This is a genomic window from Croceicoccus sediminis, from assembly GCF_007570835.1.
In the GTDB taxonomy this organism is placed as follows: domain Bacteria; phylum Pseudomonadota; class Alphaproteobacteria; order Sphingomonadales; family Sphingomonadaceae; genus Croceicoccus; species Croceicoccus sediminis.
The window spans coordinates 1-57671 of record NZ_SUNC01000003.1 but is presented as its reverse complement, the minus strand read 5'-3'; the positions used below and the strand labels follow the sequence as shown (position 1 = coordinate 57671).

At 62.4% G+C, this 57671-nt stretch carries 49 protein-coding genes (1 of these 49 running past the window's edge); 27 read left to right on the top strand and 22 right to left on the bottom strand.

Annotation, left to right across the window (positions count from 1 at the left end; translation table 11 throughout):
• The 5 genes in view from FAX90_RS11030 to FAX90_RS11010 are tightly spaced (at most 48 nt apart) and all read right to left on the bottom strand, a layout consistent with a single transcriptional unit that may run on beyond the window.
• Positions 1-975, bottom strand: the 5' portion of a protein-coding gene (locus tag FAX90_RS11030; protein WP_144097475.1) for a phosphotransferase enzyme family protein. Its footprint begins 30 nt before the window's first position; the window shows 975 of its 1005 coding nt (coding positions 1-975); the start codon lies at positions 973-975; the stop codon falls past the left edge of the window.
• Positions 972-2216, bottom strand: a complete 1245-nt coding sequence (locus FAX90_RS11025) for an aspartate aminotransferase family protein (protein ID WP_144097474.1) — start codon at positions 2214-2216, stop codon at positions 972-974. Before FAX90_RS11025 ends, FAX90_RS11030 begins: the two co-directional genes overlap by 4 nt.
• Positions 2217-2260: 44 nt before the next feature.
• Positions 2261-3610: an APC family permease gene (locus FAX90_RS11020; protein ID WP_170234953.1), complete on the bottom strand. Its 1350-nt coding sequence runs from the start codon at positions 3608-3610 to the stop codon at positions 2261-2263.
• Positions 3607-4173: a nuclear transport factor 2 family protein gene (locus tag FAX90_RS11015; RefSeq protein ID WP_144097472.1), complete on the bottom strand. Its 567-nt coding sequence runs from the start codon at positions 4171-4173 to the stop codon at positions 3607-3609. Before FAX90_RS11015 ends, FAX90_RS11020 begins: the two co-directional genes overlap by 4 nt.
• A 48-nt stretch (positions 4174-4221) precedes the next feature.
• Complete coding sequence (locus FAX90_RS11010; protein ID WP_170234952.1) at positions 4222-4419, bottom strand: hypothetical protein; 198 nt, start codon at positions 4417-4419, stop codon at positions 4222-4224.
• A 116-nt stretch (positions 4420-4535) separates the two neighbouring features.
• Between FAX90_RS11010 and FAX90_RS11005 the strand changes: the two genes are divergently transcribed.
• On the top strand, positions 4536-5306 hold the full coding sequence (locus FAX90_RS11005; protein ID WP_240704868.1) for an SDR family NAD(P)-dependent oxidoreductase: 771 nt from the start codon (positions 4536-4538) through the stop codon (positions 5304-5306).
• A gap of 9 nt (positions 5307-5315) precedes the next feature.
• Here the strand turns inward: FAX90_RS11005 and FAX90_RS11000 are convergent, their stop codons facing one another.
• From FAX90_RS11000 to FAX90_RS10960, 9 genes are all read right to left on the bottom strand, one after another.
• Entirely contained in the window at positions 5316-5780 is a 465-nt protein-coding gene (locus tag FAX90_RS11000; protein ID WP_144097470.1) for a c-type cytochrome, read from the bottom strand.
• A 4-nt stretch (positions 5781-5784) separates the two neighbouring features.
• On the bottom strand, positions 5785-6300 hold the full coding sequence (locus FAX90_RS10995; RefSeq protein WP_144097469.1) for a methylamine dehydrogenase light chain: 516 nt from the start codon (positions 6298-6300) through the stop codon (positions 5785-5787).
• Positions 6297-6908 carry a redoxin family protein gene (locus tag FAX90_RS10990; RefSeq protein WP_240704867.1) on the bottom strand — a complete coding sequence of 204 codons (612 nt, stop codon included), beginning with the start codon at positions 6906-6908 and terminating at the stop codon, positions 6297-6299. The genes FAX90_RS10995 and FAX90_RS10990 overlap by 4 nt, the downstream gene beginning before the upstream one ends.
• Positions 6905-7450: a MauE/DoxX family redox-associated membrane protein gene (locus FAX90_RS10985; RefSeq protein WP_144097468.1), complete on the bottom strand. Its 546-nt coding sequence runs from the start codon at positions 7448-7450 to the stop codon at positions 6905-6907. The genes FAX90_RS10990 and FAX90_RS10985 overlap by 4 nt, the downstream gene beginning before the upstream one ends.
• Positions 7444-8673, bottom strand: a complete 1230-nt coding sequence (locus tag FAX90_RS10980) for an amine dehydrogenase large subunit (protein WP_144097467.1) — start codon at positions 8671-8673, stop codon at positions 7444-7446. The genes FAX90_RS10985 and FAX90_RS10980 overlap by 7 nt, the downstream gene beginning before the upstream one ends.
• A gap of 11 nt (positions 8674-8684) precedes the next feature.
• Positions 8685-9194, bottom strand: a complete 510-nt coding sequence (locus FAX90_RS10975) for a c-type cytochrome (protein ID WP_144097466.1) — start codon at positions 9192-9194, stop codon at positions 8685-8687.
• 70 nt (positions 9195-9264) lie between these two features.
• Positions 9265-9768 carry a flavin reductase gene (locus FAX90_RS10970; RefSeq protein WP_144097465.1) on the bottom strand — a complete coding sequence of 168 codons (504 nt, stop codon included), beginning with the start codon at positions 9766-9768 and terminating at the stop codon, positions 9265-9267.
• 55 nt (positions 9769-9823) lie between these two features.
• Positions 9824-10183 (bottom strand): hypothetical protein, encoded by a 360-nt coding sequence (locus FAX90_RS10965; protein ID WP_144097464.1) that lies wholly within the window; start codon positions 10181-10183, stop codon positions 9824-9826.
• 87 nt (positions 10184-10270) lie between these two features.
• A complete protein-coding gene (locus FAX90_RS10960; RefSeq protein WP_144097463.1) occupies positions 10271-11434 on the bottom strand; it encodes an acyl-CoA dehydrogenase family protein in 1164 nt (387 codons plus the stop codon).
• 213 nt (positions 11435-11647) lie between these two features.
• Between FAX90_RS10960 and FAX90_RS10955 the strand changes: the two genes are divergently transcribed.
• A complete protein-coding gene (locus FAX90_RS10955) occupies positions 11648-12130 on the top strand; it encodes a MarR family winged helix-turn-helix transcriptional regulator (RefSeq protein WP_144097462.1) in 483 nt (160 codons plus the stop codon).
• 98 nt (positions 12131-12228) lie between these two features.
• On the opposite strand, the gene FAX90_RS10950 is transcribed toward FAX90_RS10955, so the two are convergent.
• The 3 genes from FAX90_RS10950 to FAX90_RS10940 all read right to left on the bottom strand — a co-directional run bounded on the left by FAX90_RS10950 (position 12229) and on the right by FAX90_RS10940 (position 15153).
• The gene (locus FAX90_RS10950) at positions 12229-13659 is read right to left on the bottom strand and encodes an aldehyde dehydrogenase family protein (protein ID WP_205700675.1); all 1431 of its coding nucleotides are present in this window, start codon (positions 13657-13659) and stop codon (positions 12229-12231) included.
• Between the two features lie 251 nt (positions 13660-13910).
• Positions 13911-14690 (bottom strand): 2-keto-4-pentenoate hydratase, encoded by a 780-nt coding sequence (locus tag FAX90_RS10945; RefSeq protein ID WP_144097460.1) that lies wholly within the window; start codon positions 14688-14690, stop codon positions 13911-13913.
• 25 nt (positions 14691-14715) lie between these two features.
• A complete protein-coding gene (locus FAX90_RS10940; RefSeq protein ID WP_144097459.1) occupies positions 14716-15153 on the bottom strand; it encodes a MarR family winged helix-turn-helix transcriptional regulator in 438 nt (145 codons plus the stop codon).
• A 98-nt stretch (positions 15154-15251) separates the two neighbouring features.
• On the opposite strand from FAX90_RS10940, the gene FAX90_RS10935 reads away from it, so the two are divergent.
• From FAX90_RS10935 to FAX90_RS10925, 3 genes are read left to right on the top strand one after another with little or no spacing between them, the layout of a single operon-like run.
• Complete coding sequence (locus FAX90_RS10935) at positions 15252-16406, top strand: amidase (protein ID WP_144097458.1); 1155 nt, start codon at positions 15252-15254, stop codon at positions 16404-16406.
• Positions 16407-16437: 31 nt separating this feature from the next.
• On the top strand, positions 16438-17715 hold the full coding sequence (locus tag FAX90_RS10930; protein ID WP_144097457.1) for an aromatic ring-hydroxylating oxygenase subunit alpha: 1278 nt from the start codon (positions 16438-16440) through the stop codon (positions 17713-17715).
• Complete coding sequence (locus tag FAX90_RS10925) at positions 17712-18224, top strand: aromatic-ring-hydroxylating dioxygenase subunit beta (protein WP_144097456.1); 513 nt, start codon at positions 17712-17714, stop codon at positions 18222-18224. Before FAX90_RS10930 ends, FAX90_RS10925 begins: the two co-directional genes overlap by 4 nt.
• Before the next feature lie 165 nt (positions 18225-18389).
• Here FAX90_RS10925 and FAX90_RS10920 read toward each other — a convergent pair whose 3' ends face one another.
• Both FAX90_RS10920 and FAX90_RS10915 read right to left on the bottom strand, forming a co-directional pair.
• Positions 18390-23057 (bottom strand): autotransporter-associated beta strand repeat-containing protein, encoded by a 4668-nt coding sequence (locus FAX90_RS10920; protein ID WP_170234951.1) that lies wholly within the window; start codon positions 23055-23057, stop codon positions 18390-18392.
• Positions 23058-23433: 376 nt separating this feature from the next.
• Entirely contained in the window at positions 23434-24672 is a 1239-nt protein-coding gene (locus FAX90_RS10915; RefSeq protein ID WP_144097454.1) for an FAD-dependent monooxygenase, read from the bottom strand.
• Between the two features lie 214 nt (positions 24673-24886).
• Here FAX90_RS10915 and FAX90_RS10910 point away from each other — a divergent pair, with 214 nt between their 5' ends.
• The 20 genes from FAX90_RS10910 (at position 24887) to FAX90_RS10815 (ending at position 52509) form a co-directional block, all read left to right on the top strand.
• Positions 24887-25549: a FadR/GntR family transcriptional regulator gene (locus tag FAX90_RS10910; protein WP_144097453.1), complete on the top strand. Its 663-nt coding sequence runs from the start codon at positions 24887-24889 to the stop codon at positions 25547-25549.
• A gap of 207 nt (positions 25550-25756) precedes the next feature.
• Positions 25757-26533 carry a FadR/GntR family transcriptional regulator gene (locus FAX90_RS10905; RefSeq protein ID WP_170234950.1) on the top strand — a complete coding sequence of 259 codons (777 nt, stop codon included), beginning with the start codon at positions 25757-25759 and terminating at the stop codon, positions 26531-26533.
• A 337-nt stretch (positions 26534-26870) separates the two neighbouring features.
• Positions 26871-27227 carry an EthD domain-containing protein gene (locus FAX90_RS10900; protein ID WP_144097451.1) on the top strand — a complete coding sequence of 119 codons (357 nt, stop codon included), beginning with the start codon at positions 26871-26873 and terminating at the stop codon, positions 27225-27227.
• Between the two features lie 168 nt (positions 27228-27395).
• Positions 27396-29768 (top strand): TonB-dependent receptor, encoded by a 2373-nt coding sequence (locus FAX90_RS10895; protein ID WP_144097450.1) that lies wholly within the window; start codon positions 27396-27398, stop codon positions 29766-29768.
• Positions 29769-29968: 200 nt separating this feature from the next.
• On the top strand, positions 29969-30817 hold the full coding sequence (locus tag FAX90_RS10890) for an SMP-30/gluconolactonase/LRE family protein (protein WP_144097449.1): 849 nt from the start codon (positions 29969-29971) through the stop codon (positions 30815-30817).
• A gap of 110 nt (positions 30818-30927) precedes the next feature.
• Positions 30928-31998, top strand: a complete 1071-nt coding sequence (leuB, locus tag FAX90_RS10885) for a 3-isopropylmalate dehydrogenase (RefSeq protein ID WP_144097448.1) — start codon at positions 30928-30930, stop codon at positions 31996-31998.
• Between the two features lie 468 nt (positions 31999-32466).
• The gene (locus tag FAX90_RS10880; protein ID WP_144097447.1) at positions 32467-34860 is read left to right on the top strand and encodes a TonB-dependent receptor; all 2394 of its coding nucleotides are present in this window, start codon (positions 32467-32469) and stop codon (positions 34858-34860) included.
• 154 nt (positions 34861-35014) lie between these two features.
• Complete coding sequence (locus FAX90_RS10875) at positions 35015-36007, top strand: zinc-dependent alcohol dehydrogenase family protein (RefSeq protein ID WP_144097446.1); 993 nt, start codon at positions 35015-35017, stop codon at positions 36005-36007.
• Between the two features lie 240 nt (positions 36008-36247).
• Entirely contained in the window at positions 36248-37405 is a 1158-nt protein-coding gene (locus FAX90_RS10870; RefSeq protein WP_240704902.1) for an acyl-CoA dehydrogenase family protein, read from the top strand.
• 55 nt (positions 37406-37460) lie between these two features.
• Entirely contained in the window at positions 37461-38894 is a 1434-nt protein-coding gene (gene leuC / locus FAX90_RS10865; RefSeq protein ID WP_144097444.1) for a 3-isopropylmalate dehydratase large subunit, read from the top strand.
• Complete coding sequence (gene leuD / locus FAX90_RS10860; protein ID WP_144097443.1) at positions 38891-39490, top strand: 3-isopropylmalate dehydratase small subunit; 600 nt, start codon at positions 38891-38893, stop codon at positions 39488-39490. Before leuC ends, leuD begins: the two co-directional genes overlap by 4 nt.
• 206 nt (positions 39491-39696) lie before the next feature.
• Positions 39697-41022 carry a homogentisate 1,2-dioxygenase gene (locus FAX90_RS10855; protein ID WP_144097442.1) on the top strand — a complete coding sequence of 442 codons (1326 nt, stop codon included), beginning with the start codon at positions 39697-39699 and terminating at the stop codon, positions 41020-41022.
• Positions 41023-41043: 21 nt separating this feature from the next.
• Positions 41044-42216 (top strand): alpha/beta hydrolase family protein, encoded by a 1173-nt coding sequence (locus FAX90_RS10850; RefSeq protein WP_144097441.1) that lies wholly within the window; start codon positions 41044-41046, stop codon positions 42214-42216.
• Between the two features lie 85 nt (positions 42217-42301).
• A complete protein-coding gene (locus FAX90_RS10845; RefSeq protein ID WP_170234947.1) occupies positions 42302-43987 on the top strand; it encodes a flavin-containing monooxygenase in 1686 nt (561 codons plus the stop codon).
• Between the two features lie 48 nt (positions 43988-44035).
• Positions 44036-44416: a limonene-1,2-epoxide hydrolase family protein gene (locus tag FAX90_RS10840; RefSeq protein ID WP_170234946.1), complete on the top strand. Its 381-nt coding sequence runs from the start codon at positions 44036-44038 to the stop codon at positions 44414-44416.
• 185 nt (positions 44417-44601) lie between these two features.
• Positions 44602-45876 (top strand): TetR/AcrR family transcriptional regulator, encoded by a 1275-nt coding sequence (locus FAX90_RS10835; protein ID WP_144097438.1) that lies wholly within the window; start codon positions 44602-44604, stop codon positions 45874-45876.
• Positions 45877-46070: 194 nt separating this feature from the next.
• Positions 46071-48140, top strand: a complete 2070-nt coding sequence (locus tag FAX90_RS10830; protein ID WP_144097437.1) for a 3-hydroxyacyl-CoA dehydrogenase NAD-binding domain-containing protein — start codon at positions 46071-46073, stop codon at positions 48138-48140.
• A gap of 26 nt (positions 48141-48166) precedes the next feature.
• Positions 48167-49909: an acyl-CoA dehydrogenase family protein gene (locus tag FAX90_RS10825; protein ID WP_144097436.1), complete on the top strand. Its 1743-nt coding sequence runs from the start codon at positions 48167-48169 to the stop codon at positions 49907-49909.
• A 37-nt stretch (positions 49910-49946) separates the two neighbouring features.
• Positions 49947-50846, top strand: coding sequence for an SDR family NAD(P)-dependent oxidoreductase (locus FAX90_RS10820; RefSeq protein WP_144097435.1), 900 nt, complete (start codon positions 49947-49949; stop codon positions 50844-50846).
• Positions 50847-50919: 73 nt separating this feature from the next.
• Complete coding sequence (locus FAX90_RS10815; RefSeq protein WP_240704866.1) at positions 50920-52509, top strand: long-chain fatty acid--CoA ligase; 1590 nt, start codon at positions 50920-50922, stop codon at positions 52507-52509.
• A gap of 26 nt (positions 52510-52535) precedes the next feature.
• Here FAX90_RS10815 and FAX90_RS10810 read toward each other — a convergent pair whose 3' ends face one another.
• A complete protein-coding gene (locus tag FAX90_RS10810; RefSeq protein WP_170234945.1) occupies positions 52536-53342 on the bottom strand; it encodes a 2-keto-4-pentenoate hydratase in 807 nt (268 codons plus the stop codon).
• A 10-nt stretch (positions 53343-53352) separates the two neighbouring features.
• Positions 53353-54189 (bottom strand): SDR family oxidoreductase, encoded by an 837-nt coding sequence (locus FAX90_RS10805; RefSeq protein ID WP_240704865.1) that lies wholly within the window; start codon positions 54187-54189, stop codon positions 53353-53355.
• A gap of 415 nt (positions 54190-54604) precedes the next feature.
• On the opposite strand from FAX90_RS10805, the gene FAX90_RS10800 reads away from it, so the two are divergent.
• The gene (locus tag FAX90_RS10800) at positions 54605-55354 is read left to right on the top strand and encodes an AraC family transcriptional regulator (protein ID WP_240704864.1); all 750 of its coding nucleotides are present in this window, start codon (positions 54605-54607) and stop codon (positions 55352-55354) included.
• Positions 55355-55433: 79 nt separating this feature from the next.
• Here the strand turns inward: FAX90_RS10800 and pobA are convergent, their stop codons facing one another.
• Entirely contained in the window at positions 55434-56603 is a 1170-nt protein-coding gene (pobA, locus tag FAX90_RS10795) for a 4-hydroxybenzoate 3-monooxygenase (RefSeq protein WP_144097432.1), read from the bottom strand.
• Positions 56604-56701: 98 nt separating this feature from the next.
• Between pobA and FAX90_RS10790 the strand changes: the two genes are divergently transcribed.
• Positions 56702-57559 carry a helix-turn-helix domain-containing protein gene (locus FAX90_RS10790; RefSeq protein ID WP_144097431.1) on the top strand — a complete coding sequence of 286 codons (858 nt, stop codon included), beginning with the start codon at positions 56702-56704 and terminating at the stop codon, positions 57557-57559.
• The last annotated feature ends 112 nt before the right edge of the window (positions 57560-57671 follow it).

Sequence of the window (57671 nt, the reverse complement as noted above, 5' to 3'; positions counted from 1 at the left end):
GCGCGTGGCGCGCGACACGAGTTGCCGGACCATCTCGCCTGGCAGCTCCATTTCCGGCCTTGTCTGCATCCAGCCGAGATAGGTCGTCGCGCGCAGGAACAGGAACAGCGGCAACATCGCTTCATGCGCGGCGGGGAGGGTGCGGACCGTGCGATACCCGGTCAGCAGCGATTGCCGTATCGTGTCATGGCGCGGCTGCTCGACCGTGAAGACCAGCGCGGTCGCCATATCGAACATGTGCCAGCCAAAGCCTGCATCGTCGAAATCGATGATGGATAGCGCATCGCCGTCCGCCAGCACGTTTTCCGGCACGAGATCGGCATGGATCAGGCCGAAGCGATCCTCCGCCATTCCAAAGGCATCGAGCTGTGCCCGCGCACGGTCGCGCCCGGCAATGAGCACGTCGCGCTCGTCAGTCGACAGGTGCGAAAGATCCCAGAACCTGCCCCACAGGGGATCGGTTCCGGCAAGTCCCTCGGCATCCCAGGAGTGGCGACGCGCGCCCGACAATCCCGGCCAGCTTTGCGCATGATCGTGCATACGGGCCATAATCGCGCCAAGCGCGTGCATCTGCCGCGCCGCCACCTCGCCAGTCGCGGCAAGGCCCCGCTCGGAACAGCCGATCGGTTGGCCGGGCAGCCATTCGATTAGGTCGATCTGCCGTTCTTCCCCGTCCGGGCCAGCGGGACGGCAGAAATTCCCGCCTGCGCCCGTCACCACCACATCGGGCACCGGCAGCCCGCTACGCCGCAAATCGGCCATCCAGGCCAATTCGGTTTCGAGCGCCTCGTCAGAGTGATAACCGCGGCGATGCAGGCGCACCGCATAGCGGCGACCGCGATCGCAATGGACCGAATAGACCGCGTTCTCGCGGTGTTTGACCAGCTTTACCCGTGACAGCGCCAGTGGCCACTGATCGAGCGCGGCGTGTGCCTCTTGGTCGAGAAGCGCGAGCGTCGATGCGTCCGCGCTCATGACAATGCCCCCAGAACCCGGTCCAGCCGGCCCAGCAGGATATCCGCGTGCTCGGTCTCGAAAATCATGGCGGGGCGCAGTTTGAGCACGTTGTCGTGCCGTCCGATGCGGCCCATCAGGACGCCTTCGGCCTTCATCCCTTCGACGATGCGTTTGGCCATGGCTGGATCGGGGGTGCGGTCCGCGTCGGGTTTCGTCAGTTCGAGGCCGAAGAACATCCCGCGGCTGCGCACGTTGGCAACGGCGGGATATTTCTCGCACAAGGCATCGAGCCCGGCGACGACGTGGGCCGAAACGGTCCCGGCCTGTTCCAGCAGCGATTCTTCGCGCAGGACATCCAGCACGGCCTGCGCCGCGGCGGCGGCGACCGGGTTGCCGCCGAACGTGTTGAAGTAGTTCGCCTTGGCCCCGAACCGGTCGATCATGTCGCGCGGTGCGATCATCCCGGCGACGGGAAAGCCGTTGCCCATCGGCTTGCCCATGGTGACGATATCGGGCGCGATATCGTGCAACTGGTGGCTCCACATCGCGCGGCCGGTTCGGCCGAAACCTGCCTGTACCTCGTCGAAAATGACCAATCCGCCCGCCTTGCGCACGATTTCCACCGCCTTCGCCAGGAATCCGGGGACGATATCGGGCAGGCCTTCATTGGCAAAGGATGCATCGACCAGCATGGCCGAAACGCCGTGTCCTGCCGCCTGCAGCGATGCGACAGCCGCTTCGACATGGGCGGCATAGGCATTGGCCAGCGTTTCGTCATCGCGGCCCTGCCGATCGCGGAACGGGTCGGGCACCGGGATCGCGCGCGCGCGATCCGGAAACGGTTCGGGCGTTTCGAAACAGCTGGTGAGGGCGGCAAGCTGGCGCGAATTGCCGTGGTAGGAAAAGTCGCTGACGATCACGCCGCGTGCGCCGGTATGATGTTCGGCAAGGCGCAGGGCCAACTCGTTCGCCTCGGTCCCGGTGCAGGTCAGCATCACGGCGGCGTCATCGATCGCGACGGTGGCGGCCAGTTCTTCGGAATAGCGGACGACGCCGGGGTGGAGATAACGGGTGTTGAGGTTGAGCGTCGCGACCTGTTTCTGGATCGCCTCTACCACGCGCGGGTGGCAATGACCGACGTGCGGCACGTTGTTGTAGCAGTCGAGATAGGCGCGCCCTTGCGCGTCGTAGGCCCAGACGCCTTCGCCGCGAACAAGCTCCAGCGGCTCGTCATAGAACAGCGGCGCGTTCTGACCCATGGCAAGCTGCCTGCGCCGAAGGAGTGGGGAGGGTTCGTGCAAGATCAAGGCTCCTTGGCCGAAAGCGAGTGTGGGGCCGTGCGGCCGCCGCGCCGGACCACGGTGATGTCGAGAGCCACGGCGAGGACGATCGCGGTGATCAGCGCAAGGCCCAGTTGCCACCCGGCCAGAAGCGCCGAGGCGAAAACGACCATGGCAAGCACGAGCGCGATACCCGCGGTGAGCGAACCGCCCGGAGCATGGAAGGCACGGTACGCATCGGGGCGCGTGCGGCGCAGCCGGATATAGGCCGACAGCGTCACGACGTACGACCCGCTCAACAACAGGACCATCGCCAGGACCACGATATCGGGCGAAAGCACCGTTGAGGGAAAGCCGAGCACGACCACCAGCACGAGTGCGATCCACGGCGCTCCGCGCCCGTTCGTGGAGCCGAGTACGCGGGGCAGATAGCCTTCTTCGGCCATCGCCCAGATCATGCGCGATGCGCCATAGACGAGCGAGAAGAACGTGGCGACGAGGCCCATCACTGCGCCTGCCTGCACCACCGGGTGCAGCCATGATGGCGGCGCCGGATCGACCGCGGCCAGTGCCGCCGCCAGCGGATCGACCGCCCCGGCAAGCGCATCGGGACCGACCGCGCCCGTTCCGGCAACGACCACGCAGGTCGCCGTGGTGAGTAGGATGACGATCGCCGCCAGCATGCCCCGCGATACATCGCGAGCGGGATCGCGTGCCTCTTGCGCGGCAGTCGCGGTCTGCTCGACCGAGATGAACAGGAACAGGGCAAACGGGATCGCGCCGAACACACCTGCCAGGCCAAGCGGTGCGGCACCCGCCCCGATCAGGTTGGCAAGCGAGAACGAGGGGAGCACTCCGACAGCGAAGGCCAGTAGCGCCGCTACCGCGACCGCGCCGGAAAACAGCAGGACGCCAAGCGCTTCTCCGACCCCGCGCAAGTGAACGGCGAGGATGAAGGCGAACAGCGCGACTTTCAGCGGAAGCCCGTCGATGCCCAGAACGCCTGCTGCGTAGGAGTTGATGAACTCGGCCGCCATCCCGGTGCTGGCCGTTAGCGCACCCGCGATCGCAAGGCCTACGCCCAGCCCGACCGAGGGGCCGAAAGCTTCTTCGCAATAGGCGTGAAGGCCCCCTGCGCTGGGCAGCATGGTCGCCAGTTCGGCCACGCATAGCGCAAGGCCAAAGCACATCACCGCCATCAGGATCGCCGCGACGGCGAAACTGGCAAAGCCCGAGGCGAGCCCGTAGTTCCAGCCGGCGAACTGCCCGGCAACGACCAGTCCGACACCCAGACTGGCGATGCGGACAGCGCCGATCCTGCCTTCGCCCACGGCAAGCGCGTGGCTGTCGTCGGGAGAGGGCGTGGCCGTCACGGCTTCATGAGAACCGACTTGGATGGATAATCAGAGGCAAACCGATCGGGCAGCGGCGCGACGAAGACGTTCTCGGTCCGGGTGCGGGTGATCTTCCACTGGCCGTCGCTTTCTTTGCGGAAGGCGTTGTTGAGGCGCGAGGAACGCAGCAGGCCCGACCCGTCGTCGAACAGCCAGGGCTGCATGTGGACCCACTGCCCGTCGGCGGTGTCGCCGCTGACGTGGATCTGCTCCGACGTCAGATAGTGACAGTTGAGGACGAGCCCCGGTTCACGGTCGGGCGACCAGAACCGTTCGAAATGGGCGCGGATGGCGGCCTTGCCCTCGGCCTTCCCGAACTGGCCGTCGTAATATTCGCCGACCCCTTCCCACACGGCGTCCTCGGTATAGAGATCCATGATCGCATCGATCCTTTCCGCGTCCCCCGAAAGGCCGAATTCCGGCAGAGGAGTATCGCACAGGAACATGTAGCGCGCCTGGATGCGGCGGATGTCGGCCTCCGCTTCGAGCACGGCGATACGGCGTGAAAGCTGTTCGATGCGCTGGTCTGTAGTGTCGGTCATGAAAGGGCCCTTGATCGGCGGAAACGGGGAAGGATGGATGGCACGGGGTCAGATGCTGTCAGCGTGCGCCCGAAGGTTCGGGAAAACCGCCGTGCCATGCCGCATGAAGCATCGCGTTTGCGGCGTAACGTTCATGCGGACGCGTGAGGGTTGGAGCAGTTCATCGACCATGATCGCAAGGTCTTTTTCGGCCAGCCTGATCGCGGAGCCACCGCCCGGCGCGATCGTACCCGGCGCGGGGTTCACGCGGATTGGCAAACCGGTAAAGACAAAGCGCGTGGCGCGCACATGACCCCCTCAAGTTAGTTGCATTTTCACGCATTATTATGGCAAAAGACGGTCTTTGCAAGAGGAGATGCCCGATGAGTTCCGATCAAATGCCCATGACTGCCGGCCCCGATACCGCGGTGGTGACCGGCGCTGCCGGAGGTCTGGGATATCGTATCGGGCTTTCGCTGATGCGCGCAGGGCATCGCGTTGTGTTTACCGACATATCGGCCGATGCGCTGGATGCCCTGACGTGGCCGGACGACGTCGACAGTGACATGGCCCTGACGATGACGCTGGACGTCACCAAGAAGGGTGATTTCGAACGAGTTCTGACAGATGTTCTGGCGCAGGCAGGAAGCGTCGAAATTCTCGTGAATTGTGCAGCACTTACCAGGACCACTCCGGTCTTCGACATTTCGCCGGAAGAGTTTTCGCAGGTCATGGACATCAACTTGCGTTCGGTTTTCGTCGGCTGCCAGGTCTTTGGCGCGCATTTCAGGAGCGCGGGCTATGGACGCATCGTCAACATGGCCTCGCTGGCTGCGCAGAACGGCGGGACCGCGACGGGCGCACACTATGCCGCGTCGAAGGGCGGTATCATCACACTGACCAAAGTGTTCGCGCGCGAACTGGCGGGTGACGGGGTGACCTGCAACGCGATCGCGCCCGGCCCGCTCGACGTGCCGCTGCTGCGTGATATTCTCCCCGGCGACAAGCTGGCGGCCATGCCGGGCATGATCCCGACGGGTTCGCTGGGCAGCCCCGATTTCATCGGGCAGATCGTCAGCCTGATGGCGTCCCGCGAGGCGGGGGCGATGACCGGCGCGACGGTCGATGCCAATGGCGGGCTCTACGTCCGCTGAGGCGCGGCGTTACGGGAGCTGGGCGAGAACCCGCTCCCGCATCGCGGCGGGGTCTTCGATCTTTTCTGCGCGCAGGGCGGCGACTTCGCTCTCGGTATAGGGCTTGAACGGGGCGACAGGCGCCGGACCCATTTCCACGATAAGCCAGTTGATGAGGTCCGCCGTCTCTGCGTCGGTCAGGGTCGAGTTGGCCGTGCCGGGCACTTGTATCAGGTAGCGGCGCCCCTCGGCCACGCGAACCATGGCGGACAGTTCGCCGCGCATGTCCGGCACCCTTCCGGCAAAGCCGCTGCCGTTGGGCAGATGACAGCCCGAGCAGTGCAAAGCGAAATTGGTGCGCGGCGTCAGGTGGTTGGCTGGCGCGGCTTTCGCCTCCGCCGCGATGGAGGGCAGGGGGCTGGATGCGGCATCGTCCTGCGACCCGCATCCGGCAAGGGCCGAAAACGAAAGCGCAAGGACGACGACGCGCCGCATGGTCTTATTCCGCTGCGCCGAGGACGACGGCGAGCGAGCAGTTGTAGACCGCGCCGACTTGCGTGCCCAGGCACCAGTCCAGATCGTTCGAGGTCGACGGCGCATAGATCGGCGTATCACGCTCGTTCCGGGTACAGACACAGCGCCCGCACGAGCTTTTGCCGCAGCAGTCGTTGTACGAAATCACGTATTCGCGCCCGTCCGCCGGATTGCGACAAGTGCCGACCCAGGTGATCGGCGAAGGCTCGGTGCCCGGCGGGCAGCTCGACGTCGAGCCGCCGCAGCAGGAACACAGGTATCCGTCGATCGCGCAATAGCGCCAGTAATCGCAGGATTCGGGGTTGCCCTTTTCCTGCGGCTGCGGGCCCTGAATGGTTTCGGCGCGGCCCCGGCGGACCGGCAGGAGCGGCAGGCTGGCCGCCGCAGCGCCAAATCCGAGCTTGGCAAGGAAACTGCGGCGCGAGGTGCTTTTCGCGGCCTTGCGCGCCATGTGTTCGGCAATACGGTCCAGTCGGGTCATGTCGTGCTCGCCTTCTTCTGCGAGAGGTAGTCCTGGATCGAGGCGACGCCGTGGCGCTGCGCTTCGAACAGGCTTTCAAGATGTTCGCGGTTGTTCACCAGGCCCTTGGCCCGCACGATTCCGGCCGGGTCGACCAAAACGGCGTAAGGCAGCTTGCCCACGCCGAAGGCCATGCCAAGATCGGCCGAAAGGACAAAGGGAAACGCTTCCAGCCCCTCACGCTCACGCAGGGCATGCTGCTGTGCCTCGTCCCCGTCGCTGGCCAGCACGAACTGGACCTGCCCGGCATATTGGCGGGCGAGCGAGCGGATCACGGGCAGCAGCGACTTGCAGATCGGGCACGTGGGCGAAAGGAAGAAGAAGAACAGTCCCTGGCCGTTGTAAGACCCGTGGCCAAGCTCGATCGTCTCTCCGCCCAGCGCCTTCAGCGTCATCGGCGGCGACGGTTCGCCCACGTCGACACCGCCGGGAAGTTTCAACGCGCCCACCGGACCCATCCGTTCATGCAGCAAGCCGACCTGGCGCAGCAGCACGAGTACGACGAGGGCAAGACCCGCGATGACGACCCATTGCAAGGTCACTGCTATAATCAGACCTGTCATGTTCATGCTCCACGATGCGCGGTTTGCAATGCGCGTGAATGGTTGATGCGCGCCTGTTCAATGGCGGCATAGAGAATCCCGGCAATGGCCAGCGTGCCCGCGATCGACAGCACATCGACCGCCGTGACCATGCGGGACGAAACCGCCGCAATGCCGACGATGACCGCCGCTGCGGCGATGATCAGGTTGCGGGCGACCATCACCCGGTCGATCGCGCCGCCCGACTGACCCATGAAGTGGCAGCCGCAATCGATATGATCGCGCCCGCGCGCAAGGTTCACCGAGACGACCCCGGCGTAGAGCGCCAGGAGCGCCGCCGCGCCCAACAGGGCAGGGCGAAAGGCGAGGACGGCAAGTCCAAGCCCGAGTTCGATCAGCGGCAGGACCAGCGCGATGGCCGGAACCAGCGCAGCCGGCAGGATGCGATAGTTCTCGACCGTCCCGGCAAATTCCGCCCGGTCGCGCAGCTTTGGCCAAGCCGCGCCGACCAGCAGTACCGCGATGGCCGCGCGCACGATCCAGGCGACGACGGGGTCGACGGTTACCATGCGACGGGCCTGGTCTGGATCGTGGTCAGGGTCTGGCCGAGCTGATCGATCGAGCCGGTCTGCGAACCGCTGGCAAGATCATAGATCGAAAGCGCATCGGACGCGCCAAACATGATCGTCAGCAGGCGCGGGTTCGGGCCGGGCGTGAGCGCGATGGATGTCGCCATCTGGCCCAAATCGAGCTTCTGGACGATTTCGCCCTTGGTCATGTCATAGACCCAGACGTGCGTGCCCGGATCCTTGTGCGTCCATTCCCCGCCTTCGTGCATGAGGACATAGATGCGGTTGGTCGCCCGGTCGAACGCGGCGGGCTGAATGCCGCCGGGCCGCCATGCGCTGTCGGCTTCGGAAACCAGCGGGCGGCTGCGCTTGACGACGGGGACGTCGCCCGATGCGTCGACTTCGATGATCGCGCCAAGGTGCGAGACGAAGGCCCACGAGGTTTTCGAGATCCGGACCGGCTTTTCGGACACGGGATCGGTCATCGGGCTGATCGGCACCGATACCTTGCCGAAGGTGACTTCACCGCTGTCCGACATCGTGGCGATCTTCAAGCCGCCGTCGCTGCAGTGGACCATGAAGCGCCGTTCGCCAATGGGATAGACAAGGCCGCAACCCGGCGAGGCGAATTCGCCCACCAGTTCGCCGCTTTGCGCGTTCATCACGGTGATCGACTGTGCCGGGGTGAAGTTGGAAAGCACTGCAAACTGGCCGTCATCGGTCAATTGCGCGGTGGCGAGCATCGGAATGACGCGGATCGTCTTGGGCGGCACGATCGTCTCGCGGCCCGGAAGCAGGTCCGACATCTCGTACTTCGTGACGACGTCGGTTCGTTCACCGCGCGTGCCGCGGGCATAGTAAGTCGAAAGCTGAAGCAGCGACTTGCCATCGGGCGCGATCATCAGCGGCTGCTGGTTATAACCGCCGCTCAACATGCCGAGCATCCGCTTGCTCGCGAGATCGACCAGGACCGCACGGCCATCGGTCGGCCGGTCGAAAGACGCGTCGGTCACGAAGACCCAGTCGTCGAGCATGACGCCGGACGTGGTGACTTTCTGGACCATCTCGGGCTGAAGCGGGGGAAGCGAGGAATCGGCGACGATCTCGGCATCGGCCTCGCCCGTATCGCCATCCCCGCCCGACGAACAGGCGGCCAGCGAGAGCGCGGCCGCGCCGCAAAGCAGGACCGCACCGGCCCTGCGCAGCGGGCTGCGAATTGTCATCGCGCGCCGCATCACTTGACCGTTTCCAGATAGGCGATGAGGTTGGCCCGCTCGGCCTCGTCCGGGATGCCGGCAAAGCCCATGCGCGTTCCGGGCGCGAACTTCTGCGGCGCGGCGAGGAACGCCGACAGCGTCTGCACGTCCCAGTTACCGTCATGGGCGGACATTGCGGGCGAATAGGCGAAATCGGGGACCGAGGCGATCTTGCGGTCGATCGCGCCATCAAGGTGCGGACCGATCACCGATCCTTCGCCTGCGACAACGCTATGGCACACGGCGCACTTGGCCTCGTACACGGCCTTGCCCGCGGCGGCGTCCGCGCTGGCCAGATCAACGGGCGCGACTTCGGTCTTTGCAGGCATCGCGGCAGGGGCTGTCGGCACGGCTGCAGCGGTCGGCTCGGGCTGCGCTTGCTCTGTGCTGGTCGCGGCAGGCTCTTCATTGCCGCCACAGCCGGAAAGGGCCATCGTCGACAGGGCAAGGGCGGCGATAAGGGTCGTTCTGGAAGAAGCGTTCAGCATGGCATCAACGGGTCCTCAAAGGGGGCTTCTCGTGGCGAAGCTTAACCGGAATAGTTGCGTGTTCAAGTGACTACGCCAGTGATTGCGCGATCAATGTGTGAAAATCGCGCTGGTAGTAGAGCAGCGGCGACAGCTCACCGTTGGAGCGGATGTCGACCAGTCGCCCGAAGAACACCGAATGGGTTCCCACCTCGGCATGCGACGTCACCTCGCAGTCGAGCGCCAGCGACGCGTCGGTCAGGATGGGCGAGCCGGTCCGGCCAACGCTCCAGTCGACGGACGAGAAGCGAAGCTCGCCAGTGGGATCGGGCTTCGTGAAGTGCAGCGAAAGATCCCGGTGCGGTTCGGCAAGGACATTGACGCTCATCACGCCGTTCGTCTTGATCTTCGCATTAAGGGTGGAGGAACGGTTGATGCACGCGAGGATCGTCGGCGGATCGTCGGACACGCTGCACACGGCCGTGGCGTTGATTCCGTGCCTGCCGGCAGGGCCGTCCGTCGCGATCAGCGTCACTGTCGCGGCGAGGCGGGACATGGCCTCGCGGAACTGTTCGGTGCTGACTTCCTGTTGCATCGCTCTTCTCACCTGATCGCCATTTTTTGTCCTGTTCGTGGCCGGGTCCGACCGGTCAGGTCGGCATCACCAGTTCGCGGCCCAGCCGCGCTTCGACGCGCATGTATTTCCACAGGCGATATTCACCGACTTCGGTGGTGCGGAACAGGTTGCAGACTTCCACCGCGGCATTGCGATCGGGAACGTCGGCAAGGATGTAGAACGTCCAGGGGAAGCCGTCGGGGCTGGTGCCGACCATCGTTTCGTCGTCGTCGAACGTGCCCAGAACGGTCACGCCCGGCATCGCGCGCACCGTTTCCAGCAGGCGACCGGTGGCCTTCAGGACGTCGGGTATCTGCGCGCTGGGCAGGTCGAAGAAGCCCTGCAGCACGGCGCAGCAAAAGAGGGCACGGATGGGCTTGGCCGGTTCTGTCATGTCATTCTCCGCATTTGTCTGTGTTGGGGTCAGGCGTCGTTTCCGGCCTGCCCGAAGGGAGCGGCTTTTCCGCTCCCGAAATTCGTATCAGGGAAAGCCCGGCGCGGCATCGAGGCCGAGCATGCAGCGCCCTGCGCTTTCGTACGTGCCTTCGGAAAGGAACGCGTGCTGCGGCACGATAAGGGCGTCCTGAAGGAAGCGTCCGACAGGGCTGTCCGTGAAAATGCCGTCGGTCCCCATCATGCGATAGATGTCGAGACATACTTCCGCACCGGTATGTGCGGCATGCGATGCGGCAAGGCGCAGCGCGACGCGCGCCTGCTGGTCCAGCTCTCCGCCTTCGCAAAGCGTGCGATAGCTGCTTTCGGTGACGTCATAGAACCATGCGCGGGCGGCGTTCCACTTGGCCTCTGCCTTGGCAAGGCCGCTTTGCACGTGGGCGCGCTGGGCAAAGGTCGGTGCGCCGGTGATCGACTTGCGGCCCGATGCCTTGGCGATCAGGGCATCCATCGCGCCGCGCGCCGCGCCGATCGCGACGATGGCCAGGACCTGTGCGGCCAGCGCCATCGAGGGATAGCGATAGAGCGGTTCCGAAAGGCTGGATTTCCCGCCGCGGATGAAAGTCCATTCGCGCGGCACGACGACGTCTTCGACGACCATGTCATGGCTGCCGGTGGCCTTTAGGCCGTTGACGTCCCAATTGTCCTCGATCCGCGCCTTTTCGGCGGGCATTACCGCGATCAGGGGCAGGCCGCCGGTTTCGCCGCCATCGGGCGCCTTGATGCCGACGCCGATATAGTCGGCCCCGGTGCTGCCGCTGCCCCAGCTCCAGCGTCCGTTGACCTTGATGCCGCCATCGACGGCCTCGGTCGGCTGCGGCGGGAAAATGCCGCCGGCAAAGATCACGTCGGGGCCGTTCGCATACATTTTTTCAAGCGAAGCGACGGGCAGGGCCGAAAGGTAGATCGCGGAAAAACCGAAGCTTGCGACCCAGCCGGTCGACGGGTCGTGGCTGGCAATGCGTTCGATAAGGCGAAGGAAGTCGGCCGGGCTGGCCTGATCGCCTCCGAACTGCTTTGCCACCAGCATCCGGTAGATACCGGCCTTGCGCAAAAGCGCGACGATTTCGGCGGGCAGGCGCTGCTTTTCGGTCATTTCGGCCTGCCGCTCAGGCAGCATCGCGAAAAGCTTGTCGAGCGCGGCTTCACGCTCCTGGTTGGTCATAACCGATCCAGCGGTTGCCGCGTCCATCGTGTCTCTCCCGTCGCATCAAGAATCCGTGATTTCGGGACTTCTACTTAAATATCACGTGAATTGTCAACTGAAATTGCACTTGAGAAGGCGGGGCGGGGTTTCTAAGGCACTGTTACCGGGTTACGGCCTCGGGCGGAAAGCGGAGGAGCGTTTTTCCGTAGGGGCAAGTTCCGGTTCCGCCGGTTCGATTGATTAAGGGAAGTATCGCGAATGGCGCGCGAATCGCAGGCTGGGGACAACGAACCCGACATGGCTCAGGATTACGATTTCGATTTCAGCGAGTGGCCATTCTATTGGCTCGCCCGCGCGGACCGGACGTACCTTTCGATCATGGAAACGGCGCTGGGCAGGATCGGGCTCGATATTCCGAGCTGGCGCGTCCTGATGATCCTGCACAGCAAGCAGTCCGCCAGCGTCAGCGAGATTTCGGAACATTCCATCGTCAAGCTTTCGACGATGACGAAGATCATTCAGCGCATGCAAAGCGCCGGTCTGGTCGAAATGTCGCAAAGCAAGAAGGACGGCCGCGTCACCATCGTCACGATTACCGAAGCTGGTGAAAAGGCCGGGCGCGACTGTTGGGAAGAGGGGCGCCGTATCCTGGACCGCGCGTTCGAGGATTTCACCAGCGTGGAACAGCAGGTGCTGCTTGCCCTGCTCAAGAAGCTTTCCACCTCGCTCGGCCGCTTTTGATACTGCGCCAGTCCCGCGGGGCAGGGCGCTCTCAGACCATATGAAAACGCGCGGCCCGTAAACGGACCGCGCGCTTGGATCGCACGGGTTCGGCCGGTTCAGGCCGGGGTGCGTTCGTAAACGACTTTCGCGTCGGTAAAGGCCTTCAGGCCTTCCTCGCCGAACTGGACACCGATGCCGGATGCTTTGCGGCCGCCGAACGGGACCATCGGGTGCAGTTCGGCATGGGTGTTGATGTAGACCGTACCGGCAACCAGGCGTTCGGCAACTTGCGCGGCCTGATCGGGTGCGCCCCAGACGGATGCGCAGAGCCCGTATTCGCTGTCGTTGGCCATCGCGACCGCTTCGTCGATATCGCCATAGCGGACAAGCGGGATGGCCGGGCCGAACTGTTCGAGCCGGACGATGTCCATGTCCTGCGTGCAATCGCCCAGGATCGCGGGTGAGAGCGCCAGCCCCTGGCCGACCTGTTCGCCGCCAGCCAGTAGCTTTGCACCCGATGCGACCGCCGCGTCGGTCAGCGCCTTGACCTTGTTGCGCTGGGGCGCGTTCTGCAGCGGGCCCATCGCGCTGTCCGCCTCGGTCCCGTGGCCGACTTTCGTGCCCCTGGCGATGTTCGCCATCGCCTCTGCCAGCGCGTCGTGGTCGGCTTCGTGCACATAGATGCGCTTGATCGCGCCGCAGGTCTGGCCCGCGTTGATGAACGATCCGAAGAACAGGCCCGCGGCCATCGCTTCGACCGGCGCGCCGGGAAGGACGATGGCGGGATCGTTGCCGCCCAGTTCGAGCGTGCAGTGGGTGACCGATTCCGCCGCGCTCTGCATCACTTTCTTGCCGGTCGCGGTGGAGCCGGTGAAGATCACCTTGTCGACATCGGGATGCGCAGTCAGATGCGCGCCGACTTCGCCGCCGCCGGTGACGACGTTGAATACGCCTTTGGGCAGCACCTCGCTCAGGATCGCTGCGGCACGCAGGGTAGACAGCGGGGTAAAGGGCGAGGGCTTCATGACCACCGTGTTGCCGGTGCGGATCGCGGGCAGCAGGTGCCAAGTGCCGATCAACAGCGGCCAGTTCCACGGCGTGATCGAGGCGACGACGCCCTTGGGAACGCGCTTTTCAACGGCGCGTACGCCGCCTTCGTCCAGCACGGTACGGTCGGGAAGCGACTGTGCCGAAGTCGCCATCGACCAGCCGATACAGCCGCCCAGCTCGAAGCGCGAACCGAAACCGCCTGCGTCCAGCGGCTTACCCTGTTCGCGCGTGATAAGCGTGGCGAGTTCCTCGGCATGGGCTTCGAACGCCTGCGCGACGGCGCGGCATAGCGCGGCGCGCTCTTCGTCGGGAAGTGCGGCCCAGCCAGGCTGCGCGGCACGGGCCGCGCTTACCGCGCGATCGACGTCCTGTGCGGTGCCTTCGGGGCACGTGCCGACGGAAGTGTTGTCGAAGGGATCGAGGATGACGTTGTCGGGCCCTTGGCCGACCAGTTCCCCGTCGATCACCATGGAATAGTGGGGAATCTCGCTCGACATGTCATCTCTCTCCAACTGGTTTGGCATAGAAGGTGCGTGTCTCACGTGATTTGTCAACTAGTTTGTTGGTGAGCGCCCTTGGTTTAGTGCACAGGAATACGGGCATGGCCGGGTGGCGCCGAAGATCCAGCCGGACAAAATACGGATTGTTCGGTTGCCTTCAGCCCGAAATCTCCATCGATCACCTCTGGCGCGATGAAGAGTTAAACGCTGCCGGAATACGTGAAACGAGACGTAAACCAGACGCAACATCAGGTGCTGGCCGTAACCGTCCGAAAGGCGATGGTCCCGCCGGGCTGGAACTGCGCCGATCCGGCAAGGCCCGTGCCAACCGCATGGACGCCGGTGATCGCACCGGTCGAAATCAGGCAATCGCGCACCGAGGCATGACCCATCCGGTGCAGCCGGTTGAGCGCGAATGCGATGGCGGTTCCGGTGCCTCCAGGCAGGTTGCCCGCCTTTCCAGTGAACGGATCGCCGTCGCCGATCGTGACGGTGCATCCGACTTCGTCCGGCGCATCGGTGTGGAGAACCGGGCCCAGGATGAGGCCGAAGTTGTTTCCGAACGCCGCGATAGAGGCCAGCGCACCTTTCTCGCCCACTGCCTTGCACGGACTTCCCGCGACTTCGATGCCGATGTGCCAGGCGGTGACCATGGCCAGTGCTTCTTCGGGAGAGATCGTGCCGGTGAGGGCCGGGCAGTCGATCTTCGCGACCAGTTCCGCCTCGACGGCGGCGAAACCACCATCGATGATCGGGAAGTCCGTTTCGACCGCATCCTTGGCTACCCACACGCTGTCGGCGAAGATCGGTCCGATAAAGCGGTTCTCGCCATGTTTGCGTTCGTCATCGCCGGTGATCCGGCCGACTTTCCATCCGGCGATGGGCTGCGGCCACGACGCGATCTCGGCAGCCTGCATGGCATAGGCCTCGTCCAGCGTTTCGGGCAGCGGGCCGGGGAAATCGGCAAATCCGGCAAGGTTGCGGCGTGCGTCGACGATGCGGGCAACGGCGGTCTGGGTGGCTGTCATGATGGCTTTTGTTTCTATCCGTGGTTCAGCGCAGGTTTTCGGCAACGTCGCCGAGCAGTCTGGTAAGCGTGCGCAGATCCGCATCGTCCAGATTGCCGAAGGCGCGATTGTAGACATGCCGCGTGGCGGCGACGGCGCGTTCGATCTGCGCCTGTCCGGCTTCGGTCATCTTCACTTCGGTCACGCGGCGGTCCCGCTCTCCGGAACGGGACGTGACGAGACCCGCCGCCTCCATCCGCCTGATCGCCTTGGTCATGGTGGACAGCTTGGCATTGGCCTGGACCGCGATCTCGCTGACCGAAAGCCACTCGCAATCTTTCAGGATCATGGTGATCCGCCACATCGTCGCGTCGAGACCCGTCCCGGCCAGCGCGGAGTTCAGCGCATCGAGATATCGATTGTGCACGCGCGTAAGCCAATAAAACGGCCATTCGTCGTAGGATGTATGTCGATCGTCAGTCATCGCGAACCTGCTGGGCAATCCCCGGTCTTTTTTCAACGGAATAATCGACGGCGCACTAATTAGTTGACCGTTCCCGTGAATGGTCCTACATCGACGTCATGTCAAGCGGACCTAAAGCTCCCTCTCAATCCGCGATACTGGTCAAGAAGCTTGCGCTCGGTGCCGATGGCCCGGCGTCCGGCCCGACCGTTGTTGTCAAGGATTGCATCGATATCGCCGGACTGCCGACGATGTGCGGCAGCCGCGCATTCGCGCAGTCCGATCCCGCACAGGCCAATGCCGCGGTCGTGGCCAGCCTGCTCGACGCCGGATGCCGCATCGTCGGCAAGGCGAACATGCACGAACTGGCCTATGGCGTGACCGGGGCGAACGCATTCACCGGAACTCCCGTCAATCCGCTGTTTCCCGACAGGATCGTCGGCGGATCGTCGAGCGGGAGTGCGGCCGCCGTCGCTGCGCAGATGGTCGACTTTTCGATCGGCACCGATACCGGCGGCTCCATCCGTATGCCGGCGGCGTGCTGCAATATCTTTGGCCTGAAACCGACGTTCGATGCCGTATCCCGCAAGGGCGCGGTGCCTGCGCAAAGCTCGCTCGACTGCATCGGGCTTTTCGCGCGCGACATGGCGACGATCACGAAAGCCGCCGGAATCATCATTCCCGGCTTTACCGCACAGGCCGCGCCCAAGGCAGAAGACCTCGTTCTGGCGCGTCTCGATTGCGCGGCCGACGGCGATATCGATTCGGCGGTCGATGGCGTGCTCGCCCGGTCCGGCGCGACGATACGCAGCACCGCGCTTGACGATTTCGAGGCCGCTTTCCGCGCCGGGATCACCATCATGGCGGCAGAGATGTGGGAGCTGTTCGGCGATCTCGTCGGGACCGGCCTGCTCGGCCCCGACATCGATGCGCGCCTTGCCGCCGCCGCGAACGTCACGCCCCAGGCGGTGGCCGAGGCTGAAGAGGTACGCGCCCGATTTACGGCTGCTGTCGATGGCCTGCTGGCCACATGCGATGCCATCGTGTTGCCGACCCTGCCGTCGGTTCCGCCTACGATCGAAGAGGCACTAGACCCGGCCGCCGTCGTGCGGCTTACCGAGCTGGTCCGGCCATTCAACGTCAGCGGCCATCCCGCGATCAGCCTGCCGACGCGCACGGCAGACGGGCTGCCCGCGAGCATACAACTGGTGGCCCGCAAGGGCGACGACGCGAAGCTTTGCGCGATTGCGACCGCAATCGAGCCTTCGCTTTGACCGATAGAAGAAACGGAAAGGATACGTTCTGATGGACATGCCGATCAGCGCAGATGACTGCGGGCTCGATCCGGGCGAACTGGTACAGGACGATCGCGTCCACACCGCGCTCTATACCAGCGAGGAACTGTTCGACGAGGAGATGGACCGCATCTTCAAGAACACCTGGGTCTGGGTGGCGCACGCCAGCGAAGTGCCGACCAAGAACACGTTCAAGAAAAGCTGGGTCGGCAAGCAGCCGGTGATCGTGACCCGCGACAAGGAAGACAACGTCCACGTCCTCCTCAACCGCTGCCGCCACCGCGCCGCATCGGTCTGCGAACAGAAGCAGGGCCGCACCAGTGTCTTCGTCTGCCCCTATCACGGGTGGAGCTACAACATCGACGGCAAGCTGCGGTCGGTGCCCCACGCCAAGGTCTATGGTGAGGATTTCGACAAGGACGAATTCCCGCTGATCTCGCTGCGCACGGAAGAATACAACGGCATGATCTTCGCGACTTTCCGCGATGACATCGAGCCGCTTGTCGATTTCCTCGGCCCCGCGAAGAAGTGGATCGACCTGTTCATGAAGCAGGGCGCCGGATACCCGGTGAAGGCGCTGGGCGAACACCAGTTCCGCTTTGCCGGCAACTGGAAGATCCAGCTAGAAAACACGACCGACGCCTATCACTTTCCCATCGTCCACAAGACGTTCCTCGATTCGCTCGACGCCGACACCAGCAACGTCTTCGACGTCCTGGGGCAGGGCGGCTGGGTCGAGGACTTGGGCAACGGCCATTCGCTGATGGTGATGATCCCCGATCTTGTCGATCTGGAGGAAAACCTCGACGCGCCGATCCCCGAACGCTTTGCCGACCTGGCAAAGGCGCTTCGCGAGGAAGGGTATGACGAGGACAAGGTCCGCCGCATCGTGCGCGCGGTGGGCGGAACCGGGTTCAACCTCAACCTGTTCCCCAACGTTGCCTGTTCGATGGCCTTCTTCCGCGTGCTGCGCCCCGTCAGCGTGGCGGAAACCGAAATCCGGCATATCGCGATCGGCATGGACGGCGGACCCGAAGCGGCCAACCGCGTCCGCCTGCGGCTGCACGAACATTTCCAGGGACCGATGGGCTTTGGGACGCCCGACGATGCCGAAGGCTGGGAACGCGTCCAGCGCGGTTCCGCTTCGGGCGAGGACCTGTGGATCATGGTCAACCGCGGCAAGGACACGCTGGATGGGCACCCTGCCGGTCCCGACGTGACCGATGTCAGCGCCGAAACCGGCATGCGCGCCGCCTATGGCATGTGGAAGAGGATGATGACGGCATGAGCACCCTTACCGACACCCGACCCGGCAACGACACCGCGGCCATCGGCCTGTTCGAAGCGGCCGAATTCATCTGGCGCGAAGGCGAGATCCTCGACCGCCAGGACTATGCCGACTGGCTGCCGCTGTGGACCGATGACGGCCTTTACGTCATCCCCATCGAACGCGGCGATGGCGACCATGCCGATGCGCTGAACATCGCCTATGACGATGCCGAAATGCGCAAGGCCCGTGTGAAACGGTTGAAAAGCGGCTTCTCGATCTCGTCCGCGCCGTCGGCACGGACCGTTCGTTCGGCCTCGCGCTTCGTGCTGGGCGGGCAGCAGGACGGCGCGACTGTCGTGCGCTGTGCCCAGACGATCGTCGAATACAAGTTCGAGCGGACCCGCACCCTGGCCGCCGACGTCGTGTTCCACCTTGTCCGGCGCGATGACGGCATTGCGATCGCGCGCAAGGAAATCCTGTTCCTGAATTCCGACGATTTCGTCTGGGGCATCGGCTACCTGCCATGATCGCCGGTTCGCAAGCCGAATAGACCAGACTTTGTAAGATCCCTGCCTGCCCGGCCTGCCTTGCGCAGGTCGGGCCTTTTTTGTGCCCGCCGGGGCGGCGAAGCGATCCACCAAAAAAGGGGCGCAGCCATGCCGCGCCCCTTTCCCGTGCCATTTGGCGTGCCGTCAGAAGCGGAGCGAGAGCGTTGCCCGCCCGTTCTGCGAGAAGCCCTGCCGCGCGACAGTGCCGCCATAGGAAACCGCGAACCCGACATCGGGCGACAGTTTCCAGTGGACGCCGACATCGACCAGCCCGGCATGTTTCGCCAAAGGCGCACCGTTCACGGTGAAGTCGGGACCGTTGCCAAACGCCATCGTCGCCGTGGTGGCGCGGCCGTCGAGCGCGCGCTGCCACTCGGTCACGAAACGGAACGCCACCTTGTCCTGCGCGTCCAGCGTGACATGCCCCTTGAGGCCGAGCGAGGAGAACGTCCAGTCGGCTTTCTCGTCAGCAGCGTCGAGCGCCAGGCTCCCGCCGGTTTCGGCAAAGCCATCGCGGTCGAACCGGTTCCAGGTGATCCCTGCGAACGGCTCGATCGCGCCCTTGCCGATCGGCAGCAGCACCCCGGCGCGGGCATAGGCGCCATAGACTTTCGCCCCGTAGTCGGCCGACAGGTCCTGATCGATGGCACCAAAGGCGACATTGCGATCGGTTTCCACGCTAAGGTCGGCATAGCTGGCCCCGACGGCAAGGCGCAGTGCGCCAAAGTCGCTGCCGGCATAGGCATGACCATGCGTGCCCTTGACCGAGACCGAGGAAGCACGGCTGGCCAGTTGCATGTCGCCGTCGGTATGGCCAATCGCGATGCCCAGTTTCGACTTGCCGGTGCCGAATTCCAGGCCGCCGACGTAGCTCATCGTTTCGCGCAAGTAGCCCGCGGCGCTGGCATTGCCGTTCCAGTCGTCGCGACCCGCCTCGATCTGCAGCCACAGGTTCGCACCTTGCGTCCGCGGAAGGTCCAGCCGTTCCAGCACGGCGCGGCGGATGCGCGCGCTGTCCTGCCAGGCGGTGTTGGCAACGGTGGCGTGGACTTCTCCGCTCAACGCATCGAGCGTTTCGCGCGCCATCGTGCCGTTCAGGCTGGCGAAGGCATAGTACGCATCGGTCGTCGGATCGAACGATGCGTCGAAGGCCTGACCGGCGGCGCGCTGGTTGGCAGTCACGGCGACATCGGCAAAGGCCAGGTCATTGCGCGTCAGCACCAGGGCCACGCCATTCGCGCTGTAGACGAGCGAGGGGTCGAGGAACGCCAGATCGGTGACGACCGCGTCGAACGCGCCGGACACGGTGTCCGCCGCCACGATGGCGTAGCCCGTCTGCCAGTCGTAGTTGCCGTCTGCCGCCAGAACGCTGACGGTGCCGCCCTGGATGTCGAGAGCGCCCGTCACGCCGAGCATGTCCGCATTCCCGTCGGCATCGGCATTGACGAGGAGGGTTGAGCCCATGGCGAAAGTGACACCGCCATCGGCAACCAGCATGCCGTTGGGGGCCAGCGTTGCGCCATCCCCGACAAACACGTCGCCGACGATGCCATTGCCGGTCAGCAATGCGCCCGATCCAACGGTGATGGCCGAGGCGGAGTAGTCGCCCACGACATTCAGACCGCCTTGCGAAATCGTGGTCTCACCGCTGAGCATATGCATGCCGGAAAGGGTCACGATCCCGCTGCCGGTTTTTTCAACGTTGCCCGTACCGGCAAGCATCCCGGCAAAGTCAGCATCGGCATCCTCGTCGATGACGAGGTCCGCGTTGTTGAGCACATATCCGCCGAGCGATGTGGTCGAGGCGGTGAGCGTACCACCCAGAATCGCAGTGCCGCCGGTATAGGTGTTTGCACCCGTCAGGGTGACATTGCCGTCACCGTCCTTGGTCAGCGAGCCAGAACCCGATACGTCACCCGCAAGGGCCCCGTCGGTGTCCTGATCGATCACCAGCGCCGCGTTGTTCAGCACATCGCCCGTCAGCGAGATGGTCGAGGCAGTCAGCGTACCGCCCGCAATCGTCGTGCCGCCCGCGTAGCTGTTGACACCGGTCAGCGTGACATTGCCGTCGCCGTTCTTGGTCAGCGAACCCGAGCCCGACACGTCGCCGGCGAAAGTGCCGTCGGTATCCTGATCGATCACCAGAGCAGCGTTGTTGAGCACGTCGCCTGTCAGCGAGATGGACGAGCCAGTCAGCGTACCGCCCGCGATCGTCGTGCCGCCGGTATAGCTGTTCGCACCCGTCAGCGTGACATTGCCGTCACCGTTCTTGGTCAGCGAACCCGAGCCCGACACGTCGCCGGCGAAAGTGCCGTCGGTATCCTGATCGATCACCAGCGCGGCGTTGTTAAGCACATTGCCCGTCAGCGAAGTGGTCCAGCCTGTCAGCGTACCGCCCAGGATCGCCGTACCGCCGGTATAGCTGTTCGCACCCGTCAGCGTGACGTTGCCGTCACCGTCCTTGGTCAGCGAGCCCGTGCCCGATACGTCACCCGCAAAGGCCCCGTCCGTGTCCTGATCGATCACCAGCGCCGCGTTGTTAAGCACGTCGCCAGTCAGCGAGGTGGTCGAGCCTGTCAGCGTGCCACCCGCAATCGTCGTGCCGCCGGTATAGCTGTTTGCACCCGTCAGTGTGACATTGCCGTCACCGTCCTTGGTCAGCGAACCGGACCCCGACACGTCGCCAGCGAAAGTGCCATCGGTGTCCTGATCGATCACCAGCGCCGCGTTGTTAAGCACGTCGCCAGTCAGCGAGGTGGTCGAGCCTGTCAGCGTGCCACCCGCAATCGTCGTGCCGCCGGTGTAGGTGTTGGCACCCGTCAGCGTGACATTGCCGTCACCGTCCTTGGTCAGCGAACCGGACCCCGATACGTCGCCAGCGAAAGTGCCGTCGGTGTCCTGATCGATCACCAGCGCGGCGTTGTTAAACACGTCGCCGGTCAGCGAGGTGGTCGAGCCTGTCAGCGTGCCACCCGCAATCGTCGTGCCGCCGGTGTAGGTGTTGGCACCCGTCAGCGTGACATTGCCGTCACCGTCCTTGGTCAGCGAACCGGACCCCGATACGTCGCCAGCGAAAGTGCCGTCGGTGTCTTGATCGATCACCAGCGCCGCGTTGTTAAGCACGTCGCCGGTCAGCGAGGTAGTCGAGCCAGTCAGGGTGCCACCCGCAATCGTCGTGCCGCCGGTGTAGCTATTGCTTCCGGTCAGCAAGAGGTTGCCACTTCCGGTCTTGGTCAGTCCACCAGCGCCCGAGATATCGCCCGACTGCGTCGCGCTCCCTCCGTCCTGGCTGAAATCGACCGGCCCCTGGATAACGACAGCATTGGGGGCGACTACTCCGTCGCCATAGGCGATGGTCGTGCCGCCTGCCGCATCGAGAGTTCCCGTGCCCAGAGCTGAATTGTTGCCGATGCCGAGCGTGCCGCCAGCAAGCGTGAAGCCGCCCGAGAATGTGTTCGCCCCGTTGAGGACAAGCAACCCGCCAGCCTGGATAAGGCCGCCGGTTCCGCCGATGATGCCATCGAAGGAATTCTCGGCGTTGGTGATCGTGAGGTTCTGCCCGCCAAGCTCTACCGTGCCGCCGCCCGAGAGGTCTTCGATCTGCGCGCCCGCATCGGTGCCAGATATGTCGAATGTTCCGTCGACGATAATCTCGCTGGAACCCGCGATGCTTCCGGTGCCGGTCAGCGCCAGCGTGGTGCCTGCGCCGACCGTGGTCGCGCCCGTGTAGACGTTGGTACCGGTCAGCGTCACGGTTCCGCCGCTGCCGGATATGGTCAGCGAACCCGGAGTGCCGGATGTTTCGTCACTGATCGTGCCGGTGAAGGTGGACTGGTTGCCGTTGGTATCGATCGTCGCACCCGAGCCATTGATCGTGAAACCCTGAGCCAGCGTCATGCTGGCCAGATCGATCAACAGCGTACCGCCCAGGAACGCGCCGCTATCTGCGATGTCGGACGCGTTGACGGTGCCCGAGATATCGGTCGTCGTCGGCCCGGTCGGCGGCGGCGGCGGGGTCGTCGGCGCTTCACTGCCTTCGTTCGGTGCGATCGGTCCGAACGGATCGTCGAAATTGAAGGTGGCGCCCGGTGCCTGGTCCACGAAGAACACGGGGCTGAGTTGCGTGTCTTTCAGATTGAGGCTCATGAAACCGAGGCGATAGGTGCCGGCGGTATCCACCGAATAAGTCGAGAGCTGCCAGCCCGTCGCGCCGTAACTGCCGGTCGAATAGTTACCCGTACCCGGCACCGTCGCGCCGAGGAGAGCATACTGTGAAGCCAGGTTGTTGACCGTCGCGAGAATGGAATTGTCGTCGATGTTGACGAGCGAGGTATAGGAGGCGTCGTTGTAGGGGTCGTAATCGGTAGAGACGTACTGCCATGCCATCGTGAAGCTGTCGCCAGCGTTCAGCGTGAGGTCCTGATAGATCCAGGAAGCAGTGGTTGCAGAGGCGCCCAGGGTCGAGGTGATCTCGGCCTGGCTCGTTGCGGTCAGCCCTAGTTCGGTCGAGCCGGTCGCAAACGTATTGCCGCTGTTCACGGCCTGAAGCGAGGCCATGTAATCGCCGTAGGGCGTGACCGTCCATTGATACGTCGACCCGCCGGACGTGAAATCCTCCATGCCGGTCACGACGCTGACGCCGACACCGTTGCCGTCATAACTGTCGGGCGCTTGCGTGCCGGTGCCGCCGCCGGCGGTCCAGCCGTTGAGCGTACCGTCCTCGAAACCGACATTCTCGATACTTTGTGCCTGAACCGGGTCGGCGCTGGCGACGAATACGATGGCAGCTGCCGCGATCGCCGTCGTCGCCATCAGGCGGTCCTTCAGGAAACCATGTCGCAGAACGGCGGCGCGGGGCGCTAAATGCCCGTTGCCACTCGCGCGCAGCGTGCCAGAAGATTTTGAGAGACCGGGATTTTTTTGAGATTTCGATACCGACATAAACGTCCTCCAGAGAAGGACTTCGCCCTATGTCGTCGTGATGGTGAAGCGATTAACCAATGGCCTAGGCTTCACCCGTAGCGTGGGATTTGTTCGCCGTCTGCGGAGCGGCGGCCGGCGCAGCGCTGTGGCAAAAATCTCCGGACGGACCGGTCGTAACGCAGGTGTGTGAGATACCAAATGCAGAAGGGCGAGCGCCCTTTCCGGTCAGTTCAAGACTTTGCCAGAAAGGGCGCCCAGTCGTGCTTCAGGCGTAAAAGCGCGAATAGTCCTTCGGATCGAGCGAGTTGGCTGCGGTCTGCATGATGTCCACCAGCGACCCTTCCTCGACCGGGCCGCTGTCCGCACGCATCATGTCGATGGCGGCGAGCTGCTCGTTCACTTCTTCCCAGGTGCTCGGGATTTGCATTTCCTTGCCCTGCCAGATGATGTCCTGGTTCAGTTCCGCAAACGGCCTGGCTATCTCCTCGTAGCGCTTGAAAGCCGTTTCATAGTCGCCGCGCGCCTCTGCCAGTTCACCGGCCAGGACATAGGACATCACGATGGCCGCGCTTGTACCTTGTCCTGTGAAGGCGGTCGGACCTGCTGCCGCATCACCGACGAGTGATACCCGGCCCTTGGACCAGGTTGGCATCTTAATCTGCGACGCGGAATCGAAGTAGAAGTCCGTCGCCTTGTCCATTTCGTCGAGCAGGCGGGGAATTTCCCAGGCCAGCTTGTCGCTCATGAGTTCGCGGACCAGGGCTTTCTGTTCCGGGATGTTGCGGCTGTCGAACTTGCGGAACTCACCCGTCATGAGGAAAATCCCGCGTGTCTCCTGATTGTCGCCGTACTGCTGAATGCCGCCGAAGAACCCGGGACGCATATGCCAGTCCCACTTGCGGTAAAGGCCGCGATAGTTGGGGATCGTGAACACGGAGATGTAGCGGTCCCAGAAATGGGCAAACTGCGATTCTTCGCCGAAGACCAGGTGGCGGACGTTCGAGTGGGTACCGTCTGCGCCGATCACGAGGTCGTAATGTTCGTTGTCCCCGTTTTCGAATTCGACGTCGATACCGTCGGCATTTTCGGTCAGCTTGGTAATCGAATTGCCGAACTTGAAGCGGACCTTGTCCTTGATCTTGTCGTAAAGGATCTTGGCAAGATCGTCGCGCAACACTTCGACATCGCCTGCAATGCCGCCGCCTGCGCCAAAGTTGCGGTCCATCGCGGCAGCGATTTCATCGTTGTCGTCGAAGAAGCGGATATCTTCCAGCTTGGTATCGGCTTCCTGAAGATCTTCGAGGATACCCATCTTGCGCGAGATCAGAATGGCAGATCCGCGCACGTCGATCGCATAGCCGCCGGGGCGGACGGTGGGATGGCGCTCGACTACGGTGACGTCGAAGCCGTACCGGTCGAGCCAGTAGGCCAGGCTGGGGCCGGCGGCGCTGGCGCCGGAAACCAGGATTTTCTTGTTCTTTAGCGGAGTGTCTGGACTGTTCATATTCTCTCTCCTCAACCCGAAAACTGCGGTGGCAAATGCCGGAGAGTACCTTGCACGGCATCTTCCCCGGCCAATTGGTTGCCCAATATCCCTGCGGAATCAGTACCAAATCCTGCGTTTGCGTTAGAGGCTATGCGACGCCAATGCAATAGGCTGACCATTATGGACATATTACCTTTATTGGTGTACCAATGCTGACAGGAAAGGAAACACTGTGAAAAATAACCAGGTCACAGCCATCCGGGACTATGTCCGCAAAGCCATCGAGAGCGGCGAATTCCCGGCTGGCGAGAAATTGCCGACCGAGCGCGAGTTGGCCGCGCGTTTCGATGTGCCCCGCAGTGCGGTGCGTTCCGCGATCGTCCCGCTCGAAATCGGTGGAATGGTCAAGCGCGAGGTCGGTCGAGGGACATACGTGCTTGCGCCGGGAGCCGACAAAGTATCGGACGTTGCCGAGGAGGTCGATGCCAGCCCGTCAGACCTGATCGAGGCGGCATTGAGTTGCTACCCCTACGTCTGCGAAGTCGCGGCCATGAAAGCGACACGCGCCGATCTTCGCGAGATCGAGGAGTGCGTGCGCAAAGTGGAAGGCGCACGCGACAACGAGGAATATCGCCGTCACGATGCCGATTTCCACATGGCCATCGCGCGTGCGACCCAGAACCCCTTGCTGGTCGAACTGTGCGGCATCATCGATCGTGCGGGGGAGAACATGCACTGGGGCGATCTTGAACTGATCGAAGGTGATTTTTACGACCACGGACTGATCTTCGAAGCGCTGATGAAGCGCAATGCGGGATTGGCCCGGACGCGGATGGAGGCGCATCTGGCCGGGGCGCGGGTTGCCGTAAATACTGAAGAGGGGGCTGACGATTGATCGAATCGAATCGAAAGACCTGGCTTCAACCAGAGAATAACCGGCAAAGTTGGTCTACGCAGTATCGGACTTGCCGCAATACAGGTGCCAAGCTAGGCAGGTCGCAAGCTAAGCCTCGTCACGTGGCGTGAATAGCTATCACCCTTGTCGGCGGCAACTTTGGGCTTTTCGTGATTTCCGGGGCAACACCCGGCAGGGAGTTTGTTTGTGAAGTCGAAAAAGTTAGCGATTCCCCGCGCATATCAGGTCATCCAGCAGGCCCTGGAGCAGGCTATCGTTACTGGCGATCTGGAGCCCGGAGAGCCGCTGCCCACAGAAACCGAACTTGCCGAGAAATTCGGCGTCACCCGTCACACGGTGCGCGAAGCAATGCGCGTGGTGGAACAAAGCGGACTGGTTCAGCGCGATGCCGGACGCCGCCTGCACGTCGTGCGGCCAAGCCACGATGCGCTGGCGCTTGTCACGTCCCGTGCGCTGATGATGCAGCGCGTCACCTTGCGAGAGCTTTGGGAGATCGGCACGCAGATCGAGATGTTTTCCATCGACGTCGCGATGAGCCGTTTGAAACCAACTCTGGCAGAAGCGTTGGAAGCGAACGTCGCGAAGACGGAGAAGGCCGTAAAGGCGGGTGAAACGATTACCGACCTCGACATGGAGTTCCATTGGCTTATCGCCAAAGCGACAGAAAACCGCGCTTTCCACGTGACACGTGAAGCGATTGCGCAGCTGTTCTTCCCCGCGCTCGAGCATCTCTATTTTCTTCCGAAGACCAAGAAGGAAAGCCCGCGCCACGTGCTGGAGGCGCACAAGCAGATCCTTGAGGCGATCAAGGCCGAAGATGCCAAAGCGGCGCGCGAAGCGATGGCCAGGCACATGGCCGACTTCCCGCGCAGCTTCAAATCGGCCGGGCTCGATATCGACATGCCCAGCGAGATCCGCGAAGTGCCGACACTGGCCATATCGGTGCCTGACTTCAGGAAGTGACGCTGCAGGCGCGGTGATCCGCGTCTGCGATGCCTGAACCAACGTCAAAATGTCCCCGGGGCGCGAGAGATCGCAGCTGCCGGGTTGGATGAGCACGCCCGAATGCGGGCGGGCAAGCATCCTGCCATCCGCCATCTACGTCAGCAGCGCGACGCGACACATATCGCGTAGCAATCTGCCTTGTCGCAAAAGTTCACTTGTCCAACAAACCAACACGGGCTAGCATCGCCCTGGATTTGAGCGGAACTTGAGTCGGCGCCTCGAACGCAGAGCCGGTCTTTCGTGACGATCTCATACGGGAATCGTCCGGTGACAGGGCGACCACAGGGGAGGTTCCATGATCAAGATCGTGGCTTTGTTGAAGCGTCGGCCGGGCATGTCGCTGGAAGAGTTCAGGGACTACTACGAGAACGTGCATCTGCCGATCGGGGCGCTCCGCTTCAAAGGCAATGCCATTTCACATCACAGGCGCTACCTGACGCCGATTCCGGGGCCGGATGGTGTGGGGCACGAAGCCGACTACGACGTCATCATGGAAATGTGGTTCGAGGACCGCGCACAGCTCGAAGCGGCGATGCAGGTCATGCAGGAACCTGAACTGGCAGAACGTATCGCCGGCGACGTACCCAATTTCCTGGATCGTGCCGACAACCCCATGTTTTTCGTGGAGGAGCACGTAACCGACTTGCGGTGATCGACAGGCCTGCGGGCCTGTCAGCCGGAAGGCAATCAACGGAGCAGCGCAAAGCTGGACCGTAATGCCGGGCAACCGCCGAAGTGGGACCAAACCGACCAAAAACGATGTCCAACAAGTCAACATGAACAGCAGGCAGAAAACCTGTCGCTACGGAGAGAGGGTATCATGAGTCACAAGGGAAAACGCGGATGTTTCCGCGCATCTGTCAGTCTTGCCGCATTGACGGGCCTCTGCGGCTGGTCCGCACCCGTGCTGGCACAGGATGACCTTGCCGAGACAGGTGAAACGGCGACCGGTGGCGGCTTTGCAGAGATCATCGTGACCGCGCAGAAACGCACGCAACGTCTTTCCGATGTCGGTATCTCCATCGTGGCGCAGACCGGTGAACAACTGGAAGCAGCCGGCGTTACTGATGCCCTTGACCTTGCCAAGGTCACGCCCGGTTTCACTTCCGCGCAAAGCCAGAACGGCTTTCCCATTTTCTCGATCCGCGGCGTCAATTTCAATTCGAACCAGATATCGGCTGCACCGACGGTATCGGCCTATGTCGACGAAGCGGCGCTACCCCTGCCTGCGATGACAGGCGCCCTGCTGCTGGATGTTGAGCGTATCGAAATTCTCAAGGGGCCCCAGGGAACGCTGTTCGGCCAGAACGCGACCGGTGGCTCGATCAACGTCATCGCTGCCAAGCCGACGTCTAGTTTGCAAGCCGGAGGTCGCGGCGAAGTCGACAACTTCGGCAAGGTCTTTGTCGAGGGATATGTCAGCGGCCCCTTAAGCGATACCGTCAGTGTCCGCCTCTCTGGCCAGACGACGCAATTCGGCACATGGCAGTACAGCCGGTACAACGAACGCGAGAACGGCGACCAGAACAAGAGCGCGGCCCGCTTGCTCGTCGACTGGGATGCGTCTCCGGCGCTCAGGTTTTCGCTCAACCTCAATGCGAATTACGATCACGGCGAGCCGCAATCGGCGCAGTTCCTGCAATGGGCCTTGGCCAATCCGGCCGGCTCTCCCTATCCGAACTATCTGGATCAGGAGCCTTCGGACAAGATCCGCGTGGCCGATATTCCGACTACCTTCGATGGACCTCGCAACGATCACCGCCAGTACCAGGCCGTGCTGCGGGCAGAGCTCGACCTTGGGGACAATGCCCAGATCACGTCGATCTCGAACTACATCGACACCAAGTTCCGCCAGATCAACAATTTCACGGGATCGTTCCTGCCGGTCTTCTTCGTCGACAACGACGCAGAGGCTACGAGTTTCAGCCAGGAACTGCGCGTGAACGGAACGATCCCCGCTGCTGATATCACTTATGTCGTAGGGGCGAACTATCAGGATCTGAAACCTCGCAACACGCTTACTTATGATCTTGTGCGTTACACGCCGTTCTTTCCGATCAGCGATGTCGTGTCCGGTACTTTGCGGGAAAGCAATGAAACCATCGCTGCCTTCGGGAACGTGGACTGGGAATTCGTCCCCGACCTCACGCTGACGACAGGTGCGCGTTATACCGAAGTGACGGAGCGGTACGACGCCTGTGGCTGGCTGCCGGGGCCGCAGATCCTGGCACTTTTCGAACAGCAACTGTCACCGGCCCTGCGCGGGCTGGTAAGCGGACTGGGTCCGCTGCCGCCGGGCACGTTTCAGCCGGGCGAATGCGCGACCCTGGATTCGCGCGGCGAGACACCGACTTTCGCGCCATCGCGAGAAGTCGGTAGCGAAAAGGACACAAACTGGTCCTGGCGCGCCGGCCTGAATTACAAACCGGACAGCGACAGCCTTGTTTACGGCCTGGTTAGCCGCGGCTTCAAGGCAGGCGTCTATCCCGCGATCGTTGCGCCGTTTTCGGAACAGTTCGAATATGTCGAACAGGAGAAACTGACTTCCTACGAGGTGGGGGCGAAAGCGTCCTTGCTGGATCGGAGATTGCAGCTGGAGCTGGCGGCATTCTACTACGACTATCGCAACAAGCAGCTCTATACCTACATCCGCGTGCCGATATTCGGGCCGGTCGCGACGGCGACCAACATTCCCAAGTCCAGCGTGAAAGGCATCGATTTCAGCCTGCGGGCGACCCCGATAGATGGCTGGACGATCAGCGGCGGCGTCACTTACGCAAAGTCGAAGATCAGGGTCGTCGATCCCGAGACCGAATCCTACGACCTGCTGAACAACCAGGTGGATATTACCGGCAACCGCTTCAACTTCGCACCGGACTGGAGCGGGGTGGCCGATACGCAATATCGGTTCGGCGCATCGGACGAACTCGATGGCTTTTTCGGCGGTACCGTCCGTTTTTCCAGCAAGTCGTACAGCGACCTTGCCAATTCCAGCTTGTCGACCATCCCCGCCTACGCGGTGTTCGACGTGCGGGCAGGGATCGAGTCAACGAAGGGCTGGAACCTGTCGGTCTGGAGCCGGAACGTCACCAACAAGCTCTATCTCAGCAACATCGTCACCACCGGGGACGCGGTCGTTCGCTACACCGGCATGCCCCGAACCGTGGGCGTGTCGTTCGGCGTCGAATACTGAGATCTACACAGGAAACCGTTTGTCCAACAATTGAACATAGTTTAACGAGGCACGATCGCCCCATTTGAAGTCCCAAGACGCGTCTTGGTGAAAGCAGGTCGGGCGGACGCGGGCTTCGAAAGCGGAGCCGCGGACCTGAAGCGCCGGGTTTCATCCTTGCCGGATGACCTCGCGCTTCGCCGCGGAGAGGAGAATTATCGATGAAAGAACATCAGCTTACAGTCTTGGCATCCGATTTCATCTTTCCGGAAGGACTGATCTGGCGCGATGGCGGCCTCTGGATGTCGGACATGTTCGGCAAAGCTTGCTTCCAACTTTCGGCAGGGGGCGAGAAGCAGTCCATCTGCAGTGTCCCCAACCGGCCTTCGGGCATCGGGTTTCTTCCCGACGGCACCCCGCTTGTCGTCTCGATGGTGGATCGCAAGCTGATGAAGCTGGTTGACGGTGGGCTGCAGGTGCACGCCGACCTTTCGGACGTTGCTACCGGCGAAGTGAACGACATTCTCGTCGACGATGCCGGCCGCGCCTATGTCGGCAATTTCGGCTACGACCTTTTCGGCGGTGCCGAGGCGCAGACGGCGAATATCGCCATGGTTATGCCGGATGGCTCGGTCAGTATCGTGGCCGATGACCTCGTCTTTCCGAACGGCATGGTCCTTGTCGACGGCGGCCGAACGATGGTGGTTTCGGAGACTTTCGCCAACCGGCTAACCGCCTACGATGTCGATGAACACGGCAAGCTTTCGAACCGGCGTGTCTACGTGGATCTTGGCGAGCGAGCGCCGGATGGGCTTTGTGTCGACAAGCAGGATGGCATCTGGGTTTCCAGCTTCGTGACCGGAGAGTTCCTTCGCGTCACGCCGGACGGCGCCATCACCGACCTGATCGCCTGCGGTGACAAGCGGGCTGTGGCCTGCGCGCTGGGCGGTGAGGATGGGCGGACGCTTTATTGTTCCACCTTCGGCGGCCACCTCGAAGACATGGTCGCGCAAAAGCGCGTGGGGTCGATCGAGACCGTGAAGGTGGAAGTGCCCGGCGCGGACTTCTGATCCGCAGCAACACGCCTCGCCTTGTTCTGAAGGCGCGGGACTGACGCCGGAATGGCGGCGTCCATTGGGCTCTCTTTTCGTCGAGGGCCAGGAACGGAGAATACGAGAAAATGAAGATCCTGATGCTTCCCGGTGATGGTATCGGCCCGGAAATTATCGCCGAGGCGCAGAGGGTGCTGGAGCACCTTGCCACGGATTCCGACCTCGAACTCGAAATCGAACACGGCCTGATCGGCGGTGCTTCTTACGATGCGCATGGCGAGCCGCTGACCAGGGAAACTCTGGAGCGCGCGCGCAATGCCGATGCGGTGATCATGGGCGCGGTCGGCGGAGAAAAGTGGGCCGAAAATCCCTATCACCTCCGGCCAGAGCAAGGCTTGCTGGACCTGAGGCAGGGGCTCGATCTGTTTGCGAACCTGCGTCCGGCCATCTGTTTTCGCTCCCTCGCCAGCGCATCGACCCTGAAGCCCGAGCTTGTCGAGGGGCTCGATATCCTGATCGTCCGCGAGCTGATCGGCGGAGTCTATTTCGGTGAACCGCGCGGGATCGAAACCCTGCCGGACGGCGAACGGCGCGGGTTCAACACGTCCAGCTACCGGACGAGCGAGATCGACCGCGTGGCGCGCGTCGCGTTCGATATCGCGAAGCTGCGTGGCGGAAAGGTCTGTTCGGTCGAGAAGTCGAACGTCATGGAATCCGGGCTGCTTTGGCGCGAGGAAGTCGCCAAGCTGGGCGCGGCGGAATATTCCGACGTCGCTCTATCGCACATGTACGCCGACAATTGCGGCATGCAGCTCGTGCGTCAGCCCAAGCAGTTCGACGTGATCCTGACCGACAACCTGTTCGGCGATCTGCTTTCTGACGTGGCGGCGATGTTGACCGGTTCGCTGGGCATGCTGCCGTCGGCGGCCGTCGGCGCAGCCGGTACGACCGGCCTTTTCGAGCCGATCCACGGTTCCGCCCCGGACATTGCCGGGAAAGGCATCGCCAACCCGTGCGCGACGATCCTGAGTGTTGCCATGGCCCTGCGCATCGGCCTCAATCGCGCCGATCTCGCGGACCGGGTCGAGGCGGCCGTCGAGAAAACTCTCGATGCCGGATATCGCACTGCCGATCTTGGCGAGGGTAAGCACAACGTCGGTTCGCGCGGGATGGGGGATGCGATCATTTCGCACCTGTGACCGGAGCGCGGGCATCGTGTTTTCTAACAGTCAGCCTGCCTTTTTTGCGCAGCATTTTTGACTGGCGCCACTCTGTATACGGAAAACCAGGGCGCAATCCGAACAGGTTGCGCCCCCTTTCCCGCGGACGGTCTGACCCTTGCTGAAGGCCGGGCCGACAAAACGGATCGATAATCGTGCCGATGGCAATTTCTCGAAATCATTTGGCAGGATGCAGTTAGGACCGACACGTAAATACGCCTAACTTTCCATCAAGCATATGCGACGGAGGAAGATCGAGCGGATGCGATATGGGCCCTGATCCAAATTGCAGACCCATGAAGCGCCGTTGAGATCTCACCTTCTGATTTGCGCAATGCAACGAATATCTCGCAGCAAGTCGAAATAAAAAATGCATAAGTGTCTATAAAAAATGCAGAATTGAATAACGGTTCTGCAAAAAAATAATAATAAACTGGAGGGGAATTGATGAAGAACCTGTCTTGCGGTGCCGCGACAATGGCACTGATCTTCCCGATGATCTTGGGCGTGCCTGTCGCCGCAGCGCAGGAAGCGCCATCGGAAGATCGTGCGGGCGAGGACAAGGACGCAAAGGCGCGGTCGGTCGATACCGTGGGTATCAATGATATCATCGTTACCGCAGACCGCCGTTCAACCCGTTTGCAGGAGACGCCCCTGGCGATCACTGCATTCGATGATGCCGTGGTCGAGCGTGCCAGGATCCAGAGCGTGTCCGATCTCGTTCCCCGCATCCCGGGTTTCAGCATCAGCTCGGTCGGTCGTTCTCGCTTGAACCCGGCACTTCGCGGCGGCTCCAGCGCGTTGAGTGCGCCCGGATCGGACCAGGCCGTCGCGTTGTTCGTCGACGAAATCTATTACGGTTCTTCCGGGGACTTCGATCTCGACCTTTTCGATATCGAACGGGTCGAAGTCCTGCGCGGTCCGCAAGGGACGCTGAACGGGCGCAATTCGACCGGTGGCAGCATCTCGATCGTTACCAAGGATCCGACCGCGGATCTGGAAGGTGCGGTCGAAGTCGCTCTTGGCAATTACGATCTCGTCCAGGCTCGGGGCTATGTCAGTCGGGCATTGAATGACAGCGAAACGCTGCTCGGATCGATCGCCTTTACGACCAGCGACCGCAGCGGCACGTCTTATAACCGCTATCTCGATCGCGACATCGATACGCTTGGGCGGACCTCGATCCGAGGGAAACTGAAAATGCTGATGTCGGAAGACACCAGTTTCCTGCTGGCGGGCGACTATCGCAGCGTCGACGAGACCGGGGAAGCCCGCAAGTTCATCGGCGGCTCGCCCGATGCGAACGGCTATGTTTCCGATCCGGATCCCCGCGTGACGGACCAGTTCTCGAACGGCGGCTATCGCAGCAAGTCGTGGGGTGTGAGCGGAAAGTTCGAGCACAACTTCGACATGGGCCAGCTCGTTTCGATCAGTGCCTTTCGCAAGGCGCGTTCGACCGAACAGCCCGGTGATCAGCTCGGTCAGGGCCCGCTGATCTTCGGCTATGCCGAGCCTCGCAAACTCGATCAGTTCACGCAGGAAGTGCGATTTGCATCCGATTTCGATGGGCCGCTCGATTTCGTCGGAGGCGTCTTCTTCCTCTATCAGAACGAAGAGCGCGACATCTCGTGGTACTGGCAGCACGATCCCGGCACTCTGGCGGGTGTCTACCAGGCCTTCTTCTTCTGTCAGCCGGACCAGGGCGATCCCGGCGACTTCGCGAACTATGACGCGGTGGTACCAAGCTGTCTTGCCAACCGGCCGGAGCTGTTCGAACCGGGAACCGCCAACTGGTTTCAACACTCGAACGTCTACAGCTACGCCGCCTTCCTTCAGGCGACGTACGAGCTGACGCCCGAGATCACGCTGACCGCCGGCGGACGTTACACGATCGACAAGAAATCCGTCGAAGGCTACGTTTCCGGCGATCTGAACTTCGCGCTCAATGCGTTCGAAAACCCTGGCTTCAGGGGTACCGCAGGCGGCTTTGGAGTAGACAAGAAGTCGAAGCGCTGGACCGCGTTTACACCCCGCTTCACGATCGACTGGAAGCCGACAGACGATCTGATGTTCTATGCCACGGTCGCACGCGGATATCGTAGCGGCGCATTCCAGATCGAAGCCGATCCGGCAGTCCCTGCACTCGAACCGGAATTCGTCTGGAACTACGAAGCGGGTTTCAAAAGCCGTTTCCTCGACAATCGGGTCCAGCTCAACGTCACAGCCTTTAATGCGCAGTACAGCAACCTGCAGTTCCAGTTCACCGACGAAAGCGGCAACTCGTCGGTCAGTAATGCCGGCAAGGCCAGGGTTCGCGGTGTCGAGACCGAGCTGACGGTCAGCCCGGTGCCGGGGCTGAGCCTTGGTGCCAACTATGCCTATCAGAAGGGGCGCGTGACCAACATTCCGGAGGCAACCGGAATTCCCAATGGTATCAACACTGCGCAGACCCCTAAGCACTCCTTGAACCTGACGGGTCTTTATGAAGCCGGCCTGGCAAATGGGGGTGTCGTTACCTTCTCGGCCGACTGGCAGTACAAGTCCGAATACTCGCTGGAGCTGAATGAGGATCCGGCATTCTTCTCCAGGACTCCGGGCCTGTTGAACGGCAGCATCGCTTATGAAACGCCGAACGGAGATTGGCAGTTCACCTTGTGGGGCAAGAACCTGACGAACAAGAATGTCGTGATCTACGGAAACGACCTGCGGTTCTTCAGCTATTCCTTCGGGGAAGCCTTCAATCCGTTCGACCCCCGGTTCGACCCTGCCAAGGCCGGTTCGAAGATCGTTCGCTATGCAGAACCGCGCACTTACGGCGTGACGGCACGGCTTTCGTTCTGACGGGACCGAACAGAGCAAACCCTTCGTCACGCCCTGTCATGGCTTTGGTTCAAAAGGGTTTGGAGCCCATGCGAACCTTGCCGTGACAGGCGCGGCGCGCGGTAAGGGCCGTTGTCTGCATGAACGCGGCACCCGGCCAAAGGAATGAAGCCCTATGCCGACGGCGCAAGTCATCAAGGTCGAAAGACATGGCGATCCTTCGGTTCTGGTGCTGCGGGAAGCGCACGTCCCGCATCCGCCGTCCGGCCATGTCCGTATCGCGGTGAGGGCTGTCGGTCTCAACCGGGCCGATATCGGTCTTCGCAGCGGAATCAATGCCCCGTCCGGTTTGCCATCGGCCATCGGTTATGAGGCAAGCGGCGTGGTCGACGCCGTGGGGGATGGCGTTGCGGGCTTCTCGCCCGGCGACAGGGTCGCGGTGCTTCCCGGCCTCAATATGCAAATCTACGGCACTTATGCCGAATTGTTGAATTATCCGGCGGACATGCTGGTCAAGATACCCGACGGGCAGTCTTTCGCGGAAGCGGCGGCGACCTGGATGCAATATCTTACCGCCTATGCCCTGATCGATCCTGCGGGCATCCGGCCCGGCGACGATGTCGTGATCACGGCCGCGAGCTCTTCTGTCGGAAACGCGGCGATCCAGATCGCCAATGCCGCAGGGGCCGCGCCGATTGCGCTAACCAGACGACGCGAGATGGTCGAGACGCTTCGGCGGCGGGCTGCTGCGCACGTTTTCGTCACCGATGAGGACGGCTGGGAAAAGAAACTTCAGGACCGGTGCGCCTTGCCGGGGCCAAGGATTGTCCTCGATGCAGTCGGCGGGCGATTGGCGGCGTCGCTGATCGGTCTTATCCGACCTGGAGGCATCATGGTCAGCTATGGCGCACTTGCCGACGCTACGCTGCCCGTTCCCATCGCCGCAGCCGTGGCCAGGGAACTGACCCTCCATTTCTGCAGCATACGCCGGCTTTTCACGGATCCTCTGCTCAAATCGCGGGCGGTCTCCTTTATTCTCGATGGCCTTCAGGCCGGTTGGCTGGAGCCTCTGATCGATCGGACTTTCGCTTTCGAGGACGTGGTGCAGGCCCATCGATATCTGGAGAGTGGGGAGGGGTCAGGGAAAGTCGTTCTGATTTTGCGATGACCGGCATGGCAGCCGGAAACTCACACCGCGAAGGCAGAACTATTTGTTGCTTTATCCACTTGTTCAACAAACCAACATTAGGTACCAAGAAACAACAAAGCGAATCGCGTCGAAGACATGCGTGGGCGGGGCCAACGGCTTTGCGGCGGCATGCGGCGATCGGGACAGAAAACGGAAATGCGAAGCGGGCCTGATGGTCGGCGTGGCGCATTCGGGGGACGAAGGAAAAGGCAAGTGAACATGGTCACCAAGCAGGAACTGGTAGGTCGCGCCCGCGAAATCGCTCCGATGGTTGCGGAAAAGGCGGGCGAAGACGAGATCGAAGGCAAGGTCTCCGATTCCATCGTCGACGCATTCTGCGACGCCGGCTTCATGAAGATCTTCGTGCCGAAGGTGTACGGCGGCTACGAAATGGAGCCGGATGTCATGGCCGAAGTGGTGAAGGAGATTTCACCCTACAGCACGTCGGCAGCATGGATCCTTGCCTTCTATATCGGGCACAATTTCCTTCATGCCCTGTGGCCCAAGGAGTCCCAGGACGAGGTGTTCGGGCCGCGCGGTTTCTCGCTCACGCCTGGTACTTCGGCACCCGGCTACAAGCTTACCCCGGTCGAGGGCGGTTATATCGCCAAGGGCAAGAGTTCCTGGAATTCGGGTTCCGCCCGTGCCGAGTGGTACATGAATGGGGGTATGGTCGAGGGTGCGGAAAAACCCGAGCTCATGCTGTTCATGACGCCTGCATCGGACGTGCAGGTTCTGGGCAACTGGGACGTTGCGGGCATGCGCGCCACGTCAAGCTGCGACATTGCGATCGACGGTGTTTTCGTTCCCGATCACCAGTGCGTACCGGCCGCGCAGATCCTTGAAGGAAAATCGCCCGGCGCCAGGGTTCACACCAATCCCATGTATTCGATGCCCATGGTGCCCTTGATCCAGTGCGAAGTGCTGCCGGTGATCGTCGGCGGTTTTCAGGGCGCGGTCAGGGAGTTTCACAAGGCGGCCAAGGATCGCATCCAGCTCCACACATTTGAAAAGGCGTCGGAGAAGCAATCGGTGCAAATCCGTCTGGGCAAGGCGCTGACGGACAGCGCGCTCGCCGACGACATGCTGCGCAATTACATCGACCTCGTCATGAACATGGACAAGGAAGAGCTGAAGACCGTGGAGGCGCGAGCAGCGATCCGGGCCCGTGTCGCGGCGATAACCGATTTCTGCGCCAACGGCGTCAACGAAGTCATGAAGGGGTCGAGCGCATCGGTCTTCCGCAACGACCACCCGTTGCAGCGGGTTTTCCGCGATATCAACATGTTGCGCGTGCACGGCTACCTCGATCTGGAAACCGGATCGCAGGCTCTGGGCCGCGTCGCACTGGGCATGCCGCCGCAGTGCGTGGTGTGACCGGCGCGTAAATCCGCAAGTCGCACGCGACACTATTCAGGACGGGGCGTAACCGATGACTGCTGCTTTGCCGCGCACCTTATACCAGAAGATATGGGACGCCCACGTCGTCGCGATGCGCGACGATACGGCGCTCATCTATATCGACCGGCACCTGATCCACGAGGTGACGAGTGCGCAGGCCTTCGACGGTCTTCGCGCGGCTGGGCGGCAGCTTCGCAGACCCGATCTTATTCTTGCGGTGCCCGACCATAACCTGCCGACGACGGCCAGACTGGACGCGCAGGGGCAGCGCTTGCCGATCGACGATCCTGCCTCGGCCGAACAGCTCGATGCGCTGACGAGGAACACCGCCGAATTTCAGGTAGATTTCATCGATGCCGTCGCGCCGGAACAGGGAATCGTGCATGTCGTCGGGCCTGAGCAGGGCTTCACGCTGCCGAGCACGACGCTCGTCTGCGGCGACAGCCACACCGCCAGCCACGGGGCACTGGGGGCGCTGGCCTTTGGTATCGGTACGTCCGAAGTCGAACATGTCTTTGCAACGCAGACACTGCTGCTCAAGCCTTCGCGCACATTGGAAGTGCGGGTCGAGGGCGTGCTGGGCCCGGGCGTCACGCCCAAGGATGTCGCGCTCGCGATCGTCGGCAAGTTGAAGGCGAGCGGCGGACAGGGCCACGTCATCGAATATACCGGGCGGGTCATCCGCGAGATGTCCATCGAGGGCAGGCTGACCGTCTGCAACATGTCGATCGAGGCAGGCGCGAGGGCTGGCCTCGTCGCGCCGGACGATGTGACCTTCGCTTACCTGAAGGGCCGTCCGCGGGCGCCCAAAGGGGCGATGTGGGATCAGGCCGTGTCCTATTGGCGCACGCTGAATACCGATCCCGGTGCGGCTTACGACAAGACCGTCGTGATCGATGCGTCGGAGATAGCACCGCTTGTCACCTGGGGTATCAGCCCGGACGACAGCGTGCCGATCACGGGCGTGGTGCCGGATCCCGACAGCTTCGCCGATCCTGCGCGGCGCGATGCAGCAGCCAAGGCGCTTGCCTATCTGGGGCTGACGCCGGGCATGCGCATGCAGGACATCGAAGTCGACAACGTTTTTATCGGTAGTTGCACCAACAGCCGGATCGAGGACTTGCGCGCCGCTGCGGAAGTGGTGCGGGGTCGCAAGGTGGCTCCGTCGATCAGGCAGGCGATTGTCGTGCCGGGATCGGGCCTCGTGAAGCGGCAGGCCGAAGACGAAGGGCTCGACGGGGTATTCCGCGAATCCGGCTTCGAATGGCGCGAACCGGGCTGTTCGATGTGTCTCGCGATGAACCCCGACAAGATTCCGGCGGGTGAGCGGTGCGCATCGACGTCGAACCGCAATTTCGTCGGAAGACAGGGCCCCGGCTCACGCACCCATCTCCTGTCCCCTGCCATGGCCGCTGCCGCTGCGGTGACCGGTAAACTGACCGATGTAAGGGAGTTGACCTCGTGAAAGCGATCAACCGTATCGAAGGGCGTGCCTATCCACTGGGCCTCGCCAATGTCGACACTGATGCCATTATCTCTGCCGAATACCTGAAAAAGGTGACGCGAAAGGGCATGGGTGAGGGGGCTTTCGCCACCATGCGCCGTAACCCCGACAACATCTTCGACAATCCGGAATATGCAGGTGCGCCGATCCTTGTCGCGGGCGAGAACTTCGGCTGTGGGTCGAGCCGCGAGCATGCGGCATGGGCGATCCTGGACATGGGCGTGCAGGCGGTAATCGCGGTCAGCTTTTCCGACATCTTTTCTGGCAACGCCTTCAAGAACGGGATCCTTACGATCGAACTGCCACAGGCGCAGATCGACATGCTCCTCGACGCGGCAAGGGATGGTCAACTGGCGATCGACCTGCCGGATCAGACAGTCACGACCGAAAGCGGGAATGTTGCAGAATTCGGGATGGACCCCTTTCGCAAGCACTGTCTGATCAACGGCCTCGATGAGATCGGGCTCACGCTGCAGATGGAAGACGCGATCTCGCGGCATGAGCGTGAGATCGATGAGCGGATGCCCTGGCTCTCAAGCCGGCGGGACGCTGCCTGAACCGGGATATTCGACCAGGAGAGTGAAGAGGACGCGTAGAAGGCCAGAGTGATTTGTCCATAAATTGGTTTGTCCAACAATGTAGCATATGGTAAATCGCAGGCATTGGTTGCGGCTATGGCCGCCGGTCCCGGTTTTCAAAGCCGGAGAAGCGTCGCGGATGACAACTCCGGGCGAAAAACCGATCTGAGAAAGGATGTGAAGGCATGGCAACGGTAGCGAAAAATCCCGGTGCAGAGCAGGCTGGGGGTGCGTCCGGCGCAAGCGGCCTCCAATACATGACCGGCCTTGGCAACGAGCATGAGACGCAGGCGTTGCCCGGTACTTTGCCGGTCGGTCAGAACAGTCCGCAGAAGGTCGCGCATGGCCTGGTGAGCGAACTGCACACGGGAACCACGTTCAGCGCGCCGCGATCGTTCAACAGGCGGTCCTATGTTTTTCGCATCCGCCCTTCGGTCATTACCGGCAAGTTCGCACCCTATTCGCAGCCGTTGTTCGCCACGCCCGATTTCGGCCAGCCTAATCCCAATCACTACAGCTGGCGGCCCTTCGCCAGCCAGAAGGCGGATTGCGATTTCGTGGATGGCATCGCGACCATTGCGGGCACCGGATCGCCGCACAGCCAGTCCGGCATGGCGATGCACGTATTCTCCGCGACCCGATCGATGAAGGACCGCGTGTTATCCAACGCGGATGGCGAAATGCTGATCGTGCCGCGTGTCGGCGACTTGCGCATCCATACCGAATACGGTGTCATCGAAACCGAATTCGGCGACGTCGTCGTCATTCCGCGCGGGGTCAAATTCCGTGTCGAGCTGCTGAGCGCCAACGCCTCGGGCCTGATTGCGGAGAATTACGGCCTGCCTCTGCGCCTGCCCGAACTGGGCCTGATCGGTTCGAACGGCCTTGCCAACGTGGCCGATTTCCAGATCCCGGTCGCGGCCTATGAAAAGCGCGAGACCCCGACCGAGCACGTTTACAAGTTCGCGGGCAAGCTCTGGACGGCGCAGTTGCCGCATTCGCCGCTCGACGTCGTGGCGTGGCGCGGTTCGCTTTATCCCTACAAGTACAACCTCCACCGCTTCGTCGGCATGGGCGCGGTGAACGTCGACCATCCCGACCCGTCGATCTTCTGTTTCCTGACATCACCGTCGGATCCGATTATCGGGCCCAACCTTGACGTCATGGCGATCACGCCGCGCTGGAACATCGGCGATCACAGCTTCCGCCCGCCGGGTTTCCATCTCAACAACGTGTGCGAGTTCATCTTCGCGATGCAGGGTTATGCCGGCCTCGATGATGGCAGCATCACGATGACCAACAATTTCACGCCGCACGGTCCCGAGACCGAAACGGTGGCAGTTGCCCGCGAGATGCCGGACGATCCGATGCGTCTCGACGAGCAATTGTTCCTCCTGTTCGAAACCCGCTTCCCGCTGCAGGTCACGCCGTTTGCTGAAAACGCCGCGGAACTGATGGGCGATGACTACACGTCCCGCTGGGACGACTTCACGCCGTATTTCGACAAATAAACGACAACTGGGACAGGTAGAATGGCGAGAGAAAAGGACTTCGAGATCCAGCCCGAATGGGTCGCGATTTCGCATACCGAGCGGACCGGCGCGCAGGAAACCTACGGCTATGTCGAGGAGAACCGGGTTTTCCTGGACGGTGTCAGGTTCCTGCCGAAGGGGCGGGATTCCAAGACTCTCGTCATTTACATGCACCCCACGGCAACCTTCAACAGGCTGCCCGTGCCGCGTGCCATGGCGGCGGCGGGTGTCCACGTGCTGTGTGCCGAGAGCCGCTATACGCGCAACGACACGAGCCTCATCATGGAGCGGGTCCTTGCCGATTACGGCGCGTTCGTCCGCCATGCCAAGGAGGTTTGGGGCTACGAGAAGCTGGTCCTGGCCGGGTGGTCGGGCGGCGGCTCGCTTACGGCCTTCTACCAGTCGCAGGCCGAGAACCCGACGATTACAGACACGCCCAGCGGGGAACCGGTCTTTCTCGAAAACCTGATCCCGGGTGACGCGCTTATCTTCCAGGCGGCGCACCTTTCGCGCGCGCAAGTCCTGCGCGATTTCATCGATCCTTCGATCATCGACGAGAACAATCCCGATGTCCGGCGCGTCGAGCTCGATCTCTACGATCCGCGCAACCCGAACCAGCCGCCTTATTCGCAAGACTACATCTCGTATTTCCGCAGCGAGCAGCTTGCCCGCATGCGGCGGCGTACCGCCTTTGCGCACGAAATCCTGGACCAGCTGAAGAAGCGTAAGGGGGCCGAGGCCGATCGCGCCATGCTGACCCACCGGACGCTGGCCGATCCGCGTTTCCTCGACGCTTCGATCGACCCCAACGACCGCAAGATCGGCATGTCATTCATGGGCGTGCCCGAGGTCGCCAACCTGCTGACGGTCGGCATCGCCCGCTATTCGTCCGCGCGCGCATGGCTTTCGCAGTGGTCCGTGGACGACAGCCGCGCCCAGGCCGATCTCGTCGCGCCGGGCATCACGGTCCCGGTCTACGCGATCGAGAACACCGCCGACGACGCGGTTCCCCAGCCGCACGTGACGACCTTCCTCGACGCCTGCGCAAGCAAGGACAAGACGCTCGAGGTGATGAAGGGCGCCAACCACTATTACGCGGGGCAGGAACAGCAGCTTGCCGACGTCACGGACAACATCATCGCATGGCTGCGAGAGCGGGACCTGCTGGACTGATCAGGAACATTCGCCGTGCTTTCCGACGCAAAGCTGCGGGAGGGCGAGGGCATTTCTAGGAATTGGGGTGAAGAGGATGTCGCAGATGCAAGACTATTCGTTCGATGACGTCATGAAAGGGCGCGGTTCAAAGGATGCACCTCTCGATACGTTGATCGTGGGTGCGGGTATGGCCGGGCTTTATGCGCTGTATCACATGCGCGAGCGCGGCTTGAGCGCGGTTGTCTGGGAAGCCGGTGACGGTGTCGGCGGGACCTGGCACTGGAACCGATATCCCGGCTGCCGCGTCGATATCGAAAGCGTCGAGTACTGCTATTCCTTCTCCGACGAGCTTCAGCAGGAGTGGGAGTGGACGGAGCGTTATGCTGCGCAGCCTGAACTGCTCCGCTATTTCAACCACGTTGCCGACCGGTTCGATCTGCGGCCTTCGATCGCGCTCAACACCCGTGTCGAAAGCGCGATCTTCGACGAGGCATCCGGCCTTTGGAAAGTGACGTCCGAGAATGGCGATGTCGCTTTCGCGCGGTTCTGTATCATGGCCACCGGTTTCCTTTCGGCACCGAACCAGCCGCAGTTCAAGGGCATGGAGGACTTCGAGGGCGAACAATACCACACGGCCTTCTGGCCGCGCGAAGGCGTCGATTTCTCCGGCAAGCGGGTGGCCATCATCGGCACCGGCTCCACCGCGGTACAGGCGATTCCGCTGCTCGCACAGCAGGCAAGTCACCTGACGGTGTTTCAGCGGACCCCGCCTTTCGCGGTGCCGCTTCGCAACTGTGAGATGCCGCGTGAATATCTTGAAAAGGTTCGCGCCGAATACCCGGAATGGCGCCGCCGTGAGCGTGAGGAATCCTTTGGCGGCTGGGTCGCAGTGAACTTCGAATATGCCGACCTGGTCACAAAGTCGGCACTCGAAGTGAGCGAGGAGGAACGTCTTGCGCTCTATGAGGATCGCTGGAAGTCCGGCGGCCTGGCAATGTACAACATCTATCCCGATACGGTCGCCGACCCGGAAGCGAACGCCACGATCACCAGCTTCCTGCAGGAAAAGATTCGCGCGCGCGTGGACGATCCCGAAATTGCCGAGCTGCTGACACCCAAGGGATATCCTGCGCTGACCAAGCGGCTGTGCTGCGACACCAATTATTACGAGACCTACAACCGCGACAACGTCACGCTGGTCGATATCAGCCAGGACGCGATCGACCATATCTCGAAGAAGGGAGTGGTTGTCGCCGGTAAGGAGTATGAAGTCGATGCGATCGTGTTCGCAACCGGCTTCGACGCGCTTTCGGGCGCACTCCTGCGCTTCGACATCCGCGGCCGCGACGGGGTGCAGCTCAAGGATCACTGGAGCGACGGGGCGCGTACGGCTCTCGGCCTGATGGCGTCGGGTTTCCCGAACATGTTCCTGCTGGATGGTCCGGGCAGCCCGTGCCCGCTATTCCAGCCGATCCTGCTGTCGGAAGATCAGGTTCGCTGGGTGGGCGACTGCATCTCCTATCTCGATGGCGAAGGGCGGTCGACGATCGAACCGACGAGCGGGTTTGAGGACGACTGGCTCGACTTGTGCAGCACGGCGCTCAACGCAACGCTCTTCCCGCAGGCGAACAGCTGGTACGTCGGCGCAAATATCGAAGGGAAGGGGCCGGTCGGGCTCGCCTATTTCGGCGGCATCAACAACTACTGGGACCATTGCCGGACTTCGGCCGACAACGGCTACGCCGGGTTCACGCTGGGCACAAAAACCGCATCGGCCATGGCGAAATAGCCATGGCTGATGCCGCCCTGCCATCCGGCATTCAAGATAGGGGGTAACATGCCGACATCGACAGAAGTCGTTGAGAACTTTCTGGATCTCTGCACGAAAGGCAAGGCGGGCATCCAGCAGGCTTTGCGCGAATATTTCACGCCGGAAACCGTGTGGGAAAACGTCGGCCTGGCCTGCACGACGGGCGTCGACGAGGCTCTGGCATTTCTGGCGGAGGCCGAGCAGTCGGCAGGGATCACGCATTTCGCCGTCGAGATGCTGAGCATCGTGGCCGGCGGCGACCGCGTTCTGACGGAGCGCGTCGATCATCTCGTCACGCCTGACGGAACGCCTGTCGTGACCATTCGCCTGATGGGGATTTTCGAAGTCGCTGACGGCAAGATTGCGGCGTGGCGCGATTATTTCGACCCGGCCCCGCTGAAAGGCTGACCGACTGCGCGAAAGTTGGCCTGAGCCACTTCTCGAAAGTGACCGCTTTCCTGAAGCCGCCCTTTCGGGTCGCCATCACGCGATATTCTCTCTAGTCTTTAGAGATTATGCGCAAACCTGATGCTCTTGATCGCAAACCCATCCTGGTATTCCAGGACAAGGTCTAGTCAATCAGGCGGTCATTGATGCCTCGTTCGCGTTCACTTGAAGATCCCCGGCCGTCTCACGCCAAGGGGCGGGAGCAGGAAGGCGGCGCTCCGGAAAGGCGCGCCGCTTCGCCTGGCGATCGATCGTCCCGCAAGCGTGAGCTTATAGCCGATTCAGTCATCACGGTCTTGTCCGAGGCGGGGATCAACGGGCTGACCCATCGCCGCGTTGCGCAGGCGGCGGGTATCTCGCTCTCCGCGACGACATATCACTACGCGACGAAGGCCGACATGCTGGCCGATGCCTCGCAAAGCCTGCTGTCCGACTATCTCGATGCCTTTCGCCGGACAGCGCGAGACCATCGCGAAGGTTCAGGCCGCGATGAATCGCCGCAGGCGTTCATGGCCCGCTTGCTCGCCAATGCGACCGGGCGGCACCGGCGGGAAAGCATCGCCTGGTGCGAGATCATTCTCGATGCGGCGAAATCGCCGGAAGGTCACGAACTGGCGCGCCACTGGTTCAAGGAACTGCACGAGGTCTGGAGCGCGTTGTGGAAGGCGTTCGGGGCAGACGGCGACGCCGTCGATGTGCAGATCGCGATCGACACCGTGATCGGCCTCATGTTCATCGTCCTTCCGTTGAATTTCGAACCTGCGCAAGTGGCGGACTTTCGTTCACGCGCATGGGTGGATGCCCTTGCAGACCTTGCGGCGCAGGCATCGCCGTCTGCGGCTCCGGATCGGGCGCTGGGCAGGAAGGCGCAGGCCACACGGGCGCGGATCGTGGCGGCGGCAATCAGGATTCTGGAGCAGGAGGGCGTTTCGGGCGTTTCCTATCGCGCGGTTGCGAAGGAAAGCGGCGTGGCTCTGACTGCGCCTGCCTATTATTTCGGATCGATAGAGGCGCTCATCCGGGTTGCCGAGTCCGAAATGTTCGAGGCATCGAAGGCGCGCTATCGCCAGATCCTGTCGGTGGCAAACTTGTCGGAACCCAGTGCCGAGACCTTGGCCGATCTCACCGCGGCCATTCTGGTCAGAGAGGCGACCGAGTTCAGTGCGGCATCGCTTGCACACTACTCGGTCTGGCTTGCTGCCACGCGAAGCGAATCCCTGCGCCCTGCCGTTGCATCGGCCGTGATCGATCAGATCAAGGCATGGGAACGGCGCATTTCTCATCTTCCCACCGCTCGAGAAGGCGATGGTACATATATTCAGGCGCTCTTCCATGGGCAGTGTATTCGCAATCTCGCATGTGGCGCACCTATCGTAGATTTGGCAAATATCCGGGGTTTCTTCCTCAGAATTCTATCGTGACGCTGTTACCGATAAATCAGTACATCTTTTCAAAAATGGATTGATCGGACGGTTTTTGGACGCTATCCGGGCTGCCATGAAGGAGGCTGCGTCTCGTGCGGGGCGTGACGGCCGGCGCACGGATTTACCTGTTATCTCGTTGATCGAGGTTTGCGCCGGCTCTGCTCCCGAACGGGGAAGGGGCGCGATTGGCGATGAATGTTTTCGAGCGGCTTGAAGGTGCGATACTGCACCTGCAATTTTCAAACCCCCCGGTGAACGCCTTGTCGGTGGGGGCCGGTCTGGTCGGCGCGCTTCACGATGCGATTGCCAAGGCAGTGGCAGACCCCGATGTCGCGGCAATCGTATTGTCGGGCGCCGAAGGGCGGTTCAGCGCCGGTGCCGACTTGCGTGATTTCGACAATCGGCCTGAGCGGCTGGACCGCTTGCGAGATCTGTTCACCGCGATCGAGGCGTCGCCCAAACCTGTGATCGCCGCGATCGAGGGATTGTGCATCGGCGGCGGTCTCGAACTCGCCATTGCCGCGCACTACCGCGTGGCGGCCGATCGTGCACGCTTCGCCTTTCCCGAAATTTCGCTTGGCCTGCTGCCGGGTGCCGGCGGTACGCAGCGGGCACCGCGCCTGTGCGGGGCGAGCCATGCCCTAGACCTGATCCTGTCGGGCAAGCAGATATCGGCCGCCCGTGCACTGGAAATCGGCATTATCGATCATGTTGCGGACGATCCGGTGGCCGAGGCAAGTCGGCTTTTCGCACGCGGCACGCTGAACGCTGTGCGACCGAGTGGCGAGATGGCTGTTCCGGCGGATGTCGCAGAGGCGGTAGAGGCTGCTCGGCAGGCGAAATCCTTGTCCCTTGCGGCGTTACGGGCGATCGCCTGTGTCGAGGTGATCGATACGGTTCCGTTCGAACAGGGTCTGTCGATTGAGGCCAAGCACTTCGCTGAGCTATTGGATTCCCGCCCTTCGAAGGCACTGCGCCATGGGTTCTTCGGCCGCCGTGAAGTCGCGCGCATTCCCGGTGCGGCCAAAGTGGAGGCACGGCGCATCGATAGCGTAACGGTCGTCGGCGGCGGTCTGATGGGCACCGGGATCGCGATCGCGCTGCTCGACGCAGGCTTGAACGTAACGCTGGTGGAACCGCGCGACGAAGGCCGCGCGAATGCCCGCAAGGCGATCATGAAGACCTTCGACCGCAATGTTGAAAAAGGCCGTCTTGGCGCCGAGGTCGCGGCGCAGCGCAAGGCTGCCTTGTCGACTTGCGGCACGCTTGAAGAAGCGGGCGAGGCCGACCTTTATATCGAGGCAGTGTTCGAGGACATGGCCGTGAAGCGCGAGGTATTCACCGCGCTGGACCGCATTGCGCCTCCGCATGCGATTCTTGCCAGCAATACCTCGACACTCGACGTGGACGCGATTGCCGCCTTTACCGGCAGACCCCAGAATGTGGTTGGGCTTCACTTTTTCAGCCCGGCAAACGTGATGCGCTTGCTGGAGATCGTGCGCGGTGCGCGCACGTCGCCGGAAACGCTGACAAGCGCGATGGCGTTCGCCCGGCAGGTCGGCAAAACCGGTGTCGTCGCAGGCGTTTGCGACGGGTTCATCGGCAACAGGATCTTCGAGGAATATTTGCGCCAGGCATGGTTCCTTCTCGAGGAAGGTGCCTTGCCTCAACAGGTCGACGGCGCCCTGGAGGCTTTCGGGATGGCCATGGGGCCGTGCCGCGTCATGGATCTTGCCGGGCAGGACATCGGCTGGAGCATCCGCAAGCGGCGCGCCGCCGAGCAACCGGATCGCCCGTACTCAAGGGTTCCCGACCTTGTCTGTGAAATGGGCCGCTTCGGTCAGAAGACGGGCGCGGGTTTTTACCTCTATCCCGATGGGCGCACACCGCAGATCGATCCGGAGATCGAACAGCTTATCCTTGCCGAATCCGAACGGATCGGAATTGAGCGGCGGGAAATAGACGACAAGGAAATCGTCGAGCGCTGCATCTACGCCATGGTCAACGAAGGCGCGCGCATCGTGGCCGAAGGCATCGCTTACCGCCCGGTCGATATCGATATCATCTATCTCGACGGCTATGGTTTTCCTGCCGAGCGTGGGGGGCCGATGTTCCATGCCGACCAGCAGGGACTGGCGACGGTCCTCGACACGATCGTCTCCTTTGCCGCGGGGCTGCACGGCTGGGCGTGGGAGCCTGCACCGATGCTCGTGGACCTTGTCGAGCGCGGCGAGACCTTTGCCTCGCTAAACTGCGCATGACCTGCTTTCCAATGGTGAACTGAACGATGGCGAGTACTCTTCCTTCCCGGCGCGATGTCGACTTCCTGCTGCACGACTGGCTGAAATCCGACCGGTTGCAGGATCGCGAGACCATCGACGCACTGCTCGATCTTGCGGAAAAACTGGCGAACGAGCAGTTCCTCACCCACTACAAGCAGGCCGACGCAGAGGAGCCGTTTCTCGACGCGTCAGGCGTGCACATTTGCCCGCCGATAGGCGAGGCGCTCCGCCAATATGCCGAGCTTGGCCTGTTTTCGGCCAGCTTTCCGGAAGAGGCGGGGGGGCTTGGCTTGCCGTACCTCGCCTATTCCGCCGCATTCCTGTTCTTTTCCGCCGCGAATATCGCGACGGCGGCTTACCCGATGCTCACCGCCGCGAACGCGCGGCTGATCCTTGAATTCGGCAATGCCAACCAGGTCGCAACCTTTGCCCGGCCGCAGATCGCCGGCGACTGGTTCGGTACGATGTGTCTGTCCGAACCTCAGGCAGGGTCCAGTCTTGCAGACGTGCGAACGCGCGCGGTGGCCGATGGCGAAGACGAACTGGGCGCGCGTTACCGGCTTGCGGGCAACAAGATGTGGATCTCGGGCGGCGATCAGGACGTGTCCGAAAACATTGTGCATCTCGTTCTGGCAAAAATACCCGATCCCGACGGTACGATGCCCTTGGGCACGGCCGGCATATCGCTCTTCATCGTCCCCAAGATTCTTCCCGACGGCACCCGCAACGATGTTTCCGTGGCCGGACTGAACCACAAGATGGGTTATCGCGGGACGGCCAACTGTCTTTTGAACTTCGGCGAAAACGAAGGGGCGACCGGCTGGATCGTGGGCGAGCCGGGCCAGGGGCTGCGCCAGATGTTCCTGATGATGAACGAGGCACGCATTTCTGTCGGCCTTGGGGCAGCGGCGCTGGGCTATCGCAGTTATCGGCTATCGGTCGACTACGCGCGCGAACGGCTGCAGGGCCGCCCGATCGGAGAGCGTGCCGGACCGCCGGTGCCGATCATCGAGCACCCCGACGTGCGGCGCATGCTTTTGCAACAGAAATCCTATGTCGAGGGCGCGCTGGCGCTTTGCCTGTACTGCGCGCAATTGGTTGACGATGAGGCCGACCCGGATGCGGCGGCGCTGCTCGGCCTGCTGACGCCGGTCGCCAAGACATGGCCGTCCGAATATGGCCTTGCCGCCAACGATATCGCGATCCAGATTCACGGTGGCTACGGCTATACGCGCGACTTCGACGTAGAGCAGTTGTGGCGGGACAACCGCTTGAACCCGATCCACGAGGGGACGACGGGCGTGCAGGGCGTCGACCTGCTGGGTCGCAAGATCCTGCGCGACGGAAGCGCGCTTCCCATCCTTGAGAGAGCGATACGGAACACCGCGGATGCCGCTTCCTCGGTCGAAGGGTTGGCGGATCACGCACGTGCGCTTCTTGCCGCGTGGCAGGCCATTGGCGATGTGCTGACAGTCTTGCGTGAAAGCGACGATCGTGCGGCATTCGACAATGCCACGCTGTTCCTGTGGGCGTTCGGCCATGTCGTGGTCGCCTGGCTATGGCTGGACCAGGCAGTCGCCGCAGCCGGCTGCGGCGCGCAGAGTGGTCATGACGCGAATTTCGTCGAAGGCAAGCTGCGGGCATGCCGCTTTTTCTTCGAGACCGAACTGCCGAAGACGGATGCCTGGTTGGCGGTCGTCCGTTCCGGCACCGATGTCGCATCCGGCGCATCTGAAGATATTTTCTGACAATCGCGGCGAACCGGGTTCGCCAGGAGGGACCAGTATGAAGATCGATCTCACAGGCCAGGTCGCCATCGTGACGGGTGCGGGTGCCGGGCTTGGCGCGTCGCACGCACTTGCCCTTGCCCAACGCGGCGCACGGGTCGTTGTGAACGACCTGAATGCCGACAATGCGCAGCAGGTCTGCGCGCAGATCGAGCGTATGGGCGCACAGGCCATGCCCCACGCCGCAGACGTCTCGAGCTTCGAGCAGGTAGAGGACATGGTCGCGCAAGCCAACGCGCGCTGGGGCAAGGTCGATATCGTCGTCAACAATGCCGGGGTGTTGCGCGATCGTACCTTCGCGAAGATGGACCTGGCCGATTTCCGGCTCGTGCTCGAAGTGCACCTCATGGGTTCCGTCCACTGCTCAAAGGCCGTTTGGGACGGCATGCGCGAACGCGGATATGGCCGGATCGTATTCACGACCTCATCGTCCGGCTTGTACGGCAATTTCGGGCAGGCCAATTACAGCGCCGCCAAGATGGGCCTTGTCGGGTTGATGCAGACCCTGGCCCTCGAAGGGGAACGGTATGACATCCGCGTCAATGCCCTTGCCCCCAGCGCCGCCACGGCGATGACCAACGGCCTCTATCCGGCCGAAGCCCTCGCGGGTCTCGGCCCCGAATTGGTGAGCCCCGGCATCGTCGCGCTCGTCGGGCCGAATGCGCCAACGCGGCGCATCCTGCTGGCCGGCGCAGGTTGTTTCGAACAAGCCAACATAACGATGACGCGGGGGGTCTGCCTGGGCGATGGTGCCGATGTCGCGGACGAACTGGCCGAACGGCTCGATGACGTTGCGGACAGGGATGGGGACATGATCCCGGCCAGTGGCGGGGTGCAATACGAATACGAGGTCGAACGCGCGCTTGCGGCGCGGTCACCCACCACTGCCACGCAATGATGCCGGAATAGCGCCAGGGACCGCGCGCGATCGGGCATGAATAAACGGACAATGTCGAATGACGGGGGAAACGATGCTGGAAGGAAGAATGCAGCCATGGTCGATGACGGTCGACCGCTTCATCCGCCACGCCGCCCGCTGGCACGGCACGCGCGAGGTCGTGTCCTTCCTTGATGACGGACGCAGCGAACGCACCGATTACGCATCGATAGAGACGAAGGCGCGCAAGCTTTCGGCTGCCCTTCTGGCCTATGGCATCGGGCCGGGTGACCGGGTTGCGACACTGGCGATGAACAGCGCGGACCATCTGGTCGCGTGGTATGCCATCGCGGGGATCGGTGCGGTTTGTCACACGCTCAATCCGCGGCTCGGCGAACATCACCTGGTGTGGATCGCCAACCACGCAAAAGACCGGATCCTGATCTCGGACGGCGCATTTTCCGAAACTGCGGAGATACTGGCGCAGCAATGCACGTCTATCGAAAAGCTGCTGTTCTTCACGCCGCCTCATTCGGACAGCTCGGGCCAGCTGCTGGACGATTTCTCCGCCTCTGCCAGCGAGAGCTGTGACTGGGGCGGATTCGACGAAAATACCGCAGCGGGACTGTGCTATACCTCGGGTACGACGGGCGACCCGAAGGGGGTGCTCTATTCGCACCGTTCGAACGTCCTTCACACCCTGATGTCGATCCAGCCCGACGCGCTCAACCTGTCGGCGCGCGACACGATCCTGCCGGTCGTACCGATGTACCACGCCAATGCCTGGGGCCTGACGTTCTCGGCACCGGCTGTCGGCGCGAAGTTGGTGCTGCCGGGCGGCAAGCTGGATGGCGAGACGTTGTTCACCCGGATGCGCGAGGAGGAAGTGACCGTTTCAGCCGGTGTGCCGACGGCGTGGATCGGACTGCTCGACCATATGGAGGCCAAAGGCGAACGCCTGCCGCACCTGTCGCGCGTTATCGTTGGCGGCGCGGCAATGACGGAGACGCTTCTGCGCCGCTTCGAGGCGAAAGGGATAGAAGCGATCGCGAGCTGGGGTATGACCGAGCTGTCGCCGGTTGGCGGCATCGCCACGCCTGTTGCGGCGGTGGCGCAAATGCCTTCCGAACGGCAATTGCCCTATCGCCTGAAGCAAGGCCGCGTATTTTTCGGCATAGACATGCGCATTTGCCGCGAGGATGGCGAAGAATTATCGCATGACGGGACGACGCCGGGCGCCTTGCAGATGCGCGGCCCCTGTGTTGCCGAGGGGTATTTCGGTCTCGATGGCTTGGCGACGACCGCGGATGGCTATCTCGATACCGGTGACATCGCGACGATCGATCCGCTTGGCTATGTTCAGATCGTCGACCGGGCGAAGGACATCGTCAAATCGGGCGGAGAGTGGATCAGTTCGCTCGAAATCGAGAATGCGGCCTCGCTGTTTCCCGGCGTGAGCATGGCGGCCGTGCTTGGCGTTCCCGATCCCAAGTGGGACGAACGGCCACTGCTTCTCGTTACCGCCGGTGATGACGGCATCGATATCGACAAGCTGCGCGATCATCTTGCCGGGAAGCTGCCGAAGTGGTGGCTGCCGGACGAGATCCGCCTTGTCGACAGCCTGCCTCTGGGTGCGACCGGCAAGATCGACAAGAAAGTCCTGCGCGCCGAGCTTCTTGGCTGACCGTTGTCGCGCGGCCCCGCGGGGGCTCAAACGATCTCCACCTCTACCGCCGGCAACCCGTCCAGTTCGAACCGGCATAGGGTTTCGCGCTCCGGAAACCGCAGTGCGGTGATCGAACCGGTCAGGACGGTTTGTCCCTTGCGCAGCATTTCACCGCGCGAAAGCTGGAAGTTCGCCAGCCAGCGCACGACATTGAGCGGATTGCCGAGCACGTCGGAAGTCGAGCCGGTCTCGATTTCCGTGCCGTTTTCGTAATAGCGGCCAGCCCGCCCGTCTATCGCGCCAAGGCGGGAAGGGGATACTCCATCGCCCAGCACCGCGCCGACGTTCCAGATATTCTCCGCGACAAGGCTGGGCGCTGTCACGACCGAGCGGTCGGTGTGGCGATCGTCCACGACTTCGAACGCGGCATGCGCGTTCGCGATGTGGTCAAGAACCGCGTCGTCGCTGTCACCAAGCGGTTCGGCGATATCGCGTGACAGGACGAAGGCCAGTTCGCTCTCCAGCCCGAGGTGCAAATGATCGGCCTGCCGCAATTGCGCTCCGCTGCTCAGCATGTTGGCGCCCATGACCCTGCCCGCGATAGGGGAATCGATTCCGAAGGCCTGTTGCATGGTCTTGCTGGTCATGCCCGCCTTGTATCCGGCCAGTGGTCCTTGCCCACCATCGGCAAGCGCCCGCACGATCGCATCCTGCACGGCATAGCCCATGTCGATGTCGGTCAGATGCTCTCGCCATCCGGGCGGTGAAGGCTTTCCAGCAAGGTAGAGTCGCGCCAGTTCCTCGCCCAGCTCGCTCGCCGCGAAAGCCGCGTTGTTTTCGTCGTTCGTCATGTCAGGATCCTCAAAGCGCGCCGGGGTATTCGCCGCCATCAAGCAGGATGTTCTGGCCCGTCATGTACCCGGCATGCTCGCTGGCGATGAACAGGCAGAACGCGCCGAACTCCTCGGGTCGGCCCAGCCGTTTCACCGGTATGCCGGACGCCACATCTTCGGCATAAGCGTCGCGGGAACGGCCCGCTTCGTCGGCCAGATCGGCCATGTAACGGTTGAGCCGCTCGGTCGAGAAGCGGCCTGGCAGGAGGTTGTTGATCGTGACGCCATCGGGCGCGACTTCGCGTGCCAGCCCGGCGACGAAGCCCGTCAATCCGGAACGTGCGCCGTTGGACAGGCCGAGCCGCGGCAGCGGCATCTTCACCGCCATGGAGGTGATGTTGATGATCCGTCCCCATTTCCGTTCCCGCATGCCGGGAAGGGCGGATTTGATCAGCTGGATGGGGGCGACCATGTTCGCGCCAAGAGCGTCGAACCAGTCGCTATCGTCCCAGTCGCCGATATCTCCCGGGGGCGGACCGCCGGCGTTGGTGACAAGGATGTCGGGTGCAGGGCAGGCATCCAGCAAGGCCCGCCGCCCTTCTGCCGTGGCGACATCGGCGGCGACCGCCGTAACCTTGCGGCCATCGCCCATCAACGCGGCTGCGGCATCGTCGAGCCGATCCTTGGAGCGGCCATTGACGATGACCTCCACCCCCGCCTGAAGCAGGGCCTCGGCACAGGCAAAGCCCAGCCCCTGGCTTGATCCGCAGACGATCGCGCGTTTGCCGGCAAGCCCGAAATCGAACATCGAAGCCATTAGTCCGACATCCTCGGCCAACGGCGAAACGAGCGTGTCGGCCCGCATTGGCGATCGGCAAGGCATTGGGCGAGCGGCGAGTGAAGCCGCATCCAAGAGTTCATGTTCTGTCCCCTCCCAAGAAAAGTTATCGATGTCGCGGGTGTTTCCCGGCGTCCGGCTTATCCGGATCGGCATAGAGATGTAACGCACTATTGTCCAACAAGCCAACACGAAGTACCATGCCGCTGTCTGGAGAGATATGCCGGAGAGCATGACCTCCAGATCGGGCAATATGGGTCCGATCCGCAAACGGGATCGGCAAGGCGGATTTGAAGCGGCTCGTCCCATTCGTGGGGCACTGCGCCGCCGTCCAAAATCGGAATGATGCCCGGGGAAAGGATGGAGTTGTGCGATGACAGTGCATCGGTCTGGGGAGACTTTCGATTCCGAGGCTATTCCGCGTCCGATAGTGGCCGTCGGCATGGATCTCGGCGACGGTATCGCCCAACCTTCCCATAGCCACTCCAAGGCCGAACTGGTTTTCACGACCCGTGGGCTCCTGACCTGCGAGGTGGCCAAAGGTCTTTGGATGGTGCCGCCCGAATGCGCGCTCTGGATTCCCGGTGGCATGGAACACAGCGGCAGATCGGCGGGCGAACTGGAGGCGTATGTCCTCTTCGTGGATCCGGACCTAGCCGAAGACCTGCCGACCGAATGCTGTACGGTTTCGGTCGATCCGCTACTGCGAGAGCTCTTGACCGCCGCGGCACAGTTGCCGCCGTTGTACGACCGCGAAGGGGCTGACGGACGCCTGGTGCAAACCATGCTGGACCGATTGCGGATCGCGCCGGTCGAACATCTTCACCTGCCTCTCCCGGACGATGCCCGGCTGAGAACGATTGCCCAGGCCCTGGCGAACGATCCGTCGGATCGCGCGACGATTGGGGAATGGGCCAGGCGAGTTGCTATGAGCGAGCGGACGCTCGCAAGGTTCATCCTGCGGGAAACGGGTATGAGTTTCGGCAGTTGGCGCCAGCAATTCCAGATCAGGTTCGCCCTGGAGCGACTGGCAGGCAGCGCATCGGTGCAGTCTGTCGCTTTCGACCTGGGTTATGAAAGCGTCAGCGCATTTATCACGATGTTCAAGAAGGCGCTGGGCCAGCCACCGGGGAAATATGCGTCCTGTTCAGGCAGATCCAGTTTTCCCCGGACGAGCCGCAACCTTCAGTGAGGGCCAGATCGCTTTCAGGCGAGCCTGTTCGTTCTCGATCTTGATCCTCGCCAAGCTCGCACCCGCCTCGGTCGCGTGCTCAGACTGGGAGGCCCACGTAGTTTTCGGCGATCGACGTCTGCGCCGCGCGGCTTGAGGCGATGTAGTCCAGCTCCGCCACCTGCATCGCGCGTTCGAAGGGGCCGTCTTCGGGGAAGCGGTGCATCAGGCGGGTCAGCGACCAGCTGAAGCGTTCCGACTTCCACACACGGGCCAGCGCCTTGTCCGAATAGGCCCCGATGGCGGCAACATCGTTCCTGCCGAAGAACGCGCCCAACGCTTCTGTCGCGTAATAAACGTCGCTCGCCGCCAGGTTCAAACCCTTTGCACCGGTGGGCGGCACGATATGGGCGGAATCGCCGCAGAGCAGCAGCGAGCCGTGGCGCATCGGTGCGAAGACATAGGATCGCAGCGGGGCGATGCTTTTCTCGATGCTGGGACCACGCGTGATGTTGGCGGCTGCATCGGGGCCAAGTCGGATCGCCAGTTCGTCCCAGACGCGTTCGTCGGACCAATCCTCTATTTTCTCGGTCAGCGGAACGTCGATGTAATACCGGCTGCGGGTTTCCGACCGCATCGAGGCTAAGGCAAACCCGCGTTCGTGGTTCGCATAGATCAGTTCGTGATTGCAGGGCGGAACGTCGGTCAACATGCCGAGCCAGCCGAAGGGATAGACGCGCTCGAATTCCTTGCCGACGCCTGCCGGAACGGACTTGCGCGACGGGCCGTGGAAACCGTCGCAACCGGCGATGAATCGGCAATCGACACGCTGCTCGGCGCCGTCCTTCGTATATGTGACGTAGGGCGTATCGCCGTCGATGTCGTGCAGGGCGACGTTCTCGGCCTCGTACACGACTTGCAGGCCGCGCTCATCGCAGGCGTCCATCAGGTCGCGGGTAATCTCGGTCTGGCCGTAGACCATGACCTGCTTGCCCGTCAGCGCGGCAATGTCGATGTGGATCAGACGCTCACCATCGGCCAGGTTGAAACCGTCATGCGGCAGACCCTCTGCCTTCATGCGGGCATCGAGGCCAAGCCGTTCCATCAGGCCGACGGTAACCTGTTCCAGAACGCCTGCGCGGATCCGGCCCAGGACATAGTCACCCGTGCGCTGTTCAAGCACGATGCAGTCGATGCCTTCTGCACGCAGCAGATGGCCCAGCAGCAGGCCCGCGGGCCCCGCGCCGATGATGCAGACCTGTGTTTTCATGACTTTCCTGATTCCGTCTTCCCAAACTTGTTCGTTTATCGCCCGTCGGGGTGCGGAATCGAAGGGACAGAAGCGATAATCTCTGGCACTATCCGGACATGAGCCGGTCAGCTTCCGAAATTCCACGCTACGCCCTGCTCGGAGAAGATCCGGCGGGAAGCCGCGAGGAACTCGTCCATTGTGAGACGATCGCCGCGCGAAGCGTGCGCTATGACTGGGAAATTCCGGCCCATCGGCATCCCGCACTCTGTCAACTTCTGCTGGTATTTGGCGGACAGGTCGAAATTTCGCTGGGATCACATGTCGCCAAACCGCGCTGCCCCTTCATGCTGATCGCGCCGAGCGGGACGGTGCATGCCTTTCGGTTCGAACCCGGCACGGCCGGACTAGTGCTCACTCTGTCGAACTGGCTGGTTCAAGCCTTCGGCCAGGACCGCGCCTTGCGCAACCTGCTGGCAGAGCCGCGCATCGCATCGGTGAGCGGTTCGAATGCAGACAGATTGCGCGTGATCGGGGAGCAGATCCTGTTGGCCAGCGGCCATGAACCGGCGCGCGAACTGCTACGCCGGTCGCTTGCCGAAGCCTTGCTGCGGATCGCGGCGGAAGAATGCGGCGATATGGCGCAACATCACGGCGATCGGCTGATCACGCGCTTCCAGTCGCTGGTCGAAGCCCATTGCTGTCACGAGCGGCGGCTGTCTTTCTATGCCGAAAAGCTGGGTTGCACGGAGCGCACCCTGACCCGCCGCGTCCGCAAGGCGCTGGACGTGAGCCCGATGGAATTTCTCCACCAGCGCCTCGCGGTCGAGGCGACGCGCCTGCTGCGCTTTACCAACGCGAGCTGCGCCGACGTGGCGGGGGAGCTTGCCTTCGACGACCCGTCTTATTTCTCCCGCTGGTATCGCCGCATGACGGGGCAGCGACCCAGCGAGATTTCGGGCAAGGAACTGGGCTGAAGCCCCCCCCCTGCGCGTCGTTCAGCCTGCCTGTATGAGGGCGTCGAGTGCGACGCAGCCTTGTCCTTCGGGGAAGACGACGACCGGGTTGAGGTCGATCTCGGCGATTTCG

Excerpts from the sequence above, each read along its gene's own strand:
- FAX90_RS11025 (WP_144097474.1), bottom strand. The coding sequence starts at position 2,216 with ATGGGTCAGAACGCGCCGCTGTTCTATGACGAGCCGCTGGAGCTTGTT.
- FAX90_RS11015 (WP_144097472.1), bottom strand. The coding sequence starts at position 4,173 with ATGACCGACACTACAGACCAGCGCATCGAACAGCTTTCACGCCGTATC.
- FAX90_RS11005 (WP_240704868.1), top strand. The coding sequence starts at position 4,536 with ATGAGTTCCGATCAAATGCCCATGACTGCCGGCCCCGATACCGCGGTG.
- FAX90_RS11000 (WP_144097470.1), bottom strand. The coding sequence starts at position 5,780 with ATGCGGCGCGTCGTCGTCCTTGCGCTTTCGTTTTCGGCCCTTGCCGGA.
- FAX90_RS10995 (WP_144097469.1), bottom strand. The coding sequence starts at position 6,300 with ATGACCCGACTGGACCGTATTGCCGAACACATGGCGCGCAAGGCCGCG.
- FAX90_RS10990 (WP_240704867.1), bottom strand. The coding sequence starts at position 6,908 with ATGAACATGACAGGTCTGATTATAGCAGTGACCTTGCAATGGGTCGTC.
- FAX90_RS10985 (WP_144097468.1), bottom strand. The coding sequence starts at position 7,450 with ATGGTAACCGTCGACCCCGTCGTCGCCTGGATCGTGCGCGCGGCCATC.
- FAX90_RS10980 (WP_144097467.1), bottom strand. The coding sequence starts at position 8,673 with ATGACAATTCGCAGCCCGCTGCGCAGGGCCGGTGCGGTCCTGCTTTGC.
- FAX90_RS10975 (WP_144097466.1), bottom strand. The coding sequence starts at position 9,194 with ATGCTGAACGCTTCTTCCAGAACGACCCTTATCGCCGCCCTTGCCCTG.
- FAX90_RS10970 (WP_144097465.1), bottom strand. The coding sequence starts at position 9,768 with ATGCAACAGGAAGTCAGCACCGAACAGTTCCGCGAGGCCATGTCCCGC.
- FAX90_RS10965 (WP_144097464.1), bottom strand. The coding sequence starts at position 10,183 with ATGACAGAACCGGCCAAGCCCATCCGTGCCCTCTTTTGCTGCGCCGTG.
- FAX90_RS10960 (WP_144097463.1), bottom strand. The coding sequence starts at position 11,434 with ATGGACGCGGCAACCGCTGGATCGGTTATGACCAACCAGGAGCGTGAA.
- FAX90_RS10955 (WP_144097462.1), top strand. The coding sequence starts at position 11,648 with ATGGCGCGCGAATCGCAGGCTGGGGACAACGAACCCGACATGGCTCAG.
- FAX90_RS10950 (WP_205700675.1), bottom strand. The coding sequence starts at position 13,659 with ATGTCGAGCGAGATTCCCCACTATTCCATGGTGATCGACGGGGAACTG.
- FAX90_RS10945 (WP_144097460.1), bottom strand. The coding sequence starts at position 14,690 with ATGACAGCCACCCAGACCGCCGTTGCCCGCATCGTCGACGCACGCCGC.
- FAX90_RS10940 (WP_144097459.1), bottom strand. The coding sequence starts at position 15,153 with ATGACTGACGATCGACATACATCCTACGACGAATGGCCGTTTTATTGG.
- FAX90_RS10935 (WP_144097458.1), top strand. The coding sequence starts at position 15,252 with ATGTCAAGCGGACCTAAAGCTCCCTCTCAATCCGCGATACTGGTCAAG.
- FAX90_RS10930 (WP_144097457.1), top strand. The coding sequence starts at position 16,438 with ATGGACATGCCGATCAGCGCAGATGACTGCGGGCTCGATCCGGGCGAA.
- FAX90_RS10925 (WP_144097456.1), top strand. The coding sequence starts at position 17,712 with ATGAGCACCCTTACCGACACCCGACCCGGCAACGACACCGCGGCCATC.
- FAX90_RS10920 (WP_170234951.1), bottom strand. The coding sequence starts at position 23,057 with ATGGCGACGACGGCGATCGCGGCAGCTGCCATCGTATTCGTCGCCAGC.
- FAX90_RS10915 (WP_144097454.1), bottom strand. The coding sequence starts at position 24,672 with ATGAACAGTCCAGACACTCCGCTAAAGAACAAGAAAATCCTGGTTTCC.
- FAX90_RS10900 (WP_144097451.1), top strand. The coding sequence starts at position 26,871 with ATGATCAAGATCGTGGCTTTGTTGAAGCGTCGGCCGGGCATGTCGCTG.
- FAX90_RS10895 (WP_144097450.1), top strand. The coding sequence starts at position 27,396 with ATGAGTCACAAGGGAAAACGCGGATGTTTCCGCGCATCTGTCAGTCTT.
- FAX90_RS10890 (WP_144097449.1), top strand. The coding sequence starts at position 29,969 with ATGAAAGAACATCAGCTTACAGTCTTGGCATCCGATTTCATCTTTCCG.
- leuB (WP_144097448.1), top strand. The coding sequence starts at position 30,928 with ATGAAGATCCTGATGCTTCCCGGTGATGGTATCGGCCCGGAAATTATC.
- FAX90_RS10880 (WP_144097447.1), top strand. The coding sequence starts at position 32,467 with ATGAAGAACCTGTCTTGCGGTGCCGCGACAATGGCACTGATCTTCCCG.
- FAX90_RS10875 (WP_144097446.1), top strand. The coding sequence starts at position 35,015 with ATGCCGACGGCGCAAGTCATCAAGGTCGAAAGACATGGCGATCCTTCG.
- FAX90_RS10870 (WP_240704902.1), top strand. The coding sequence starts at position 36,248 with ATGGTCACCAAGCAGGAACTGGTAGGTCGCGCCCGCGAAATCGCTCCG.
- leuC (WP_144097444.1), top strand. The coding sequence starts at position 37,461 with ATGACTGCTGCTTTGCCGCGCACCTTATACCAGAAGATATGGGACGCC.
- FAX90_RS10855 (WP_144097442.1), top strand. The coding sequence starts at position 39,697 with ATGGCAACGGTAGCGAAAAATCCCGGTGCAGAGCAGGCTGGGGGTGCG.
- FAX90_RS10850 (WP_144097441.1), top strand. The coding sequence starts at position 41,044 with ATGGCGAGAGAAAAGGACTTCGAGATCCAGCCCGAATGGGTCGCGATT.
- FAX90_RS10845 (WP_170234947.1), top strand. The coding sequence starts at position 42,302 with ATGCAAGACTATTCGTTCGATGACGTCATGAAAGGGCGCGGTTCAAAG.
- FAX90_RS10840 (WP_170234946.1), top strand. The coding sequence starts at position 44,036 with ATGCCGACATCGACAGAAGTCGTTGAGAACTTTCTGGATCTCTGCACG.
- FAX90_RS10835 (WP_144097438.1), top strand. The coding sequence starts at position 44,602 with ATGCCTCGTTCGCGTTCACTTGAAGATCCCCGGCCGTCTCACGCCAAG.
- FAX90_RS10830 (WP_144097437.1), top strand. The coding sequence starts at position 46,071 with ATGAATGTTTTCGAGCGGCTTGAAGGTGCGATACTGCACCTGCAATTT.
- FAX90_RS10825 (WP_144097436.1), top strand. The coding sequence starts at position 48,167 with ATGGCGAGTACTCTTCCTTCCCGGCGCGATGTCGACTTCCTGCTGCAC.
- FAX90_RS10820 (WP_144097435.1), top strand. The coding sequence starts at position 49,947 with ATGAAGATCGATCTCACAGGCCAGGTCGCCATCGTGACGGGTGCGGGT.
- FAX90_RS10815 (WP_240704866.1), top strand. The coding sequence starts at position 50,920 with ATGCTGGAAGGAAGAATGCAGCCATGGTCGATGACGGTCGACCGCTTC.
- FAX90_RS10810 (WP_170234945.1), bottom strand. The coding sequence starts at position 53,342 with ATGACGAACGACGAAAACAACGCGGCTTTCGCGGCGAGCGAGCTGGGC.
- FAX90_RS10805 (WP_240704865.1), bottom strand. The coding sequence starts at position 54,189 with ATGCGGGCCGACACGCTCGTTTCGCCGTTGGCCGAGGATGTCGGACTA.
- FAX90_RS10800 (WP_240704864.1), top strand. The coding sequence starts at position 54,605 with ATGGATCTCGGCGACGGTATCGCCCAACCTTCCCATAGCCACTCCAAG.
- pobA (WP_144097432.1), bottom strand. The coding sequence starts at position 56,603 with ATGAAAACACAGGTCTGCATCATCGGCGCGGGGCCCGCGGGCCTGCTG.
- FAX90_RS10790 (WP_144097431.1), top strand. The coding sequence starts at position 56,702 with ATGAGCCGGTCAGCTTCCGAAATTCCACGCTACGCCCTGCTCGGAGAA.